The 55432-nt window shown below is 68.6% G+C and carries 56 protein-coding genes (1 of these 56 cut by a window edge); 35 read left to right on the forward strand and 21 right to left on the reverse strand.

All coding sequences use genetic code 11. The annotated features are described in order from the left end of the window. Positions 1 to 158: 158 nt before the first annotated feature. The 3 genes from ACIA03_RS28310 to ACIA03_RS28320 are packed head-to-tail and all read left to right on the forward strand — an operon-like array spanning position 159 to position 3204. Positions 159 to 1280, forward strand: a complete 1122-nt coding sequence (locus ACIA03_RS28310; protein ID WP_396988846.1) for a hypothetical protein — start codon at positions 159 to 161, stop codon at positions 1278 to 1280. After that, positions 1277 to 1984 carry an ABC transporter ATP-binding protein gene (locus tag ACIA03_RS28315; protein ID WP_396988847.1) on the forward strand — a complete coding sequence of 236 codons (708 nt, stop codon included), beginning with the start codon at positions 1277 to 1279 and terminating at the stop codon, positions 1982 to 1984. Before ACIA03_RS28310 ends, ACIA03_RS28315 begins: the two co-directional genes overlap by 4 nt. Then, positions 1981 to 3204, forward strand: coding sequence for an ABC transporter permease (locus ACIA03_RS28320; protein WP_396988848.1), 1224 nt, complete (start codon positions 1981 to 1983; stop codon positions 3202 to 3204). The genes ACIA03_RS28315 and ACIA03_RS28320 overlap by 4 nt, the downstream gene beginning before the upstream one ends. Before the next feature lie 63 nt (positions 3205 to 3267). On the opposite strand, the gene ACIA03_RS28325 is transcribed toward ACIA03_RS28320, so the two are convergent. Together ACIA03_RS28325 and ACIA03_RS28330 are read right to left on the reverse strand one after the other, a co-directional pair. Continuing rightward, the gene (locus tag ACIA03_RS28325; protein ID WP_396988849.1) at positions 3268 to 4350 is read right to left on the reverse strand and encodes an inositol-3-phosphate synthase; all 1083 of its coding nucleotides are present in this window, start codon (positions 4348 to 4350) and stop codon (positions 3268 to 3270) included. 43 nt (positions 4351 to 4393) lie between these two features. Further along, the gene (locus ACIA03_RS28330) at positions 4394 to 5047 is read right to left on the reverse strand and encodes a PadR family transcriptional regulator (protein WP_396988850.1); all 654 of its coding nucleotides are present in this window, start codon (positions 5045 to 5047) and stop codon (positions 4394 to 4396) included. 744 nt (positions 5048 to 5791) lie between these two features. On the opposite strand from ACIA03_RS28330, the gene ACIA03_RS28335 reads away from it, so the two are divergent. Together ACIA03_RS28335 and ACIA03_RS28340 are read left to right on the forward strand one after the other, a co-directional pair. Beyond that, complete coding sequence (locus ACIA03_RS28335; protein WP_396988851.1) at positions 5792 to 8179, forward strand: transglycosylase domain-containing protein; 2388 nt, start codon at positions 5792 to 5794, stop codon at positions 8177 to 8179. Between the two features lie 11 nt (positions 8180 to 8190). Further along, positions 8191 to 9630: a glycosyltransferase family 87 protein gene (locus ACIA03_RS28340; protein ID WP_396988852.1), complete on the forward strand. Its 1440-nt coding sequence runs from the start codon at positions 8191 to 8193 to the stop codon at positions 9628 to 9630. On the opposite strand, the gene ACIA03_RS28345 is transcribed toward ACIA03_RS28340, so the two are convergent. After that, positions 9588 to 10640: an alanine racemase gene (locus ACIA03_RS28345; RefSeq protein ID WP_396988853.1), complete on the reverse strand. Its 1053-nt coding sequence runs from the start codon at positions 10638 to 10640 to the stop codon at positions 9588 to 9590. The genes ACIA03_RS28340 and ACIA03_RS28345 overlap by 43 nt on opposite strands. After that, entirely contained in the window at positions 10640 to 11803 is a 1164-nt protein-coding gene (locus tag ACIA03_RS28350) for a lipid II:glycine glycyltransferase FemX (protein WP_396988854.1), read from the reverse strand. The genes ACIA03_RS28345 and ACIA03_RS28350 overlap by 1 nt, the downstream gene beginning before the upstream one ends. A 250-nt stretch (positions 11804 to 12053) precedes the next feature. Between ACIA03_RS28350 and ACIA03_RS28355 the strand changes: the two genes are divergently transcribed. The 4 genes from ACIA03_RS28355 (at position 12054) to ACIA03_RS28370 (ending at position 17221) form a co-directional block, all read left to right on the forward strand. Beyond that, a complete protein-coding gene (locus ACIA03_RS28355; RefSeq protein WP_396988855.1) occupies positions 12054 to 12665 on the forward strand; it encodes an RNA polymerase sigma factor in 612 nt (203 codons plus the stop codon). A gap of 74 nt (positions 12666 to 12739) precedes the next feature. Then, positions 12740 to 13180 (forward strand): hypothetical protein, encoded by a 441-nt coding sequence (locus ACIA03_RS28360; RefSeq protein ID WP_396988856.1) that lies wholly within the window; start codon positions 12740 to 12742, stop codon positions 13178 to 13180. 43 nt (positions 13181 to 13223) lie between these two features. Continuing rightward, entirely contained in the window at positions 13224 to 14771 is a 1548-nt protein-coding gene (locus tag ACIA03_RS28365; protein WP_396988857.1) for a S8 family peptidase, read from the forward strand. Between the two features lie 92 nt (positions 14772 to 14863). Beyond that, the gene (locus ACIA03_RS28370) at positions 14864 to 17221 is read left to right on the forward strand and encodes a CHAT domain-containing protein (protein ID WP_396988858.1); all 2358 of its coding nucleotides are present in this window, start codon (positions 14864 to 14866) and stop codon (positions 17219 to 17221) included. Between the two features lie 205 nt (positions 17222 to 17426). Here ACIA03_RS28370 and ACIA03_RS28375 read toward each other — a convergent pair whose 3' ends face one another. The 4 genes from ACIA03_RS28375 to ACIA03_RS28390 all read right to left on the reverse strand — a co-directional run bounded on the left by ACIA03_RS28375 (position 17427) and on the right by ACIA03_RS28390 (position 22399). After that, on the reverse strand, positions 17427 to 18029 hold the full coding sequence (locus tag ACIA03_RS28375; RefSeq protein ID WP_396988859.1) for a DUF5317 family protein: 603 nt from the start codon (positions 18027 to 18029) through the stop codon (positions 17427 to 17429). A 384-nt stretch (positions 18030 to 18413) separates the two neighbouring features. Further along, the gene (locus ACIA03_RS28380) at positions 18414 to 20468 is read right to left on the reverse strand and encodes an acyltransferase family protein (RefSeq protein WP_396988860.1); all 2055 of its coding nucleotides are present in this window, start codon (positions 20466 to 20468) and stop codon (positions 18414 to 18416) included. Between the two features lie 102 nt (positions 20469 to 20570). After that, positions 20571 to 21605: an LLM class flavin-dependent oxidoreductase gene (locus ACIA03_RS28385; protein ID WP_396988861.1), complete on the reverse strand. Its 1035-nt coding sequence runs from the start codon at positions 21603 to 21605 to the stop codon at positions 20571 to 20573. Next, a complete protein-coding gene (locus ACIA03_RS28390) occupies positions 21605 to 22399 on the reverse strand; it encodes a deoxyribonuclease IV (protein ID WP_396988862.1) in 795 nt (264 codons plus the stop codon). The genes ACIA03_RS28385 and ACIA03_RS28390 overlap by 1 nt, the downstream gene beginning before the upstream one ends. 74 nt (positions 22400 to 22473) lie before the next feature. Here ACIA03_RS28390 and ACIA03_RS28395 point away from each other — a divergent pair, with 74 nt between their 5' ends. The 7 genes from ACIA03_RS28395 (at position 22474) to rplI (ending at position 28135) form a co-directional block, all read left to right on the forward strand. Continuing rightward, positions 22474 to 22794 carry a metal-sensitive transcriptional regulator gene (locus ACIA03_RS28395; protein ID WP_396988863.1) on the forward strand — a complete coding sequence of 107 codons (321 nt, stop codon included), beginning with the start codon at positions 22474 to 22476 and terminating at the stop codon, positions 22792 to 22794. A gap of 34 nt (positions 22795 to 22828) precedes the next feature. Further along, positions 22829 to 23032: a heavy-metal-associated domain-containing protein gene (locus ACIA03_RS28400; RefSeq protein WP_008355452.1), complete on the forward strand. Its 204-nt coding sequence runs from the start codon at positions 22829 to 22831 to the stop codon at positions 23030 to 23032. A 5-nt stretch (positions 23033 to 23037) separates the two neighbouring features. Continuing rightward, positions 23038 to 26271, forward strand: a complete 3234-nt coding sequence (locus ACIA03_RS28405) for a heavy metal translocating P-type ATPase (protein ID WP_396988864.1) — start codon at positions 23038 to 23040, stop codon at positions 26269 to 26271. A gap of 103 nt (positions 26272 to 26374) precedes the next feature. After that, entirely contained in the window at positions 26375 to 26662 is a 288-nt protein-coding gene (gene rpsF, locus ACIA03_RS28410) for a 30S ribosomal protein S6 (RefSeq protein ID WP_141791018.1), read from the forward strand. Positions 26663 to 26772: 110 nt separating this feature from the next. Further along, positions 26773 to 27363, forward strand: coding sequence for a single-stranded DNA-binding protein (locus tag ACIA03_RS28415; RefSeq protein ID WP_396988865.1), 591 nt, complete (start codon positions 26773 to 26775; stop codon positions 27361 to 27363). 71 nt (positions 27364 to 27434) lie between these two features. Further along, a complete protein-coding gene (gene rpsR, locus ACIA03_RS28420) occupies positions 27435 to 27671 on the forward strand; it encodes a 30S ribosomal protein S18 (protein WP_008355445.1) in 237 nt (78 codons plus the stop codon). 11 nt (positions 27672 to 27682) lie between these two features. Beyond that, positions 27683 to 28135, forward strand: a complete 453-nt coding sequence (gene rplI / locus ACIA03_RS28425) for a 50S ribosomal protein L9 (RefSeq protein ID WP_396988866.1) — start codon at positions 27683 to 27685, stop codon at positions 28133 to 28135. Positions 28136 to 28302: 167 nt separating this feature from the next. On the opposite strand, the gene ACIA03_RS28430 is transcribed toward rplI, so the two are convergent. Together ACIA03_RS28430 and ACIA03_RS28435 are read right to left on the reverse strand one after the other, a co-directional pair. Beyond that, positions 28303 to 28878 carry a DinB family protein gene (locus ACIA03_RS28430; protein ID WP_396988867.1) on the reverse strand — a complete coding sequence of 192 codons (576 nt, stop codon included), beginning with the start codon at positions 28876 to 28878 and terminating at the stop codon, positions 28303 to 28305. Positions 28879 to 28933: 55 nt separating this feature from the next. Beyond that, on the reverse strand, positions 28934 to 30289 hold the full coding sequence (locus ACIA03_RS28435; RefSeq protein WP_396988868.1) for an MATE family efflux transporter: 1356 nt from the start codon (positions 30287 to 30289) through the stop codon (positions 28934 to 28936). 471 nt (positions 30290 to 30760) lie between these two features. Here ACIA03_RS28435 and dnaB point away from each other — a divergent pair, with 471 nt between their 5' ends. Beyond that, positions 30761 to 32191, forward strand: coding sequence for a replicative DNA helicase (dnaB, locus tag ACIA03_RS28440; RefSeq protein ID WP_396988869.1), 1431 nt, complete (start codon positions 30761 to 30763; stop codon positions 32189 to 32191). 56 nt (positions 32192 to 32247) lie between these two features. Here the strand turns inward: dnaB and ACIA03_RS28445 are convergent, their stop codons facing one another. Continuing rightward, the gene (locus ACIA03_RS28445; RefSeq protein WP_396988870.1) at positions 32248 to 32721 is read right to left on the reverse strand and encodes an SRPBCC family protein; all 474 of its coding nucleotides are present in this window, start codon (positions 32719 to 32721) and stop codon (positions 32248 to 32250) included. 93 nt (positions 32722 to 32814) lie between these two features. Here ACIA03_RS28445 and ACIA03_RS28450 point away from each other — a divergent pair, with 93 nt between their 5' ends. Beyond that, a complete protein-coding gene (locus tag ACIA03_RS28450) occupies positions 32815 to 33402 on the forward strand; it encodes a TetR/AcrR family transcriptional regulator (protein WP_396988871.1) in 588 nt (195 codons plus the stop codon). Positions 33403 to 33980: 578 nt separating this feature from the next. On the opposite strand, the gene ACIA03_RS28455 is transcribed toward ACIA03_RS28450, so the two are convergent. Next, positions 33981 to 34346 (reverse strand): winged helix-turn-helix transcriptional regulator, encoded by a 366-nt coding sequence (locus tag ACIA03_RS28455; RefSeq protein WP_396988872.1) that lies wholly within the window; start codon positions 34344 to 34346, stop codon positions 33981 to 33983. A gap of 53 nt (positions 34347 to 34399) precedes the next feature. Between ACIA03_RS28455 and ACIA03_RS28460 the strand changes: the two genes are divergently transcribed. Then, a complete protein-coding gene (locus ACIA03_RS28460) occupies positions 34400 to 35083 on the forward strand; it encodes an SDR family oxidoreductase (RefSeq protein WP_396988873.1) in 684 nt (227 codons plus the stop codon). A 75-nt stretch (positions 35084 to 35158) separates the two neighbouring features. On the opposite strand, the gene ACIA03_RS28465 is transcribed toward ACIA03_RS28460, so the two are convergent. Then, complete coding sequence (locus ACIA03_RS28465; RefSeq protein WP_396988874.1) at positions 35159 to 36205, reverse strand: ferritin-like protein; 1047 nt, start codon at positions 36203 to 36205, stop codon at positions 35159 to 35161. A 193-nt stretch (positions 36206 to 36398) separates the two neighbouring features. Here ACIA03_RS28465 and ACIA03_RS28470 point away from each other — a divergent pair, with 193 nt between their 5' ends. The 4 genes from ACIA03_RS28470 to ACIA03_RS28485 all read left to right on the forward strand — a co-directional run bounded on the left by ACIA03_RS28470 (position 36399) and on the right by ACIA03_RS28485 (position 40339). Then, entirely contained in the window at positions 36399 to 37157 is a 759-nt protein-coding gene (locus ACIA03_RS28470) for an SDR family oxidoreductase (protein WP_396988875.1), read from the forward strand. 2 nt (positions 37158 to 37159) lie between these two features. Continuing rightward, entirely contained in the window at positions 37160 to 38884 is a 1725-nt protein-coding gene (locus tag ACIA03_RS28475; RefSeq protein WP_396988876.1) for an FAD-dependent oxidoreductase, read from the forward strand. A 100-nt stretch (positions 38885 to 38984) separates the two neighbouring features. Then, on the forward strand, positions 38985 to 39890 hold the full coding sequence (locus tag ACIA03_RS28480) for a sigma-70 family RNA polymerase sigma factor (RefSeq protein WP_396988877.1): 906 nt from the start codon (positions 38985 to 38987) through the stop codon (positions 39888 to 39890). Between the two features lie 68 nt (positions 39891 to 39958). After that, complete coding sequence (locus ACIA03_RS28485) at positions 39959 to 40339, forward strand: hypothetical protein (protein WP_396988878.1); 381 nt, start codon at positions 39959 to 39961, stop codon at positions 40337 to 40339. Positions 40340 to 40379: 40 nt separating this feature from the next. On the opposite strand, the gene ACIA03_RS28490 is transcribed toward ACIA03_RS28485, so the two are convergent. The 4 genes from ACIA03_RS28490 to ACIA03_RS28505 all read right to left on the reverse strand — a co-directional run bounded on the left by ACIA03_RS28490 (position 40380) and on the right by ACIA03_RS28505 (position 42931). Beyond that, on the reverse strand, positions 40380 to 40748 hold the full coding sequence (locus ACIA03_RS28490) for a cupin domain-containing protein (protein WP_396988879.1): 369 nt from the start codon (positions 40746 to 40748) through the stop codon (positions 40380 to 40382). Next, positions 40739 to 41251, reverse strand: coding sequence for a DUF1080 domain-containing protein (locus tag ACIA03_RS28495; RefSeq protein ID WP_396988880.1), 513 nt, complete (start codon positions 41249 to 41251; stop codon positions 40739 to 40741). The genes ACIA03_RS28490 and ACIA03_RS28495 overlap by 10 nt, the downstream gene beginning before the upstream one ends. A gap of 519 nt (positions 41252 to 41770) precedes the next feature. Next, positions 41771 to 42208 carry an iron chaperone gene (locus ACIA03_RS28500; RefSeq protein WP_396988881.1) on the reverse strand — a complete coding sequence of 146 codons (438 nt, stop codon included), beginning with the start codon at positions 42206 to 42208 and terminating at the stop codon, positions 41771 to 41773. A 75-nt stretch (positions 42209 to 42283) separates the two neighbouring features. Continuing rightward, on the reverse strand, positions 42284 to 42931 hold the full coding sequence (locus ACIA03_RS28505; protein ID WP_396988882.1) for a class I SAM-dependent methyltransferase: 648 nt from the start codon (positions 42929 to 42931) through the stop codon (positions 42284 to 42286). 156 nt (positions 42932 to 43087) lie between these two features. On the opposite strand from ACIA03_RS28505, the gene ACIA03_RS28510 reads away from it, so the two are divergent. Continuing rightward, positions 43088 to 43792, forward strand: coding sequence for a CPBP family intramembrane glutamic endopeptidase (locus ACIA03_RS28510; RefSeq protein ID WP_396988883.1), 705 nt, complete (start codon positions 43088 to 43090; stop codon positions 43790 to 43792). A 16-nt stretch (positions 43793 to 43808) separates the two neighbouring features. Here ACIA03_RS28510 and ACIA03_RS28515 read toward each other — a convergent pair whose 3' ends face one another. After that, on the reverse strand, positions 43809 to 44720 hold the full coding sequence (locus ACIA03_RS28515; RefSeq protein WP_396988884.1) for an NAD(P)H-binding protein: 912 nt from the start codon (positions 44718 to 44720) through the stop codon (positions 43809 to 43811). Positions 44721 to 44873: 153 nt separating this feature from the next. Between ACIA03_RS28515 and ACIA03_RS28520 the strand changes: the two genes are divergently transcribed. Further along, positions 44874 to 45224, forward strand: coding sequence for a hypothetical protein (locus ACIA03_RS28520; RefSeq protein ID WP_396988885.1), 351 nt, complete (start codon positions 44874 to 44876; stop codon positions 45222 to 45224). A 2-nt stretch (positions 45225 to 45226) separates the two neighbouring features. On the opposite strand, the gene ACIA03_RS28525 is transcribed toward ACIA03_RS28520, so the two are convergent. Further along, positions 45227 to 45607, reverse strand: coding sequence for a pyridoxamine 5'-phosphate oxidase (locus ACIA03_RS28525; RefSeq protein ID WP_396988886.1), 381 nt, complete (start codon positions 45605 to 45607; stop codon positions 45227 to 45229). 58 nt (positions 45608 to 45665) lie between these two features. Between ACIA03_RS28525 and ACIA03_RS28530 the strand changes: the two genes are divergently transcribed. Together ACIA03_RS28530 and ACIA03_RS28535 are read left to right on the forward strand one after the other, a co-directional pair. Next, on the forward strand, positions 45666 to 46586 hold the full coding sequence (locus ACIA03_RS28530) for a patatin-like phospholipase family protein (protein ID WP_396988887.1): 921 nt from the start codon (positions 45666 to 45668) through the stop codon (positions 46584 to 46586). Between the two features lie 18 nt (positions 46587 to 46604). Then, positions 46605 to 47381: a pentapeptide repeat-containing protein gene (locus ACIA03_RS28535; RefSeq protein WP_396988888.1), complete on the forward strand. Its 777-nt coding sequence runs from the start codon at positions 46605 to 46607 to the stop codon at positions 47379 to 47381. A 16-nt stretch (positions 47382 to 47397) separates the two neighbouring features. Here ACIA03_RS28535 and ACIA03_RS28540 read toward each other — a convergent pair whose 3' ends face one another. Both ACIA03_RS28540 and ACIA03_RS28545 read right to left on the reverse strand, forming a co-directional pair. Next, positions 47398 to 48450 (reverse strand): NAD(P)-dependent alcohol dehydrogenase, encoded by a 1053-nt coding sequence (locus ACIA03_RS28540; RefSeq protein WP_396988911.1) that lies wholly within the window; start codon positions 48448 to 48450, stop codon positions 47398 to 47400. 24 nt (positions 48451 to 48474) lie between these two features. Then, the gene (locus tag ACIA03_RS28545) at positions 48475 to 48930 is read right to left on the reverse strand and encodes a MerR family transcriptional regulator (protein ID WP_396988889.1); all 456 of its coding nucleotides are present in this window, start codon (positions 48928 to 48930) and stop codon (positions 48475 to 48477) included. Between the two features lie 154 nt (positions 48931 to 49084). Between ACIA03_RS28545 and ACIA03_RS28550 the strand changes: the two genes are divergently transcribed. From ACIA03_RS28550 to ACIA03_RS28585, 8 genes are all read left to right on the forward strand, one after another. Beyond that, on the forward strand, positions 49085 to 49849 hold the full coding sequence (locus ACIA03_RS28550) for an ABC transporter ATP-binding protein (RefSeq protein ID WP_396988890.1): 765 nt from the start codon (positions 49085 to 49087) through the stop codon (positions 49847 to 49849). Beyond that, a complete protein-coding gene (locus ACIA03_RS28555) occupies positions 49846 to 50610 on the forward strand; it encodes an ABC transporter permease (protein ID WP_396988891.1) in 765 nt (254 codons plus the stop codon). The genes ACIA03_RS28550 and ACIA03_RS28555 overlap by 4 nt, the downstream gene beginning before the upstream one ends. 39 nt (positions 50611 to 50649) lie before the next feature. After that, positions 50650 to 51423, forward strand: a complete 774-nt coding sequence (locus ACIA03_RS28560) for a MerR family transcriptional regulator (protein ID WP_396988892.1) — start codon at positions 50650 to 50652, stop codon at positions 51421 to 51423. A gap of 344 nt (positions 51424 to 51767) precedes the next feature. After that, on the forward strand, positions 51768 to 52259 hold the full coding sequence (locus ACIA03_RS28565) for a hypothetical protein (protein WP_396988893.1): 492 nt from the start codon (positions 51768 to 51770) through the stop codon (positions 52257 to 52259). Between the two features lie 133 nt (positions 52260 to 52392). Beyond that, positions 52393 to 52881 carry an AAA family ATPase gene (locus ACIA03_RS28570; protein WP_396988894.1) on the forward strand — a complete coding sequence of 163 codons (489 nt, stop codon included), beginning with the start codon at positions 52393 to 52395 and terminating at the stop codon, positions 52879 to 52881. Between the two features lie 70 nt (positions 52882 to 52951). After that, positions 52952 to 54469: a glycerol kinase GlpK gene (gene glpK, locus ACIA03_RS28575; RefSeq protein ID WP_396988895.1), complete on the forward strand. Its 1518-nt coding sequence runs from the start codon at positions 52952 to 52954 to the stop codon at positions 54467 to 54469. 121 nt (positions 54470 to 54590) lie between these two features. Further along, a complete protein-coding gene (locus tag ACIA03_RS28580; protein WP_396988896.1) occupies positions 54591 to 55184 on the forward strand; it encodes a hypothetical protein in 594 nt (197 codons plus the stop codon). Positions 55185 to 55194: 10 nt separating this feature from the next. Further along, positions 55195 to 55432 carry the 5' portion of a VOC family protein gene (locus ACIA03_RS28585; RefSeq protein ID WP_396988897.1) on the forward strand. 149 nt of this gene lie beyond the right edge of the window, so only the first 238 of its 387 coding nucleotides appear in the window; it begins with the start codon at positions 55195 to 55197; the stop codon falls past the right edge of the window.

The raw sequence follows: 55432 nt of genomic DNA on the forward strand, positions 1-55432 counted from the left end.
CCCCACAACCCCCGAACCGTCACCCAAGTCCTGACACATCAACCGTCACCGATGTCCTGACGCAGAACTGTCACCGGAGTCCTGAGACATCACAAGTGTTGACGAACCGGGCAGAAATTCGGCCGCCGTGACCCTGGACACGGGGCTACAGTCCGGTCATGTCGAAGACGGCGGTGCGCCGCGTACTTTTCAAGTCGTTCTGGGCGGTGATCGGGCTGGTCGTCGCGGTCAGCCTCTTCAAGCTGGCCTTCACCGGGTCGACGCAGGACGCCGACGGCGCACCGCTCACGCCGACCGGGAAGATCCCGCCGGAAGAGGTCGTCGTCGAGAAGGGCACGATCTCCAACTCGCTCACGGTCGACGGGACGATCGTGATCGACAAGCCGGTCTCGGTCTCCAGCTCGGTCACCGGTGTGCTGGCCCACCGGTTCGCCGAGATCGGCGCCAAGGTGAAGAAGGGCGACAAGCTCTTCCAGGTACGCACCAAGGAGTCCGCCGAGGAGGCCGAACCCGTCGAGGAGCCTGCCGGTGAGGAGCCCGGGAAGGTCGATGACGCTGCCGGCGACGGCGATCGCGACGACGCACCGGTTGAGCCGCCGACGCCGAAGCCGGTCTATCACTGGTACACGGTCGTCGCGCCCGCCACCGGCATCGTCGGCAGCTACGCCGTCGACCTGATGGGAGACGTGGCCGAGGACGGGGTGGTCGTCTCGATCCGTCCCACGACCTTCCACGCGGTCGGTGCGATCTCGCCGCTGGACCGCTACCGGCTGGCCGGCAACCCCGACCGGGCGACGGTCACCATCGAGGGCGGCCCGAAGCCGTTCACCTGCACCCACCTGCGCATCGGCGACGCGGCGACCGAGACGATCACCAGCGACGCACCCGAGGGCGAGATGATGGAGGGCGACTCCGGGGGCGAGGGCGAGTCCGGCACGGGTGCCCGGATCAGCTGCCTGGTGCCGGAGAAGGTGACCGTCTTCGACGGTCTGACGATGACGATGACCATCGACGCGGGCAAGAGCGACGGCGACGTGGTCACCATCCCGGTCACCGCGGTCACCGGTCTGGTCCGCGAGGGCAGCGTCTGGGTCGTCGGTGAGGACGGCACCCCGACCGAGCAGCCGGTCAAGCTCGGCGTCACCGACGGCAAGGTCGTCGAGGTCACCAGCGGGCTGAAGCCCGGCGACTCGATCCTCCGCTACGTCCCGGGCTCGAAGGAGTCGGCCGGCGACAAGGGCGAGGGAATGGTCGAGGGCATGCCCGAGGGGGAGATGTGAGCTCGGAGGAGCTCCTCAGGCTCACCGGTGTGGCCCGCACGGTCGAGCTCCCCGACGGCGAGGACCTGCACATCCTGACCGGCGTCGACCTGCACGTACGCCGCGGCGACCACGTCGGCATCGTCGGCCGCTCCGGCACCGGCAAGTCCACGCTGCTGAACCTGCTCGGCCTGCTGGACCGGCCCACCGGCGGCACCCTGGAGTGGGCGGGCCGCAACGTCACCGACATCAGCAACCGGCAGGCCGCCCGGATCCGCGGGCGGGACGTCGGGTTCGTCTTCCAGCAGTTCAACCTGCTGCCGGGGCGTACCGCCCTGGAGAACGTGATGGCGCCGCTCCTCTACGCCTCGGGCAGGGAGTTCTGGCAGCGGCGCCGGATCGCGGCGGCGATGCTCGACAAGGTCGGGCTCGGCGACCGGCTCGACGCGATGCCGCAGTTCCTCTCCGGGGGTGAGCAGCAGCGCATCGCCATCGCCCGGGCCCTGGTCCGGACGCCGTCGGTCGTGCTCGCCGACGAGCCGACCGGCGCCCTCGACGTCGAGACCGGCGCGATGGTGATGAAGCTGCTCGACCAGGCGACCTACGACTCCGGGGCGGCGCTCATCACGATCACCCACGACCCGAACGTCGCCGCCCTGGCACGGCGGCGGTTCCGGCTCGCCGAGGGACGGCTGCACCCCCTGACCGAGGGGGCGATGGCGTGAGGACGGCCCTCGGACGTCTCGTCACAGGGCTGGCCGCGTCGACCGTCGAGGCGTGGCAGGAGCTGCGCATCCACAAGCTCCGGGTGCTGTTGTCGCTGGTCGGAGTGGCGGTGGCGGTCGCCTCGATCACCGCGACCGTCGCCGCCGGCCAGATCGCGAAGCAGATGTTCACCGAGTCCTACGAGACCGACGGGCGACCGGCCCACATCTCGATCATGGCCTACGACGACCGCAGCGGGACGCCGCTCCCTGTCGAGCGGGTCAGGCCCGCGTTCCAGACGGTCGCGGAGCGGTTCGACGTGACGTACGCGTCGGCGAGGCTCTCCGTCTACGACATCAAGGCGACCACCGCGAGCCGGAGCAAGCGGATCGAGCTGATGGGAGTCGACCCAGCGTACGCGGCCATCCACCGGGTGGTGGTGCCGCAGGGCCGTTGGCTGGAGGAGTCGGACGCGGAGCGCCTCTCGCCGGCGCTCGTGGTCGACGAGACGTTCCTGAAGAAGCTCGGCCTGCAGGGCACGCCGTTGCCGACGTCGGTGGACCTGAAGGGCCAGGGGATGTCGGTGACCGCCACGATCATCGGGGTGACGAGCCTGCGCGGCTACGGCACCCCACGTGCGTTCATGCTGGCCGACTCGATGGATCACTGGCAGTCCGGAGCGCCCATGGACGCCGCCTACGAGATGTGGGTGCCGGTGGAGGGCGCCGACCAGCTCGCCGGAGAGATCAACATGGCGATGCGTGCGGAGCTCCCGGGGCTCCAGGTGGATGCCCAGCGCGACGACTACATGGCGTGGGGAGGCGAGGATCCGATCGGCCCGATCAAGTGGGTGATCATCGGCATCGCCGGGATCATCCTGCTGCTCGGCGCGCTGAGCCTGCTCAACATCGCGCTGGTCACCATCCAGCAGCGGATCCGGGAGATCGGCATCCGGCGCAGCTTCGGCGCGACCACCGGGCGGGTCTTCTTCTCGGTGATGATGGAGAGCGTGGTGGCCACCGTGGTCGCGGGCGTGATCGGCGTGCTCCTGGCCGTGGCCGTCGTCAAGAACCCGCTGGTGGAGAAGTACGTCCTCCAAGGCATCGACGACGTCCCACCGTTCCCGCTCTCGGCGGCGTTCCTCGGCCTCGCCGTCGCGCTCGCGGTCGGCGCTGTCGCCGGCATCCTCCCGGCGATGATCGCCGCGCGGGTCAGGATCATCGACGCGATCCGCTTCTGACGCCGTGGACGAAATGCGACTGCCCCGGGTGCCAGGCACCCGGGGCAGGTCAGCGGCAGAGGGTCACTCGCCGCGGATGAACGCCTCCAGCTGAACGCGACCCTCGGTGTCCTCGATCTGAACCGGCGGGCTCTTCATGAGGTAGGCCGAGGCCGGGATGATCGGGCCGCCGATGCCGCGGTCCTTGGCGATCTTGGCCGCACGGACGGCGTCGATGATGATGCCCGCGGAGTTGGGCGAGTCCCAGACCTCGAGCTTGTACTCCAGGTTGAGCGGGACGTCACCGAACGCGCGACCCTCGAGCCGGACGTACGCCCACTTGCGGTCGTCGAGCCACTGCACATAGTCCGAGGGACCGATGTGCACATTGCGGTCGTCGATCTTGTCGGCCAGCTCGCCCTTGAGGTTCGAGGTGACCGCCTGGGTCTTGGAGACCTTCTTGGACTCCAGGCGCTCGCGCTCGAGCATGTTCTTGAAGTCCATGTTGCCGCCGACGTTGAGCTGGTACGTGCGGTCCAGCGCGACGCCGCGGTCCTCGAACAGCTTGGCCATGACGCGGTGGGTGATGGTGGCACCGACCTGCGACTTGATGTCGTCACCGACGATCGGGACACCGGCGGCCTCGAACTTCGCGGCCCACTCGGGGTCGGAGGCGATGAAGACCGGCAGCGCGTTGACGAACGCGACGCCCGCGTCGATCGCGCACTGCGCGTAGAACTTGTCCGCCTCCTCCGAGCCGACGGGAAGGTAGGAGACGAGGACGTCGACCTCCTTCTCGCGCAGGATCGAGACGACGTCGACGGGGTCGAGGCCGGACTCGGAGATCGTCTGCCGGTAGTACTTGCCCAGACCGTCGAGCGTGGGGCCACGCTGCACCTCGACACCCTTGAAGGGGACGTCGGCGATCTTGATGGTGTTGTTCTCGGAGGCGTTGATCGCCTCGGAGAGGTCCTTCCCGACCTTCTTGTCGTCGACGTCGAAGGCGGCGACGAACTCGACGTCAGAGACGTGGTAGTCGCCGAACGTGACGTGCATCAGGCCCGGGACACTGCCCGCCGGGTCGGCGTCCCTGTAGTACTCCACACCCTGGATCAGGGAGCTGGCACAGTTGCCGACTCCCGCGATTGCTACACGAACCGAACCCATCGGGGCTCCTTCCATACTTCCGGCCGGCTCACCGGCCAGAAGGTCATTTCTCGTTCTCTAGGCTGCTCTGCGCTGTGCGCGAGACGTCCGCTTCGTCGCGTACGCCATCGTCATCCCCCAGATCCCCCCGACCCGCTGCCTGCTCGTTGATCGCAGGCTTGGGGTTGCGCTCGGCATCGATCAGCGAGGAGAGCCATCGGACCTCCCGCTCGACCGACTCGACACCGTGACGCTGAAGCTCGCGGGCGTAGGAGTCGACCTCTTTCTGGGTCATGGCAAGCTCGCGTTGCACCCGGTCGAGCCGCTCCTGGAGGCGACTGCGACGTCCCTCGAGGACGCGGAGCCTGATCTCCATGTCGGTGCGACCGAAGAACGCGAACCTGATGTCGAAGTTGTCGTCCTCCCATGCCATCGGACCGACCTCGGACATGAGCTGGGTGAACTCACGTTCGCCGGCAGGCGTCAGCTGGTAGACGATCCGAGGACGCCGGGTCACCGGCGTGACGGTCTGCGCCATCTCTTCGATGAGGTGCTTGCGCAGCATCTTCTTCAGAGCCGGGTAGAGCGAGCCGTACGACAGCACTCTTCCCCAGCCGAGCATCAGGTTGAGCCGCTTGCGCAGCTCGTAGCCATGCATAGGCGACTCGTGCAGCAGCCCAAGGACTGCCAACTCGATCGTCTCTGCGCGACGTGCCATGCGACCTATCGTACCGATATATCCGAGACAGCAAATAGAGACCAAAGTCTTGTCTGATGACGCCTGGGAGACGCATTTCGATGCAACCGTCACCGAACTGTTGACGTCAGGTGACTTGGGGCGCGCTGGGCGTGGATGCAGGAGCGCTAGCGTCGATTGCGTACGCTGATGGCTGCCGTCCACCCACCTGAGGAACCACCCGGGGAGATGTTCGGCAAGCGTCGCGCGTCAGGTTGATGGGATTTCCTCGGGGGGATCCAGCGACGTCGGGGGATTGTCAGTGTCAGCCCGTCCGGTCACGTGCCGGGCAGTCACAGGAGCAGTGCAACACCCGTGAGCGACCCATCTGGCGGCTTTTCTCAGAGGCCCAGCCCCCGCAGCGCGAGTCCCCGTAGATCCGATCTCGGTGGGCTGCAAGGACGACCCCAGGGCGGACCGCGCCCACCGCAGGGTGGTCCGGCCGGCCGTCCGCCGGCTCCGCGCCGCCCCCAGGGTGGTGCGCAGGGCCAGCCCTCCGGCGGTCGTCCCCAGCCTCGCGGAGCCCAGCCCCGCGGAGCCCAGCCTCGCGGCGGCCAGCGCCCGATGCCCCCCGGCGGTCCTCGTTCCGGTCAGCGGCCTCCCTATCCAGGTCCGCGTCGCCCCGGCGAGCCCCCGGTCGACCGTCTCGGCCAGCGCCCCGCGCGTCCCGAGCCGGGTGGGCCCGGTCGCCCGCCGCGCGACCCCAAGGGCGCCTTCGGTGCGGCGATGGACCGGTTCAACGACCCGGACATGGACAAGAAAGGCCTGGCGGTCCGGATCGCCAAGATCGCGGCGATCTGCGGGCTGGTCCTCGCGCTGATCGGCAGCGCCGCGGTGATCGTCTCCTACCACATGATCTCGATACCCAGCGCCAACGCGGCGTTCGAGGCCGAGTCGAGCTTCGTCTACTACGCCGGCGGCAAGAAGGAGGTCGGCCGCTTCCAGGCGGGCGACCAGAACCGTGACGCGCTGCGCCCGGACGAGATGCCCGCCCTCGTGAAGGACGCGGCGGTGGCCGCCGAGGACCGCAGCTTCTACGAGAACAACGGCATCGACCTCAAGGGCATCGCGCGCACGCTCTTCACCAACGCCACCACCGGCAGCGCGGGTGGTGCGTCGACGATCACGCAGCAATACGTCAAGAACCTCTACCTGACCCAGGAGCGCACCTACTCCCGCAAGGTCAAGGAAGCGGTCATCTCGCTGAAGATCAGCCGGCAGAAGTCGAAGGACGAGATCCTCACCGGCTACCTCAACACCGTCTACTTCGGCCGCGGCGCCTACGGCGTCCAGGCCGCGGCGAAGACCTACTTCCGCAAGTCGGCCCAGGACCTCAACATCAAAGAGGCAGCGGCGCTGACCGCGATCCTCAACAACCCCAACGGCTTCGACCCGGAGAAGGAAGGCAAGGACTCCGGCGGCACCGAGCTGCTCGGCCGTTATCAGTACGTCCTCAACGGCATGGCCGACCTCAAGAGCCAGGGCAAGGCGCTCAGTGACTACGACGCTGCCACCCTCGAGAAGGCGAAGGCGGCGCTGCCCAAGTTCCCCAAGCCGCTGGCCGACAGCCGCCTCGGTGGCCAGAAGGGCCACGCGCTCACCCTGGTGAAGAACGAGCTGAAGTCCCTGAAGAACGAGAACGGCGAGCCCCTCTTCACCGAGGAGGACATCGACAGCAAGGGCCTGAAGGTCACCACCACGCTCAGCGCGAAGGCCATGAAGGCCGCCGAGGACGCCGTCAAGGACGTGCGTCCGGACGACAAGAAGGCGGTCAACGCCAAGCACCCGGAGAACGAGCTGCACGTCGGTGCGGCCACGGTCGACGTGAAGACCGGTGCGCTCAAGGGCTTCTACGGCGGCCAGGACTACCTCGACTCCCAGATCAACTGGGCTGCCTCGGGTGGTATGGCCGGTTCGACGATGAAGCCGTTCACCCTGGCTGCGGCTCTCGAGGCGGGCTACTCGCTCAAGGACACCTGGACCGGTGAGGGTGGTCTGGAGATCCCCGGCACCGACCGGGTCGTTCGCAACTCGGGTCAGAGCGACGCGGACCCGACCGGTCACGGCTACGGCGAGCACATCACCGGCATCAAGGCGATGGAGGAGTCGGTGAACACCTCCTTCGTCCAGATGTCGACCGCACTGCCCAACGGCAGCGAGGACGTCTACAACATGGCGGTCAAGGCCGGTCTGCCGCCGGACGAGCAGCACGCCGAGAACGCGCCGGCGGACTACCGCTCGATTCCGGCCTACTCGATCGACTTCGACCCGAAGAACTATCTGCTCACGCTGGGCCGTCAGGCGATCAGCCCGATCAACATGGCCAACGCCTATGCGACCATCGCCAACGGCGGCGTACGCAACACCGTGCACCTCGTCTCGAAGGTGGTCGACGCGGACGGCGACGTCGTCTACGAGTGGAACCAGCGCGACGGCGAGGAGCGGGCGATGTCCGAGGACGCCGCCGACGACACCTCCTACGCCCTGCAGCAGGTCGTGAAGAACGGCACCGGCAAGACGGCCGGTGTGATCAACCAGCCGGCTGCCGGCAAGACCGGCACCGCGACCAACGCCGACGACGACGTCTCCTCGGCGTGGTTCGCCGGCTACACGCCGCAGCTGGCCACGGCGGTCATGTACGTCCGGGGCAAGGGCTCCGGCAAGCTCGACGGCTGGCTGGACTCCTACTTCGGTGCCGGCTACCCCGCCGAGACGTGGGCCGCGATCATGGGCACGCTGACCGATGACCTCGACATCGAGGAGTTCCCGGAGCCGGCCTGGATGGACGGCGAGGCGCCGATGGACGGTCACGAGCCGTCGCTGACCGCCACCCCGAAGCCGACCCCGACCCCGTCGGAGAACTGCTCCAAGAAGGACGAGCGCAAGGGCCTCTGCACCCCGATCGAGGAGCCGTCGGCCAGCAGCTCGCCGAGTGACGGCGCGACCGCCGGTGATCCGGGTGGGGGGACGACCCCTGACCCGTCCGAGTCGACGGACCCCGCTGCCACCGCGACCGCTTGTGACTGGTTCGGCGACTGCGCCTCGTCCTCGCCGCCGGCCGATGGCAATAATGGCGGAGGCAACGACAGCACCACGGGGAGCACCACTCAGTGACAGATGGTCCAGTGACCGCACCCGCGGCGGAGGATCCGGTCGTACGGACCGCCTCCGCCGCGGTGGGCGGTCCTCTCGGGGGACTCGCACACGGCCGACGGCGCTGGTTCAGCGCGGTCGGCCTGCTGCTGTTGCTGACCTCCCTCACGTTCGCGATCGGGATGGTCTCGAAGCAGACCTGCTACAACGCCACCTGGACCAACGGCGAGTCCCGATACACCCACTTCTGCTACTCCGACCTGCCCTATCTCTACGTCGACCGCGGCCTGGCCGAGCACGAGTGGCCCTACTCCTCCGACCCGGACGTACGGGCGCGCTACCCGCAGGTGATGGAGTATCCGGTCGGCATCTCCTACTACGCCTGGGCGACCTCGTACGTCACCGACTGGCTGACCGACACCCCCGACGAGGACGAACGCCATCTCGCCGAGACCTCGAGCTTCTGGGGCCTGCCCGGCATGCACCACGAGATCCGGGTCTTCATCATCGTCAACGTGATCGGGTTCGCGGTCGCGGCACTGCTCTCGGCCTGGTTCCTGGCACGTACGCACCGCCGACGGCCCTGGGACGCGGCCGCGTTCGCGCTCGCCCCGGTGCTGGCGGCGACCGGGATCATCAACTGGGACATGCTGGCCGTGGTCTTCGTGGCCGGTGCGCTGTGGGCATGGTCGCGGGACCGGCCGCTGCTGACCGGCATCCTCATCGGCCTCGGCTGCGCGACCAAGCTCTATCCGCTCTTCCTGCTCGGCGGACTCGTGGTGATCTGCATCCGGCGCCGCCGCTACTACGACCTGGCGGTCGCCGCCCTGGCCACGGTGCTCGCCTGGGTGCTCGCCAACCTGCCGGCGATGGCCACCGGCCTGGAGCAGTGGAAGGTCTTCTGGAGCTTCAACTCCGAGCGCGGCCCCGACCTCGGCTCACTGTGGCTCGTGGTCCAGCAGGCCAGCGACGCGACGATCTCGGCGCAGACGGTCAACCTCGTCTCCTGGGCCTTCTTCATCGCTTGGTGCAGCGGCGTACTCATCATCGGTCTGACCGCCCGCGAGACCCCGCGGCTGGCGCAGCTCGGCTTCCTGATCGTCGCCGGGTTTCTCCTGGTCAACAAGGTGTATTCACCGCAGTACGTCCTGTGGCTGCTGCCGCTGGCGGTCCTCGCCGTGCCGCGGTGGCGTGACCAGCTCATCTGGCAGGCCGGTGAGCTCTTCTACTTCGTCGCGGTCTGGTGGTATCTCGCCGGCATCCTGGCCAGCAGCGGCGGTGACCAGCCGGTCTACTGGTTCGCGATCCTCGCGCGGGTCGCTGCCGAGATCTACCTGATCGGGGTCGTCGTCCGGGACATCTACGAGCCATGGCGTGACCCGGTCCGGTGGACCGAGGCGACCATGGAGACCGAACGAGCTCCGGGAGCTCAGGAATCCAGGATGATCTCGTCGAACGAGGTCGCGGTGTAGCGCACCCGCACCTCGAGCTCCTCGCCGACCTCGGGCACACGCGCGCCGGAGGGAAGGGTGAGCATCGACTCCTGCATGTGCGGCGGCTCGGCGAACCAGAGCGCCTTCCCGTCGAGCGTGTACGGCGAGCGGGACTGTCCCATGGCGTCGAGCCCACCGCGGGCAACCGCGAGCGCGCGGGAGCGCAGGTGGGTGTCTCCCAGTGGCGCCTCGAGCCCGATCCCATGGGCGGTGCCGCCGGAGGCGACCACGAGGTGGCCGGCGCGCAGGGCGGTGCGGCCGCGGTAGCCGTAGGAGTAGCCCCGCTCGAGCGGGTGCACGTCCTCGATCGTCGCGGTCACGTGGAGCGCGCCGCGGTCGCCGAGCCACAGGCCGGTGCCGACGCGGGGGCGGAAGGTGATGTCGCCGTAGGAGGCGCGCAGCTGGGCCAGCTCGTTGGCGCTCAGGTGGGAGACCCACACCGTCTTCGCCTCGGCGCCGACGACGGCGTCCATCTGGGCGCGCACCTCGGCCAGAGAGCCGCCGTCGAGGCCGAAGTGCATGGTGACGCCCTCGAAGCGCGCGTGCTCGCGGGCGATGGCGGCGGTCGGCCACAGGTCGCTCGGCGTCATCCCGTGACGGCGCATCGAGGTGACCAGCTCGAGGATCACCCGCGCGTTCGGCTGACGCTCCAGCAGCAGCGGCAGGTCCTCGGGGCGGCTGATGGTGTGGATGATCCGGTCGGCGATCTCCGGGTTGATCTCCGGCGAGTAGGGACGCCACGGGGTGAGGACGTAGATCGACCCGCTGAACCGGGTCGCGACCTCCCACACCTCGTTGTAGGTGCCCACCGCGAGGGTGTCGACGCCGGTGCCGAGGCCGGTCAGCCACTCGGTCTGGTGGGCGAGCTTGCGCAGGGTCAGGCCGTAGCCGTTGCCCTTCGCGACCGGGACCAGCCCGGGGGTCGCCTCGGCGAAGGTCTGGACGTGCTTGCGCCAGCGGTCGGCGTCGACGGTCAACTTCAGTGGCATTAGCGCCTCTTCATGTAGAGATCGAAGGCCGTGTAGATCGGCTTGTTCAGCGGCAGGTCCCACTCCCCGGCGTACTCCACCGCCTGGCCCCCGGTGCCGACCTTGAACTGGATCAGGCCGACGTGGGAGTCGTCGGTGGAGAGCGTCGGGGTGATGCCGCGCAGGTCGTAGGTGGTGGCGCCGGCGGCCATGGCATCCTGGATCATCGCCCACTGGAGGGCGTTGGAGCCACGTACGTCTCGCTTCTCGGTCGAGGAGGCGCCGTAGGAGTACCAGGCGTACTGACCGACCCGGACCATGATCGTGGATGCGACCACGTCGCCCTCGTGACGAGCGATGAAGAGCTTGATCCGGTCGGGGTCCTCGGCCGACATCGCCGCGAACATGGTCTTGAAGTAGTCGCGGCGTCGCGGGGTGAAGTGGTCGCGCTCGGCGGTGTGGACGTAGAGGTCGTGGAACGCGCTCAGGTCCGCGTCGAACTCGCCGCCGGCGGGCTTGGCCGGGGTCGCGACCGAGACCTCGACGCCCATCTTGGCGGACTTCTTGATGTTGCGGCGCCAGAGCTGGTTCATCCCCTTGAGGACCTCGTCCTCGGTCTTCGGGGTGCCGTCCTCGTGGGTCAGCGGGATGACGAAGTTGTACTGCGGCTGCCCTGCGCCGAACCCGTCCTCGGGGGACTGGAGCCGCCAGCCCGCTGCCCGCAGCTGCGAGACGACACGGGCGCCGGTGGCGTCGCGATGGGTCGGGGTGAGCTGGTTGAGCCGCTGGACGGTGTCGTCGGCGATGCCGTCCTTGACCTGGTTCGCGTTCCAGGTGGCAGTGGTGACGGGCGGTCCGATGCGGATGCCGAAGGCGCCGTTCTTCTTCAGGTACGCAGCCAGCGGCTCCAGCCACGGAGCGAGATCACCCGACCAGTCGATGCTCGGACCCTCCGGCAGGTAGGCGAGGGTGAACCGCTCCAGCTTCGGCACCGGCCGGTGCAGCACCAGCGCGGCGCCGACGAGGGCACCGCCCTGGAGGCTGTCGAACCAGCCGATCGACTCCGAGCGCCACTCGGTCTTGACCCGCGCCCACGAGGGGGTCTGGAGGAAGCTCACGCTGGGTTGCTTCTCGATGTAGGCGAGATGCTCCGCAGCGGTGATGGGGCGCACGGTGAGACTCACCCGCAGAAGGCTACCCGCCGCTCCGGTGGTCGAGCGTGTCGAGACCCCAATCTGAGGAGTTCCCAGGTTCACCTAGTGAGTCTGGTGCCCGGAGACGCTATTGTCGGCGACCAGATGTATCACGGCTTGGGGCCCGGGCCTCCTTGTAGCCGTGACAGCAACTATGACCACCACGATGGTGCGCTCGCGTGCCATCTGGCCCCCCATCGGCTCGGCGCCGATCCGGAGGCCTCCGGTCGAGGAGGAGACTGTGACACGGGTACCACGGGGGATCGGTCATGCCGACGCACCTGTGACCGTGTGGTCCCGGGCCACGGCCGACTTCGACCGCTGGCTCAGCGGCGACTCCGCCGCCCTCGACGAGCTGGTCGCGACGATGACGCCCGTCCTGTGGCAGGTCGCGCGCTCCTACCGACTCTCTGCCGAGCAAGCGGAGGACGTCGTCCAGAACACCTGGCTGACCTTCGTACGCAAGCACTCCTCGATCCTCGACACCGCGGCCGTCGGCGCCTGGCTCACCCTGACCACGCGCCGTGAGGCCTGGCGGGTCGCGAAGCGGTCCGGGCGTGACGTACCCGTGGAGGACGAGGCGCTCGAGTCCCGCGTCCCGACACAGCGCTCGGCCGAGTCCCTCGTCGTCGAGGGCGACCGCAACTCGCTCATCTGGGCAGCCGTGGAGTCGCTCCCGGAACGGTGTCGGCGGCTGCTGCGCGTGGTCGCCTTCTCCGACCGGCCCGACTACGCCGGTCTGGCCGAAGAGCTACAGATGCCCATCGGCAGCATCGGCCCCACCCGCGGCCGCTGTCTCGGGAAGCTGCGGGATGCCCTGCGGGACAAGGCAGTGTGGGAGGGGATGGCGTGATGGGTCGCTCGGAAGAGCCCACTCGCGAAGAGTTGTTGGGTCTGGTTCGACAGGCTTATGTATCCGGTGATCCTGTGCCCGGTGGCCTGATCTCCCGGATGCAGGCGGCCGCCGCCGGCGCGGCCGAGGAGTCCGGCCTCGGGCTCGATCTGGAGCTGATGCTCCTGGTGGAGTCCTCGTCCTTGGACGCGGAGGCCGCCGGGGTCCGCTCCACCGCTCCTGCCTCCGCCCGCTCTGCCTATACCCTGCGCTTCGCGCAGTCGGGCGTGGATGTCTTGGTCCGTGTCGCCTCCGACACCGACACCACCGCCCGCCTCGACGGCTGGGTCGTCCCCGGTTCGCCCATGACCGTCCGCGCCATCCGCGCCGACGAAGTCCGTACGCCGATCGTCGCTGTGACGTTGGGCGCCTCGGGGCGTTTCGAGCTCACATCGTTGCCTGCCGGCCTCATCCGGCTCCGCTTCGAGCCCGCCGACGGCTCTGCTGCCTTTCTGACCCCCACGTTCGAGATCTGATCCAGGAGTAACAGTGCATCCCAAGAGTGAGCCACGATTGTCGATGGACTACGGATGGTCCGAGGCGCGACTTCTCGACCCCACCAACGCGATTGCTGTCGATGGCGTCGCCGCTGGCTCGACGGTCTACTCGTCGACTGTTCTTCTGATTTCTAAGTCGGTCGACTTCGGTGACACCCTCAAGCGGATCGACAAGGCAGCCAAGGGTCTCGGATGGCGCGCAGAGCCTGAGGAAGAGGCGGAGTGTGCGCGCGATCTGAGGTTCGGAGTACGTCGCGTGCGGCTGGGGGTTCGTCCGGGCAAAGCCGTCCAAGCGCCTGACGCCTGGACCGTTCTGCAGATACTTCGAGCCGAATCCCAGGACGGAACCCGAGGGATCAGCTTGGAGCATGTGCTAGTTCCGACTCCGGACACCAACCCCGACCCGCATAACCGTCCGACGCCGCATAACCGTCCGACGCCGCATAACCGACCGACGCCGCATAACCGACCGACCCCGCATAACCGACCGACCCCGCATAACCGACCGACCCCGCACAATCGGCCCACGCCAGATGACGGGTATGACCCGCTAGGCACGGGCGGTCGCCAGCCGGTGGCGTACATCGGGGCGCCGCCCTCGCGACGCTCCGACGATGAGGTGGACGGTGCGCGGCCTGTTGTAGCGATCCTGGACACGGGGTGCGGGGAGCATCCGTGGCTCGACTTCGTGCAGCGTGACGTCCGCCTCGGAGACCACCAGATCGGTTGGCCGGCTGTTGTGCCGAACTCAGAGATTGATGAGGATCTAGTCGGTCCGTTGGACGGCGTGATCGACGACTTTGCCGGTCATGGGACGTTCATCAGCGGGCTGATCCATCAAGCCTGTCCTGATGCCGACATCTACTCCTGGCGAATTGTGCCGCCGGAGGGAACCGTCGCCGAGACTGACTGGATCACCGCGCTTGCTCAGATCGCGGAGTTGGTCCACCTCTACCGTGAGGGTGATCCCCGCGGGCGCAGGATCGACGTCCTAAGCCTGTCGATCAGCTATTACCACGAGACGCCTTCCGACGAACTCTTTGACCCGACGTTGTACGAGATCCTTGCGGACCTGTCCGCGAACGGCACGTTGGTCGTCTGTTCCGCTGGCAACGACGCCACAACTCGGCCGAGCTTCCCAGCGGCGTTCGGTCCTTGGAGCAATGGAGAAGGTCCGATCACACAAGATCCTGAAGTGCTGCCGATCGTTTCCGTCGGTGCACTGAACCCCAATGGTGCCACCGACGCGATCTTCAGCAACGCTGGACCGTGGGTGCGGGCGTACGAGATCGGTGCCAGCGTCGTCAGCACTCTCCCGGCGGTTTTTGATGGCGGCTACCAGCCGGCAGTTGAGACCGCACACGATGGCCGCACTCGTGCCTCCCTCGATCCCGACGACTTCTCCGGCGGTTTCGGTCTCTGGAGTGGCACTTCTTTCGCGGCGCCGCTGCTCGCGGGACGGATCGCGCAACGCCTGCTCGAACATGGCCAGCCGGGAGACAAACAACAGGACAAGAAGCGCGCTTGGGCCGCCTTGGAAGCGCTGACCACGCTTAGGCCACCGGCCTGAGCGATGAGCCAATGAGTAGTGCTGCGGAACTGCATCAACAAGGTGTAGCTGCGACGGTCTCCGGCGACGTGTCGGGGGCACGCAGCCTACTTGTGCGGGCGCGTGAGGCCGCCTTGGCGGAGGGCAACGCTGAGGTGCAAGCCCGCGCCGAGTCGACGCTGGCCTATCTGGCGGCGGACGAGTCCGACATCGACAGGGCTTTGGTGTTGAACGACGATGCCTTGGGTCATGACGGACTCGCCGCCGGGACTCGCGGTGCGCTGCTTCAACAGCGAGCGACCTTGTTACGACGAGCAGGTAGGGCGGCCGAGGCGTTGGTCGTCTTCGGGGACGCGATCGAGGCGCTTGCGAACCATCCTGCTGACCTTGCTGATGCCTACCTCAACCGGGGCACCGTCCACCTGGACCGACACGATGTTGAAGCCTCGATCGCAGACTTTCAAAGCGCATCAGCGAAGTATCTGGAGACCGGCAACGACTTGGCAGCCGCTCAGACTGACCACAACCGGGCATACGCGCTCTTTCTTTCCGGCGACCTGGTGGGCGCACTGGCGCTGATGGAATCGTCTTACGACCTCCAGGCAGCGGCCGGGCCACTGGTGAAGGCGGTATGTGACGCTGACAGGGCAGAGGTGCTGATGGCGGCGGGGCTGACGCGGCAGGGTGGAGAGATGCTGCGACAGGCCGCGGAGGCGTACGGATCCAAGGGGCAGAGACAGCGCCAGGGGGAGGCCGAGCTGGTGCTGGCGTCGCACATGGTGGCGACCGATCCCGTCGAGGCTGAGCGGGTGGCACGCTCGGCGCTTGGCTGGTTCGAGGAGGCGCGGGCGACAGGGCTGGCCCTGCGTGCGCGGGCGGTGGCGTTCGAGGCGGCGGTGACCGCGGGGCAAGATCCGAGCGAGGACGGCGAGGCGCTGGCCGGGCCGCTCGAGGAGCAGGGCCTTAACTGGCCGGCTCTTCGGGTCCGCATGCAGGCTCGGTTGGCGCGCATCCGTTCGGCCGAGAACGCAGGCCTTCCGACGAGACCAGCGAGTGGCAGGGTCATCGGTCCGGTCCCGCCCGAGGCGCCCATCGACATCCGCCTGCTGGAGCGAGAGCTCCGTGCCGAGCTGGCGGTGGTCGCCGGACGTGCCAAGACCGGTCTGCGCGAGCTCCGGGCGGGCCTCGACGACTTCCATCTGTGGCAGAGCTCGTTCGGCAGCCTCGACCTGCAGACCAACGTCGCCGGGCACGGTCGCACGCTGGCGAGGCGCGGCCTGGAGCTGGCCGTCGAGTCCGGCGAGACCGACGTGCTCTTCGAGTGGTCGGAGCGTTCGCGGATGCTGGCGTCGCGGGTCCAGCCGGTGCGGCCGCCGTCCGATCCTCAGCTCGCTGCCGACCTGGCCGAGCTCCGTGGTGAGGTCACGCCCGAGCGCGAGACCGAGCTGCGCGAGCAGATCCGCCAGCGGGCCTGGCGGGTCAAGGGTTCGGGCCAGGTCTCGGACCCGATTCCCCTTCCTGACCTGCAGGAACGCATCGGGGGCCATGCGCTTGTGGCGTACGTGGTCGCAGCGGGCCGGATCGTTGCGCTGGTCGTGACCGAGGACTCTGCCACTCGGGTCGACCTCGGTGACCAGGCCGCGCTCGGGTCGCTCCTCGGCGGTCTGCTGCCGGATCTCGACGTCGCCGCGACCGACCTCCCGGGTCCGCTCGGTGTCGCCGTGCGTACTGACCTGACCGTCCGGCTGCAGCAGCTCTCCGACCTGCTCGTGGCGCCGATTCTCGAGCGGGTCGGAGATCGGCCGGTCGTCCTCACGCCGTCCGCCGTCCTGGCGGCGGTGCCGTGGACTCTCCTGTCCGGTCTGACCGGGCGACCGGTGACCGTCGCCCAGAGCGCCACCGCCTGGCTGAGCCGGGCCAACACGCCCTTGCGTACGCAGAAGGCGGGCTTCGTCGCCGGACCGCGAGTCATGCGCGCCGCCGACGAGGTCGCCAAGAGCTCAACCGCCTGGTCCGGCTCCCACACGCTCACCGGCACCGACGCCACCGCAGCGGCCGTCTCCGCACTCGCGGCCGAGGTCGACGTACTCCACCTGGCCGCCCACGGCCACCACTCCGCCGACAACCCGCTCTTCTCCGGGCTCGAGCTCGCCGACGGCACCTGGTACGGCTACGACATCGACGGCCTCGCCGCCGTCCCCGACGTCGTCCTCCTCTCCGCCTGCGAGGTCGGACGATCGACCATCCGCTGGGGCGAGGAGCTGATCGGCCTGGTCGGCGCCTGGCTGCACGCCGGCGCCCGCGCCGTGATCGCCTCTCCCGCCGTGGTGGCGGACGAGGCTGCGTACGAGGTGTTCAGCCGTCTCCACGGCGCCCTCGCGAAGGGCCTGGCGCCGGCCGAGGCCCTCGCCGAGTCCCTCCCCGCGGCGACCACGGACGCGCCACCGGCCCCGTTCGTCTGCTTCTCGTAGTAGCGCTGACGAAGCTGCGGGTGCGAGGGCCAGTGGGTCCTCACACCCGCCCTCCGGTCAGTTGGGCTCGTTGTGTGGGGCTGCGAAGGCGTAGATCGCCAGCGCTGTCGGGACGACCGTCGCGCCTACGAGGTACAGACGTGCCTTCAGATCGTTGATGTTCATCGGTTCCTCCTCTCGTGGGGTAGAGATGGAATCGGCGCAACTACGCCGAAGACTGAACGCGGCTCCCCCGAACTGCGGTGTCGAGATGGCCTGCGGGGGTTGGACGACAACAGGCGACTACCAGCAGGACCAGTCCGACGAAGAGGAACACGTCGCCGAGGCTGAGGACCTTCATCAGTATCGGGATCGGGATGATGTCAGCGACCGGGGTCCAAAGCGGCGACACCGCGTCCAGCCTGATGTACCCCGGCGCGTCCGTGGCCAACTCAGCGCTCGAGTACCCGGCGATGCGTGCGCCGGGGATGCTGTACGGCATGGCGCCGAGGACCGCGATCGGGAGCGAGTTCGAGGAAGTGCCCAGCGGGATGAGCACCAGGGCCCATCGGCCAAGGGGGCGAGACACAAGCGAGCGATTGAACCAGCAGAAGCCCAGTGCGACGGCCACGACGAAGACCGCATAGACGCGACGTTCGACGGACTCGGACAGCTGATCTGGCCACCAGCCCCGATAGTGCACAAATTGGAGAGCAGCCGCGAGAACGATCAGCCACTTGCCGCGCAACCTCGTCAGCGACAGAGCAACGTTCGGGCGGGCGACGATGATGAGGCCGATGACCGCTGGCAGCACCATCAGCGTGAGCATTCCGGGGCCTGGCATGCCCAGCAACGTAGCAGCGCTTGAACGGCTCTGGGAGTGGGTTTACGCAACCTTCACGGCAGCAGATGCGGTAGCCAGAAAATCTTGAGGTCGGTGTATCAGGGGGTCTGCCGCGTACTCCTTGGGGCTGTCCGGACCGAGATTCGGGGGAATTCGGTTCGGACGCTGGCGCCGCCGCCTTGGGGGAGGCAGGCGGTTTCGGGGCCGCAACGTGGGTTGGGCAAGAGGGGGATGCCCAACCCACGAGTGGCCCGGGACGTGGGCCGGGCGGGGCGGTGAGGGGATTGACTGCCCCGCCCGGCGACCTTCGATTCTTCCGCGCCGACGCCGCTACGGCAATGGCCAGCGAGCGCAGAACTGAAATGTGTTCTACGCGGAACGGTCCAGGCGGCCGAGGCGCTTGCCGAGCGCCGGGGTGACCCGGTCGACCCAGGTCGCGGTGATGTGGGAGTCGTCGTAGTAGGTGACGACGTCGCCGACGACGAGGGGGCAGCGCTCGGTGCAGACCAGGTCGACGATGTCGACGTACGTCGCGTCGGTGCCCTCGATCGCCTCCTGGGTCACCTCGTTGGAGTCGACCTCGGTGCCGTCGGCCTTCACGACGCAGTCCTCGAGGAGGTTGCGGGCGTCGGAGAGACACTCGCCGGGGTCGTGGTCGACGTTGGGGACGTCGGCGAAGACGCGTACGTCCGGGGTGATCTTCTCGAAGGAGTCGACCCCGTGGCGTACGCCTTCACGCCACTGCTCCTCGGTCGAGACGCCGTCGCGCTCCTCCATGTCGAGCATGCCGCGGGCGCCGACGACGATCGTGTCCGGATCGAGCTCGACGATCTGCTCGTTGGTCCACGACCGGAAGTCCTCGCACTCCTCGACGGTCATCTTCGAGGACTTCTGCTTGACGCCGTACGCGGCGCAACCCAGCTTCACGAACGGGACCAGCTTCACGTGCTGGCGCTCGGCGAGGGTGTCGAGGGCGGGCAGCCACATCCCGATGTGGGAGTCGCCGACGACGGCGACGGTGCGGTCGGCCTTGCCGTCGCCGTAGACGCAGTCGCCGTCGAGCTTGGTCTCGCCGTAGCCCGCGTAGCAGTAGCCGCCGCGCTCGGCCCACGAGTCGGAGGCGTCGAACTTCGCCTCCGGCGGCAGCGGAGCACCCTCCTCGGCGGCCTTGACGGTCGTCTTCAGTACGCCGGTGACCGGCTTGTCGTCGGTGTCGAGGACGTCGGGGTTCTCCTTGAACCACTCCTCGGCGTTCGCCTTGGCGACGTCGACCTGATAGCCGGCGTACGCCTGCGAGCTCGTGCCCGCGACCAGGGCGAGAGCAGCGGCGGCGGGCCAGAGGGCGAGCGCGCGGCGGCCCTTGGTGAGGTGCGGGATCTTGTGGCGCTGGAAGGGCATCTCGATCCAGTGGTAGCTGGCCGCGGAGGCGGCGAGGATGAGCGCCAGCATGATCAGCAGCTGGCGTACGCCGCCGCCGGGGATCGCCTCGGGGGCGAGGATCAGGATCGGCCAGTGCCACAGATAGAGGCTGAACGAGATGTCACCCAGGTAGCGGAACGGCTGTTTCGAGAGGAGCCGGCCGGTCGGGGTGGCAGGGCCGGCGACCAGGAGCGCGACGGTGCCGGCGACCGGCACCAGGGCGTGCCAGCCGGGGAAGGGCGTCGCCTCGCTGAAGCTGGTGGTGGCGTAGACGAGGGTGCCGACGCCGGCGATGCCGAGAGCGGCTGCGTACGCCTTGTGGAACCGGCCGAGCCTGATGCTCGCCAGACGTCCGGCGACGCAGGCGAGCAGGGCGCCGGCGGCGAGCTCGAACGCCCGGGCCGGAGTGGAGAAGTACGCCGCCGCCTGGTCGGTGGCGGTGACGTGCAGCGACCAGGCGAGGCTGATCGCGGCCAGGAGCGCGGCGAGCGCGGTGATCGCCCGACGGCGGTGGTGCTTCGGGATCCAGAGGGCGACGGCGAGCACCAGCAGCGGCCAGACGACGTAGAACTGCTCCTCGACCGAGAGCGACCAGTAGTGCTGGAACGGCGACGGCGCGGCGCTGTGGAAGTAGTCGACGGCTTCCTTCGCGAAGTGCACGTTGGCCAGGAAGACCGCCGCCCAGCCCGCGTCGCTCGCGATCTGGTCGGTGCGCGTCTGGGGCAGGACGATCGCGCTGTAGGTGAGCACGACCAGCATCGTCGCGGTCGCCGCCGGCAGGATCCGGCGGGCGCGGCGGGCGTAGAACTGACTGATGCTGACTCTGCCGCTGCGGTCGGTCTCACGCAGCAGCAGGGTGGTGATCAGGAACCCGGAGAGGACGAAGAAGACGTCCACTCCGACGAACCCACCTTCGAACCCGGAGAGCCCCGCGTGTCCTGCGATCACCAGACCGACAGCGACGGCACGGAGACCTTGAACATCGGCGCGCCAATTCGAACCCATTCGATCAAGAATAAGTCAATGGCCCGGTTGGGTCATAGCCGGCGGTCCCGTTGGGTGGTCCTTCTCGCCGTTTCTTCAGGGACTTCTCAGCCGGCTCTTGCCTCAGCTCCCTGCACGGCCCGGTGACCAGCCGAGCATCGGTCCGAGCCTCGTCGCGATGTCGGTGAGGATCTGGACGTAGTCGTCGTGCCCGAACGTGAATGGCAGCGCGAAAGCCACCTCGTCGACCGCCTGGAAGCCCGCGTGGTTGCTGAGCTGCTCGGCCAGCTGTTCGCTGCTTCCGACCAGGTCAGGGGCGAAATAGGCGCGCTTGTGCGGACCGAGCTGCTGCGGCTCGCGGGTGCGGGGCAGCCGGGCGGCGGCGTACGTCTCGTACTTCTGCTTCTGCTCCGGCGTCGCCGAGTCGGTGGGGATGACGACGAGGCCCTGGGAGACACGGGCGGCCTCGCCGGCGGGATGCAGCGATCGGAAGAGATCGATCTGCGCGCGCTGGATCTGGGCAAAATCTTCGCCCTCGGCGTCGATCACGCTCGACGTGAGCAGATTCAGGCCGTGTTCGGCGGCCCAGGTGACGCTGCGGGTGGAGCTGCCGCCGTACCAGACCCGGTCGCGCAGACCCGGGGAGTGCGGCTGGATGCTCCGGGAGAACGTCTCGATCCCGCGGGTGCCCTCGAACGTCGAGACCGGCTTGCCCTCGAGGTTGTGGAGGAGCCGCTCGACGCGGGTGTAGGTGAAGTCCTCGACGTCGTGGGTGTCGGGGTAGAGGTGTTCCTTGAGCGCGTCGTAGTTCATCGGTGGCCCGACGCTGACGCCCGGGTTGATCCGGCCGCCGCGGCCGCGGTCGGAGAGTACGTCGACGGTGCCGAGGTCCTCGGCGAGGCGGAACGGGTTCTCCAGGCCGAGCGGCGTGACCGCCGTGCCGAGCTCGATCCGCGAGGTGCGCTGGGTGGCCGCGGCCATGACCGCGATCGGGGACGAGATCCCGTACTGCAGGTGTCGGTGGCGCAGCCAGGCCGAGTCGAAGCCGAGCTCCTCGCCCAGCTCGATGATCCGCAGGGTCTCCTCGTGGCCGGCGGCCGGGGCGGCGGGATCGAAGAGCCCGATTGTGAGAAAGCCGAGCCGGCGCAGCCGCCGCATCAGAGCCGCTCGCGGAGCCAGGCGAAGTCGCTGGCGTGCTCCTCGGCGCCGCCCGGGGTCTCGCAGATCACCGGGGCGCCGGCGTCGCGGACCACGCCCGCGAGGAGGTCGGGGTCGATGCGGCCGGCACCGAAGTTGGCGTGGCGGTCGGCTCCGGAGTCGAACTCGTCGCGGGAGTCGTTGCAGTGGACCAGGTCGATGCGGCCGGTGATCTTGCGGACGTCCTCCACGACCGTCTCGAGCGGGTTGCCGCCGGCGTGGGCGTGGCAGGTGTCGAGGCAGAAGCCGACGTTGTCTGCGCCCTCGGCGGTGGAGATCGCCTCCCAGACGCCGGCGATCCTGTCGAGGTAGCGCGCCATCGCATTGTCGCCGCCGGCGGTGTTCTCGATCAGAAGCGGGATCTTGATGTCGGTCGCCTCGATCGCCTTGCGCCAGTTGTCGAAGCCCTTGGCCGGGTCGTCGTCCTTGTTGACGTGGCCGCCGTGGACGATCAGGCCCTTGGCGCCGACCTCGGCCGCGACGTCCATGTGCTGCTGGAGGAGCTTGCGGCTCGGGATCCGGATCCGGTTGTTCGTCGTGGCGACGTTGATGATGTAGGGCGCGTGGACGTAGAGATCGACGCCGGCCTCCTCCGCGCGGGCCTTGAGGGCGGCTGCGCCGTCGGCGTACGTCACCACCGGGCCCTTGTAGGACTGCGGGTCGCCGAGGAAGAACTGCACCAGGCTCGCGCCGCGCGCGGTCGCCTCGGCGACGGGGTCGGTCTGGTCTACGTGGGCACCGATCGCAACAGCCATGGGCCAAGTCTAGGACTCGGCACCGACATCTCTGTGGGCTTGACTTCATACCTTACGGGGGTATGGTAGGCGACATGGACGAGCACACCGGGCACGAAGGCCACGCGGATCACGGATACCTCCACAACAAGAACAAGGAGGCCTATCTCAAGCGACTCAAGCGCATCGAAGGTCAGGTGCGCGGGCTGCAGCGGATGGTCGAGGACGAGGCCTACTGCATCGACATCCTCACCCAGATCTCCGCCTCGACCAAGGCGCTCCAGGCGGTCGCCCTCGGGCTGCTCGACGAGCACCTCGGTCACTGCGTCGCCGGCGCGGTCCAGAACGGTGGCGCCGAGGCCGACGAGAAGCTCGCCGAGGCGTCGGCTGCCATCGCTCGGCTCGTCCGATCCTGATTGTCAACAATCCAACAACCCTAGGAAGAGTCTCATGAGCACCCAGAACTTCACCGTCGTCGGGATGACCTGCGGGCACTGCGTCGCCTCCGTCACCGAGGAGGTCACCGAGATCGCCGGCGTGAGCAACGTCGACGTCGACCTGGCCTCGGGCAACGTCACCGTCACCGCCGCCGAGCCGATCTCCGACGACGCCATCCGGGCGGCCGTCGAAGAGGCCGGCTACTCGCTGGCCTGATCGCGATGAGCCCCACCGCCGCCACCCCAACGGAGCAGCAGCTCGAGATCGAGGGCATGACCTGCGCGAGCTGCGTGCGCCGTGTCACCAAGGCCATCAGCCGCGTCGAGGGCGTCGAGGACGCAAACGTCAACCTCGCCACCGAGACCGCGCTGGTGCACTTCGATCCCTCCCGCACCGACCTCGCCGAGATCAGCGCCGCCATCGAGAAGGCGGGCTATCAGGCTGTCCTGCGATCGTCGACTGTCGACAATCCGCAGGAGCCTCAGGCAGGCGAGGACGATCGGGACGTACGCCGCGAGACAGAGCTCGTCCAGCTCAAGCGGCGGTGGATCACGGCCCTGGCGGTGGGGCTCGGCCTGATGGCCCTGATGTACGTCCCTCTCCCCGTCGACGCCATGGAGCCGGTCATGTCGATCGTGCTCGTGGTCGCCGCCGTCACCCAGTGGTGGGCGGGCCGGGACATCTACCTCGCGGCGGTTCGAGGCGCACGCCACGGAACCGTCGACATGAACACCCTGGTCACGCTCGGCACCGGCATCGCCTTCGCCTACAGCGCCTTCGTGACCCTGTGGATGGGGCAGGCCGAGGCGTGGGGCCTGCCGCTCCACCTCTACTTCGAGACCGCCCTGGTCATCGTCGCGCTCGTGCTGATGGGCCGCTGGCTGGAGGCCCGGGCCAAGTCGCGTACGGCTGATGCGGTCAAGGCCCTCGTGGGCCTGATGCCGGAGACGGCCACGGTCGTACGCAACGGTCGCGATGTCACGGTCCCGGTGGCCAACCTGCGGGTCAACGACCGGATCCGGGTACGCGCCGGGGAGAAGATCCCGGTCGACGGCCGGATCGTCGCCGGAACGTCCTACGTCGACGAGTCAATGCTCACCGGCGAGAGCGACCCGGTGCGGAAGGCCGAAGGCGACATCGTCATCGGCGCCACGATCAACCAGACCGGCTCGTTCGAGATCGAGGCGACCGCGGTCGGCTCCGAGACCACGCTGGCGCAGATCATCGCGATGGTCGAGTCCGCCCAGGGCTCCGGCACCAAGCTGCAGCGCCTGGCCGACCGGGTCTCCGAGGTGTTCGTACCCGCCGTCCTGGTGGTGGCCGCGCTGACCTTCGTCGGCTGGCTGGTCCTCGGGCCCGATGCCGATCGGCTCACCAGCGCCGTCACAGCCGCGATCGCGGTCCTCATCATCGCCTGCCCCTGCGCCCTCGGCCTGGCCACCCCGGCCGCCGTCATGGTCGGCGCCGGTCGTGCCGCCGAGCTCGGCGTGCTGGTCGGCTCGGGCGAGACCCTCGAGCGTGCCCGCTCGGTCACCGCCATCGTCTTCGACAAGACCGGCACGATCACCCACGGCAAGCCCGAGGTCTCCGCGGTCGTGCCGACCGGCGACTGGACCCCGGAGGCGCTCGTCCGGATCGCCGCCGCCGCCGAGACCGGCAGCGACCACCCCCTCGCCACCGCTCTTCGGGCCTATGTCGAGAAGTCGCCCGCGTCGGCCGAGAAGTCAGCCGCGCTGGCCGAGGCGTCACGTAGGTCGGCCGAGAAGGCACCTGGTGACGTCTCGACCGACGCGCCTGACGTCTCGGCGTTCGAGGCGCACCCGGGCCGCGGGATCAGCGCGGTCGTCGACGGCCGCCGGGTCGTCGTCGGCAACTCGGCGATGCTGGCCGAGGACGGCATCGACGCAGCCGACAACGGCGCGGTCCTGGTGGCGGTCGACGGGGCGTACGCCGGGTCGATCCGTGTCGAGGACCAGGTTCGCGACGAGGCAAGGGAGACGGTCCGCCTCCTCGAGGACTCCGGCGTCGAGGTGCACATCCTCAGCGGCGACGCGGCAGCGACGGTGGCGAGGGTGGCCGACGAGGTCGGCGTACGCCACGCCGCCGGTGGCCTGCTGCCCGAGCAGAAGCTCGTCCGGATCCAGCAGCTGCAGGACGAGGGCAAGGTCGTCGCCATGGTCGGGGACGGGATCAACGACGCCCCGGCGCTGGCCCAGGCCGACGTCGGGATCGCGATCGGCACCGGCACCGACGTCGCCCTCGCCGCCTCCGACATCACCCTGGTCGGTGGTGACCTCCGCGGCGTGGTGACCGCGCTGGCGCTCTCCCGCCGCACGGTCGCCACGATCAAGCAGGGTCTGTTCTGGGCGTTCGCCTACAACGTGCTCCTCATCCCCGTCGCCGCGCTCGCCCTCCTCGACCCGGTCCTCGCCGGCGCGGCGATGGCGATGAGCTCGGTCAGCGTCGTGACCAACGCACTGCGCCTGCGCGGCTTCCGGCGGCCGGAGACCCCGGAGGCGTACGCCGGTCGAGGCTTCCGCACCCGGGCCCGCGATGGTGGATATCTGCTGGTCACAGCCGCGATCGCGCTCACGATCGGTGCCGGCCTGACCTACCTGAGCCGCACCGAGCCCGCGCAGCGCGGCATGAACGGGATCCTGGCCTGGGCGCAGGGGATGAGCCCGATGCGGCCGTCGATGACGGAGATGCACGAGGTCGATGTGGCCCCTGTCGCCTCCGAGGAGGCGGGCATCGACGTCGCGATCGCCCGGCGCGAGGGCGGGCTCCGCTTCCTGGTGACGGACGCCGGGACCGGTGAGCCGGTGACCGACCTCGGCCGAACCCACCAGGCGTGGATGCACGTCATCGTGACCAGCGAGGATCTCTCCTGGTTCCGTCACCTGCACGCCGAGCCGACCGGCCGTCCTGGCGAGCTGGAGACCGACGTGGCCTTCCCCGCCGGAGGGACCTACCGCATCGACACCGAGTTCCGCCGGCGTGCCGACATCGCCGACGTCCTCGACCGCCAGCAGCTCACGGTCGAAGGTACGCAGCCCCCGGCCGTCCCGCTCGCGGAGACTCCGAGATCGTCGACTGTCGACAATCTCACCGTCACGCTCGAGGGCACGCTGGTCGCGGATCAGCAGAGCGACCTGCACTTCATGTTCGACGACCGCAGCGGGAAGATTGTCGACGATCTACAGCCCTACCTCGGTGCCGCCGGCCACGTCGTGGTCATGAGCGCGGACGGCGAGACGTTCGTCCACGGTCACGCCGAAGGTGCCGAGCTGGCAGTTCCTGGGGCCACGTTCGGCCCCGAGCTCGGGCTGCATCTGGACGTACCGAAGGCCGGTCTCTACCGCCTGTGGGCACAGTTCCGGCTCGGTGACGGCGAGGTGATCACGGTGCCGTTCACCGTCGAGGCCGTGGATTCGGCTGCGGGTTCCGCCGGTTGATACGCTGACGCGTCCCTTTCCACAGATGGAGATGGGACATCGCATCAGCCCTCCTGCCATGGAGAGACCATGGCCGCCGAGTCCGTAGGAGGTGGAGAACGCTATGCGCGCCTATGAAGTAATGGTGATCCTCGAGCCCAGCCTCGATGAGCGCACCGTCGCCCCGACCCTTGACAAGTTCCTGAAGGTCGTCACCGCTGATGGTGGCACGGTCGAGAACGTTGACGTCTGGGGACGTCGTCGCCTGGCCTACGAGGTCAACAAGAACGCCGAGGGCATCTACGCCGTCGTCAACCTGACCGCCGAGCCCAAGACCGTTCTGGAGCTCGACCGCCAGCTTGGCCTCAACGAGCAGATCCTGCGTACGAAGGTCATCCGCCCGTCCAAGTGACGCGGATGTCACCGTCGGAAAATGTCGGTGCGGGGTCCTATGTTGGGCCCACACGGGAAACCAACTCCTGAACCGACACCGACACCCAGATCAGACTCAAGGGAGATCTCATGGCAGGCGACACCGTCATCACCGTGATCGGCAACCTCACCGACGACCCGGAGCTTCGCTTCACGCCGTCGGGTGCAGCCGTTGCCAACTTCACGATTGCTTCGACGCCCAGCAGCTTCAACCGGCAGACCAACGCGTGGGAGGACGGGGAGACCCTCTTCCTGCGCTGCTCGATCTGGCGCCAGGCTGCTGAGAACGTCGCCGAGTCCCTGCAGCGCGGCATGCGTGTCGTCGCTCAGGGTCGCCTGAAGTCGAGGTCCTACGAGACGCGTGAGGGCGAGAAGCGCACTGTCTTCGAGCTCGAGTGCGACGAGATCGGTCCTTCGCTCCGCTACGCGACCGCCAAGGTCACCAAGGCCAGCCGGCAGTCCGGCGGCCAGGGTGGCGGCGGTTACAACCAGGGCGGCGGTGGCTACAACCAGGGCGGCGGCTACGGCGGCCCCCAGGGTGGTGGCCAGCAGGCCCCGGCCGGTGGCAACGACCCGTGGGCCTCGCCGGCTCCGCAGCAGCCCGCCAACGCGGGCGGCGGCGCGCCGGCCAACGACCCGTGGGCGACCCCGGGCGTGGGCAACGACGAGCCTCCCTTCTGATCAACAGATCCACATTCCGAATCCCTCAACCATTCCGGCTCTCGCCGGGCTTCTAGAAAGGAAGCACCACAATGGCCAAGGCAGTGATTCGCAAGCCGAAGAAGAAGGTTTGCCAGTTCTGCAAGGAGAAGGCGACCGGTGTCGACTACAAGGACGCCACCCTGCTCCGTAAGTTCATCTCCGACCGCGGCAAGATCCGCGCCCGTCGCGTGACCGGCAACTGCGTCCAGCACCAGCGCGACGTGGCCATCGCCGTCAAGAACGCGCGCGAGGTCGCTCTGCTGCCCTACACCTCCACCGGTCGCTGAGGAGGATCGACATGGCTACCAAGATCATCCTTCAGCAGGAGGTCACCGGGCTCGGTTCCGCCGGTGACGTCGTCGAGGTCAAGGACGGCTACGCCCGCAACTACCTGATCCCGCGTGGCGACGCCATCCGCTGGTCCCGCGGCGCCGAGTCGCAGGCCGAGTCGATCAAGGCCGCGCGCGCGGCTCGCTCCGTGCGCGACGAGGCGCACGCCGCCGAGATCAAGGGCAAGCTCGAGGCCAACACGGTCAACGTGAAGGTCCGCGCCGGCAAGGACGGCCGCCTCTACGGCGCCGTCACCGCCGCCGACATCGCCGCCGCGGTCTCCGAGACCACCGGCGAGTCGATCGACAAGCGCACCATCGCGCTGGGCAACCCGATCAAGGCGCTCGGTGCTCACGAGGTCTCCGTCAAGCTCCACGACGAGGTGTCCGCCAAGCTGGCCCTCAACGTGGTCCCCGCTTGATCTAGGGATTCACCCAGGCCCGCCTCCTTCGGGAGGCGGGCCTGTTCGTTTTCGCCGAGAAGTCAGGTACGTCGGCCGAAGCGTCACTCCCGTCGGCCGACTGGGCACCCGAGTGCCATCTCGGCCGACCGGGGTGACGCCTCGACCGACGGGGGTGACGCCTCGGCTCAGAACTTGTTCGCGATCTCGGTCAGCTTGGCGACGTACGCCGGCCAGTCGTACTCCGACGGGATGTTGTCGCCGGGTTTGCGCCAGCCGACCGCGCCGTCCGCCGCTTCGCGGAGGATGTCGGCCTGGCCACCATGTCCGGCGAGGTCGGCGAAGAGGTGCACGAGAATCTGGTGGAGGGTGACCTCCTCATCGCCCCAGTGGTGTACGTGGCCGATGGCGTCCAGCGGCAGCGCGTCGATCGTCTCGTTGCCGTGGGCGATGACCCGACGGTAGAGATCGATGATTCCCTCGATGGTCTCGTCCTCGGTGGCGTACCAGTCGGCCTGCGGATCGACCTCGAAGACCTCGTCCGAGACCAGCTCCTCCGGATGCGGGAACGGGCAGCCGAACGTCGACCCGAGGTAGACGGCCTCGACCCCGGTGACGTGCTTGATGATGCCGAGGAGGTTGGTGCCGGTCGGCGTACGCGGCAACCGGGCCTCGCGCTCCGGCAGGTCCTCGACCTTGGAGATCAGGGCTTCGCGGCGGGCGTCGATGTAGCTCTTCAGGGTGCTCTTCGGATCGGCAGGCATGTTCTGACCTTCGCGCCAAGCCGGATTCAGCGCAAGCGAGTATGTGGGTTGACGTTCAGGCGCCGGTGACCAGCCAGCGGTCGCTTCGCGCACGCAGCGTCAGCACCACGAAACGCGCCCCCATGAAGCCGACGGCGAAGGTGATCCACACCCACACGAGCCCACCGCCGAGAGCGACGGCCAGCGCAACCAGCGGGACATAGGCGACCAGGGTCCAGATCCCGCCCCAGGCCAGGTAGCGCCCGTCGCCGGCGCCGATGAGCACCCCGTCGAGGACGAAGACGACACCCGCGATCGGCTGCGCGACCGCCGCCACGATCGCCACCGGGACCAACAGGTCTCGCACCGCCTGGTCCTCGGTGAAGAGTGCGCCGAGGAACGGGGAGAGTGAAGCCAGGAGTACGCCGGTCGCGACCCCGATCACGACGCCCCACCACACCATCCGGGCGGTGATGGCCCGGGTCTCCCGGGTATCGCCGGCCCCCAGCGACCGTCCGGTCAGCGCCTGAGCGGCGATCGCGATCGCATCGAGCACGAAGGCCAGGAACGTCCACAGCGTGAAGGCGATCTGGTGGGTCGCCAGCCCGACGGCCTGGGCGCCCACGGCGAGATGGGTGACGGCGTACGTCGTGGCCAGGAGCGCCACCCGCAGCGTCAGCGTGCGCACGACAAGAGCGACGCCGGCCCGCGCGGCGGCGCGGATGCCGGGCACATCCGGGCGCAGCGGCACCGTATCGGCGCGGGCCGCTCGCACCACGACGTACGTCAGCATCGCGGCGGCGAGCACCTGCGCGATCACCGATCCGATCGCTGAGCCGGCGATCCCGAGCCCGGCACCGTAGACGAGGCCGAGGTTGAGCACGATGTTGAGCACGTTGGCGACCACCGCCGCGACCAGCGGCGTGCGGGTGTCCTGCAACCCACGGAGCACGCCGGTCGCAGCGAGCATCATCAGGAGCGGTGTCACCCCGAGGACGGCGATCCGGAGGTACGTCGTCGCCGGGCCGGCCACCTCGTCGCCGGCGCCCACCGCCCGGCTGAGAGGCTCGGCCAGCAGCATCACCGGGACCGTGACGACCACTCCGATGATGACGGCGAGCCAGATCCCGTCGATCCCCTGCCGGAGGGCGCCGACGGTGTCACCGGCGCCGATCCGTCGGGCGACCGATGCTGTCGTGCCGTACGCGAGGAAGACGCAGAGACCCACGATCGTCTGGAGGACGACCCCTGCGACACCGAGGCCGGCGAGCTCGCGGGTGCCGAGGTGACCGACGATCGCAGAGTCCGCCAGCAGGAAGAGCGGCTCGGCGACGAGCGCCAGGAAGGCCGGGATCGCGAGCCGCCAGATCTGCTTGTCGAGGTCTCGGCGGTGGGTCTTCGAGGAGGTCTTCGCATCCGCCGGGGTCGTCACGGTGTCAAGGTTAAACACCGTCGACCCGGAGCGTTGTTCAGGGCAGGTGGAAAACCTGTGGAAAACGTCGTTGCGGCGCTATGTCGACAAAACGCCCGACGGGGTACAGCGATCCTGGGGGTAAATCCCGATGGGTTGCCTACTTTCTTCCGTCCACAGGTCGTGAACAACAAAACTGCAGGTCAGAGCGGCTTTACTGATTACGTTGCACTAGTTATGCACAGCCGGTTCCCCAGGCTGTTCACATTGACCAGGGTGTCGTCCACCGCTATCCCCTGGTTATCCCCAGGGCCTGTGGATAACCCTCTGTCGCGGATGTGGCATGCGACGTAAGGTCGCGGAGACTTGAGGTGTCGTCGAGGGTCGACCCAGGACGGTGTGAAACAGAACTGTCGGTGGTGACCCGTAGCGTGGGACCGGATCGACCGAGTCCACGCAGCGACGATCCGCAGACCACGGAGGGGCAAGGGAATGAGCGTCACTGAGACCGGCTCGATGAACGGTCCGGGCGACTTCCCGGAGCCGCCGTTCGAGGAGTGGGGCGACGGCCCCGCGGCGTACGAACCGGGCAACGCCCCTCGTGCGGTCAACGACCGCACGCCACCGCAGGACATGGCCGCCGAGCAGGCCGTCCTCGGTTCGATGCTGATCTCCAAGGACGCCATCGCCGACGTCTCCGAGACGCTGCGCGGCACCGACTTCTACCGTCCCACCCACGAGTCGATCTACGACTCGATCCTCGATCTCTACAGCCGCGGCGAGCCGGCCGACATGGTCACCGTCGCCGACGACCTGCGCCGCAAGGGCGAGCTGGAGCGCATCGGCGGCGCCCCCTACCTGCACACGCTCGCCTCCAACGTCCCGATCGCCGCCAACGCGGCCTACTACGGCGAGATCGTCCGCGACAAGTCCGTCCTGCGGCGCCTGGTCGAGGCCGGCACCAAGATCGTGCAGATCGGCTACGCCGGTGAGGGCGAGGTCGACAACATCGTCGACGAGGCCCAGGCCGAGGTCTTCAAGCTCACCGACAAGCGCTCCGGTGAGGACTACTCCCCGCTCGCCGACATCATGGACGGCGTCCTCGACGAGATCGAGGCGATCTCCAACCGCGAGGCCGGCCTCTACGGCGTCCCCACCGGCTTCGCCGACTTCGACGAGCTCACCAACGGCTTCCACTCCGGCCAGATGATCATCGTCGCCGCTCGACCCGCGATGGGTAAGTCGACGCTGGCCCTCGACTTCTGCCGCGCCGCGTCGATCCACAACAACCTGACCAGCGTCTTCTTCAGCCTGGAGATGAGCCGTTCCGAGATCACCATGCGCCTCCTGTCCGCCGAGGCCAAGGTGCCGCTCAACCACATCCGCAACGGCAACATGTCCGACGACGACTGGAACAAGCTGGCCCGCAAGATGGGCGAGGTCTCCAGCGCGCCGATGTTCATCGACGACAGCCCCAACATGACGATGATGGAGATCCGCAGCAAGGCCCGAAGGCTCAAGCAGCGCCACGACCTCCGGCTCATCGTGATCGACTACCTCCAGCTGATGAGCTCCGGCAAGAAGGTCGAGTCCCGCCAGCTCGAGGTCTCCGAGTTCTCCCGCCAGATCAAGCTGCTGGCCAAGGAGCTCGAGGTCCCGATCATCGCGCTGTCCCAGCTCAACCGTGGTTCCGAGCAGCGTGCCGACAAGCGCCCTGCCGTCTCCGACCTCCGTGAGTCCGGATCGCTGGAGCAGGACGCCGACATGGTCGTCCTCCTCCACCGCGACGACGTCTACGAGAAGGAGTCGACCCGCCCCGGCGAGGCCGACGTGATCATCGCCAAGCACCGTAACGGCCCCACCCGCGACCTCGTCGTCGCCTTCCAGGGTCACTACAGCCGCTTCGTCGACATGGCTCACTGACGCCGCGCCGCTGCTGCCGTCGACGAGCCGGCGATCCGAGCGGCCCGGATCGGACGTCAGCGTTCCGCCGCGGCCTTGATCCCCTCCAATGTCTGCCGCATTCCCGCGCGCTGGACCTCGGTGAACGTCGCCTGCCCGCCCAGGAAGGCGTCGGTGAGCTCCAGAGACGAGTCGGAGATGCCGTCCGGCGTCTCGCGCCGCTGGGTGAGCCGCGTACCGCCCTGGCTCGTCGGTTCCAGTCGGAAGGACCAGACGACCCGGTTCTCCTGGATCCGAAAGGCCATCTCCTGCTCGGCCTCGAAGCGAACGATCTCCCCGTGAGTGGTCCACTCCAGGTCGCCGTGACTGTTCCGGTTGGTGAACTGCGCGCCGAGCTCGACCTGCTCGTACCCGGCTCGAAGCCTCGTGGAGTCCACCTGCGGACTCCATTGTGGAATCCGGCGTACGTCGTGAACGAGATCCCACACGCGGGCGGGTGCGGCGGCGATCTCGACGGAGTCCTGAAGCAAGGGTTCGTAGTCCTCGGGCACGCTGACCTCCTATTTATACGACCGATCGGTCGCGCTTTCGGACTCTAGCTTCGGCCGCGATTAACGTCCAGTCGGACGCATAGAATGACCGGTATGACTCCCATGGGATCCGAGGACGGACGACGCGCCAGAGGTGACGCGACCCGTCGCAAGGTGGCGCTTAAGGCGGCAGACATCGCCACCACCCACGGGCTGGACTCGATCACCGTCGGTTCGCTGGCCGCACAGACCGGCGTGAGCAAGAGCGGCATCCTCACCGTCTTCGACAACCGGGAGTCGATCCAGGTCGCGGCAGTACGCGAGGCCGCGCGGGTCTATCGCGAGACGGTCATCGCTCCGGCGCTGCCGAGCGAGCCGGGCAAGGACCGCCTGCGAGCGCTCGTCGACGCCTGGGTCGCCTACCTGACGGCGAACACCTTCCCCGGCGGCTGCTTCGTCGCCGCGACCACCGTCGAATACGGTCACCGCGAGGGACCGGTCGCCGAGGCCGTACGCGCGCTGAAGCGCCAGTGGCTCGACTTCCTCACCGCCGAGCTGACGGCCGCGCACTCCGACGACCCCCGTGGCGATGCCTTCCGGATCGACGCCTTCCTCAACGCTGGCAACAACAACCGCGAGCTCTTCGGAGACGACGCCGAGCTGGAGCGTGCCCGAGACCTGGCCCTGCAAGTGATCGGGTGAATCGCCGGTCGGCATCTTCATCAGCGCCAGGGCTTGCTTGCGCAGTCCGAACATCACCCCGACAGCGTCCTGCATCTGGCTGGGATCGCCGTTGAAGGCCTGCTCGAGCAGGTAGAGAACCAGGCCGTACGTCTGGTTGAACTCCTCCTGGGTGACCCGGATCCGGCTGCTCCGCGGACGGCCGACCGTCCGCCGTACCTCCCGTGCTGTCGCGGCCCCGTGGCTGCTGATCTCGACGTCGGTCCTCAAGGGGATCTCGGCCCCTGCGAAGGGCACTTTGGGCCCTTGGTCGCGCGCGACCTCGGGCGTAGACCTGAGATGAACCGAACATCGTCAACGGCAGCGTCTCGCCATCGGCGCGACGTGGGCATCGAGGGTGTACGCCTCACCCCGGGATCACCTGAGGGGCGCAAGCCGTGGTGCAGCACGAGTCGTTGGCGCCTGCGGACATCTGCTGGCCAGTTCTCCGCGCGGTTGACCGGCTACTTTGACGAGCAGGATCATTTTCGGGACGTTTCGACAATGTGCGCCGCGGTCGGATCGTCAATCTTCCCTGCATCTCGACAGCTGCGGTCGGGTCAGGAGTCGTGAAGGTCGGCCGCGGCCCGGGCGCGCTCTATATCCGGCACGTGGGTCTCTGCCCACTCCCGAAGCGCACCCAGCGGCGGCAGGAGCGTGTGCCCCAGCGGGGTGAGGGCGTACTCGACGTGTGGTGGGTTGCCTCCGAGATCGGTGCGGCTGATGAGTCCGTCGTACTCCATTGCCCGCAGCGTCTCGGAGAGCGCTTTGGGGGTGATGCCGCGGATGTATGCCTTGAGGTGCGTGAAGCGCATCGGCCCGTCGGCCAGTGCGGTGATCACGAACACCGTCCAGCGGGCGCCGATGCGGTGCAGCACGGTGCGGCTCGGGCAGGTGGCTGCCATGACGTCGTACGCCTCGCCCATCACGTCTCCAGTAGCGTTGTAGATACCGGTAGCAAATCTATACCGTCCTAGCCATGACGCACACACTTCAAGGCCAGCGCATCCTGATCATCGGCGGCGGTAGAGGGATCGGCGCTGATATCGCGCGCCGCGCGGAACAGGCCGGGGCAACCAGCATCGTCGCGACGCGTGCAGGTGACCTCGATCTGAAGCTCGACGTGCTCGACGAGGAGACGCTCGCCGCCGCAGCGGCCGCTCTCGGGCCGGTCGACCACATCGTGTCCACCGTGTCGGCGCACCACGACGTACCCGTCGGCGACCTGGACCACGACAAGGTCGTCGCTGCGTTCGGCACCAAGGTCGTCGCCCCGCTCCTGGTGGCCAAACACTTCGCCGACCTGGTGCGGCCCGGCGGGTCGATGCTGTTCTTCTCCGGCGTCGTGGGCTGGCAGCCCAAGCCCGGCACCGTGGTCAAGGGTGTCGCCAACGGTGCGCTGGACTACCTCGTTCGCCACCTCGCGGTCGAGCTCGCCCCGCTGCGGGTCAACGCCATCGCACCGGGACTGGTCGACAGCGGCACCTGGGACCGGCTCGGTGAAGCGGGCAAGTCGGCCCTTCTCGCGAATGCCACACAAGGCTCTCTCGTCGGGCGGCATGGCACGGTCAGCGACATCTCCGACGCGGCACTGTGGCTCCTCAGTGCGGGGTACGTCACGGGCGAGCTCATCCACGTCGATGGCGGCGCTCGTCATCGGTGAGGACGCCCCGCCGGTCGACCAAGCCCGTCAGTGCTCGCCAGTGTCTATCAGCAACGAGCACAACGGCGGTTGCGTTCAGGCCCGCTGCGCCGGCGGCACGTATTCGAAGGTCGGACCGGCGGTCGTCTTTCCGTCGCCGGTCGGCATCTTCATCAGCGCCATCGCCTGCTTGCGCAGGCCGAACATGGCTCCGACGGCGTCCTGCATCTGGCTGGGATCGCCGTTGAAGGCCTGTTCGAGGAGGTACAGAAGCAGGCTGTACATCTGGTTGAACTCCTCCTGGGCGACCCGGACTGGGCTGCCCGGCGGATAGTCGGTGGTGCGCGGGTTGTGCCGCATCGGCGCAACACCGTCGAAGTCGATCGCGATCTCCTCGCCGGTGGGACCGGACTGCGGGGTGTCGCCGGTCTGGTAGCGGCGGCCGAGTCGGAGCTCCTGAAACCGGTAGTAGTGCGCGACCTCGTCGCGATCCGGGTGGAAAACGTCCCGGTCGCCGTCCCACACCTTCGTACGTGCGGCGCCCTCGCCCTGCTCGACGATCTCCGCCAGCGCGGCCGACGCAGACTTCAGGTCGACGACCGGCAGCACCTCGCCGCCTCCACCCCGGAGGTGGAGCTCGCCGATCTGCCGGGCCGGGTCGCCGCTGAACACGTTCTCCTCGCCCAGCTGGGCGCACAGGGTGTGCAAGCCGGCGTCGATCGCGGCGTAGAACTGTCCGATCGTCTGATACTCGTCGCTCTGCGGCGGCGCGTCCACGGTCGCGGGCCGCTCGATGCGCAGGAACAGGTCGAGCGCCTCGGGGCCGAACGGGACGAGATGGACGTCCACGGACCGGTCGCCGTGGGGCAGCGGGTGGGGATACGGCGGCAGCATCTCGGGTGCGTCGAGGGTGGGTGAGCCGCCGACGGCATTGAGCAGGTTCGCGGCCAGTGCCAGATGAATCATCTCCTCGGCGAGGACCGTGCCCACGACGTGGGCAGCCTCGGGGTTGCGGGCCGGGTCCAGGGAGTAGAGCGCGCACAGGTACGGGGGAATCGTCGCGTGCTCGAGCTCGATCGCCCACTGCAGGTGGCGACGGAGATCGTCGATCGTGTCGATGGCGTGGGCGCCACGGGTGTCCATGCGATACCTCGGTTCGTCAGGTCGGTGTGTCGCCAGCGAGGACCGGACAGGTCTTCGACTTGTGACATGCGTCGGGCCGAAGACGGAAGTTCGCCGAGGGTGACCGAATCGTTCGTCACAAATCGGAGGCGTGCCCTGTCCTTGATGGTGAGCGACGTTCCGGATCGGCCGGAACGAGGATGGAAGGAACGCCATGAAGATCGTCGTGATCGGTGGAACCGGGCTGATCGGCTCGAAGCTCGTCCGGAAGTTGGCGGAACACGGCCACGAAGCGGTGCCCGCCTCACCCGACTCGGGGGTGAACACCCTGACCGGCGAAGGGCTGGCCGAGGTGTTGGAGGGCGCTCAGGTCCTGGTGGACGTCTCGAACTCGCCATCGTTCGCCGACGACGCCGTGATGGACTTCTTCCGTACGTCCACCGGAAACCTCCTCGCCGCCGAGGAGAAGGCCGGGGTCGAGCACCACGTGGCGTTGTCGGTGGTCGGCACCGAGCGTCTCGCCGAGAGCGGCTACTTCCGCGCGAAGATCGAGCAGGAGAGGCTGATAAAGGAGTCCGGTCGGCCGTACTCGATCGTGCACGCCACCCAGTTCTTCGAGTTCGTGGGCAGCATCGCCCAGTCGGCGACCGAGGGGAACACCGTCCGTCTCTCCGACGCGCGGATCCAGCCCATCGCTGGCGAGGACGTGGCCGCTGCGGTCGGCCGGGTCTCGGTGGGCACGCCCTTGAACGGCACCGTCGAGGTGGTCGGTCCCGAGCAGTTCGGTCTCGACGAGCTGATCCGCACCGGGCTGACCTACCGCGGCGACGCCCGTGAGGTGGTGACCGATCCGGAGGCACGCTACTTCGGTGCCCTGCTGGACAAGGACACGCTCCTTCCCGGCCCGGGCGCGCAGCTGTCGGTCACTCGGTTCGCTGACTGGCTGCCGCTGAACCCGCCGCCGGCGAAGTGACCATGACCGATCACCAGATCGCGACGTCCGTCCTGGTCATCGGGACGGGCGGCGGTGGCCTGCGTGCCGCGATCGAGCTGGCCGAGCGTGGTGTAGACATCCTGGCTGTCGGCAAGAGGGCGAAGTCGGACGCACACACCACCCTCGCCGCCGGCGGGATCAATGCCGCGCTGGCGACGATGGACCCGGAAGACTCCTGGCAGCAGCACGCGGCCGACACCATCAAGGAGAGCTATCTGCTCGCCGACCCCGAGACGGTGCGGATCGTCGCCGAGAACGCCGCTCGCGGCATCGAGGATCTCGAGCGCTACGGGATGCCCTTCGCGCGCGAGACCGACGGGCGGATCTCGCAGCGGTTCTTCGGTGCGCACAGCTACCGCCGGACCGCGTTCGCCGGTGACTACACCGGACTGGAGATCCAGCGGACGCTGGTCGGTCGGGCGGAGCAGCTCGGCGTCCCGGTCCTGGACACGGTCTACATCACGCGGATCCTGGTCAAGGACAACGTCGTCTTCGGTGCGTACGGTTTCGACGTCTCGGACGGGTCGAGATATGTGATCCACGCGGACGCGGTGGTTCTCGCGGCGGGCGGACACACGCGTATCTGGCGGCGTACCTCGTCCCGCCGCGACGAGAACACGGGTGACTCGTTCCGGCTCGCGCTGCTGGCCGGCGGGAGGATCCGGGACGCCGAGCTCGTCCAGTTCCACCCGTCGGGTCTGATCGCGCCGGAGAACGCGGCCGGCACCCTCGTCTCCGAGGCGGCACGGGGCGAGGGCGGCGTGCTGCGCAACGGTCTCGGTGAGCGGTTCATGTCCCGCTACGACCCGGACCGCATGGAGCTGTCCACACGCGACCGGGTCGCACTGGCGGCGTACACCGAGATCAAGGAGGGGCGAGGCACCCCGGACGGCGGCGTGTGGCTCGACGTCTCGCACCTCCCCAGAGACACGATCATGCGTCGGCTTCCGCGCGTCTATCAGACGCTGCTCGAGCTGCAGATGCTGGACATCACCCGCGAGCCGATCGAGATCGCGCCCACCGCGCACTACTCGATGGGTGGGGTATGGGTATGTCCGGAGGACCACGGCACCGGGGTCGAGGGTCTCTACGCTCTCGGTGAGGCGGCGAGCGGGCTGCACGGCGCGAACCGGCTCGGCGGAAACTCGCTGATCGAGCTGCTGGTCTACGGTCGGATCGTCGGTGCGGTTGCTGCTCGCTATTCACGCAACCTGGGAGCACAGCAGCGGTCCGCGGCGGCCACTGAGGAAGCCCGGAGGGAGATCGACGAGCTGCTGGCGTCCGAGGGTCCGGAGAATGTACGCGCCCTGCAGCGGACGTTGCGGAACACCATGACCGAGTACGCCGGCGTCGTCCGCGACGAGTGCGGCCTGACCGCCGGTCTGGCCGAGCTCGACGAGCTGGAAGGACGGATGCGGAACGTGGGCGTGCATCCCGACACTGCGGGGTTCCAGGACCTCGCGCACGCCTTCGACCTCGAGGCCGCGGTGCTGGCTGCGCGTGCGACTCTCGAGTCGGCACTCGAGCGCCGGGAGAGTCGTGGCTGCCACAACCGCTCCGACTATCCGGAGCTCGACGAGTCGCTGCAGGTGAGTCTGGTCTGGTCAGGGCCGGGACGGGTCGAGCACGAGAAGATCCCGCCGATTCCGCCCGACATCGGCTCTCTCATGCGCGAAGTGTCCACTGCGGGCAAGCTTGTCGAATAGGTTCTCCGAGGCGAGGCCCCGACGGCGGCGCCGGAGCCTCGGGGTCGCCTGGAGCGATCGGTGTCCGGCGACGACCGAGAGAGGACGGTAGGGGCGGGGGATGACAGATTACGAGGTGCACGAGCTCGGCGCCGCGGATGATCTCGAAGCGGCCATCGCGGTCTTCACGCAGGTGCGACCGCGTCTCTTCGGGATCGCGTATCGCATGCTCAGCAGCGTCACCGAGGCCGAGGATCTGGTGCAGGACGTCTGGCTGCGCTGGCAGGCGTACGACCGGTCCACGGTGGCCAACCCCGAGGCGTTCCTGGCGACGACCACCACCCGGCTGGCCATCAACGTCCTCCAGTCGGCGTGGAAGCGACGGGAGACGTACATCGGGCCGTGGTTGCCCGAACCGGTCGACACCGGCGCGGACCCGTACCTGGGTGCCGAGCGGGCCGAGGCCCTGCAGTTCGCGACCCTGCTGCTCATGGAGAAGCTCACCCCAAGCGAACGCGCCGCCTACGTGCTGCGAGAGGCCTTCGAATACTCCTACGCGCAGATCGCGGACGTGCTGTCCTCGACCGAGCCTGCGGTACGTCAGCTGGTCAGCCGGGCCCGCAAGCACATCGCGAGCGAGCGGCGCACGTCGGTGAGCGCGGACGAGCAACGGAAGCTGCTGACCACGTTCCTCACGGCCGCCCGAGTCGGTGACCTGGCCGCCTTGGAGCGCCTCTTCACGCCCGACGTGACCAGCCTGTCCGATGGCAACGGCCGCAAGGGCATCGCCCGTACGCCTGTCGTCGGTGCGGAGCGGGTGGCGAAGTTCCTCCGAGCGATCTCGACCTGGTTCTGGGACGGCGTCGAGGTGCGGTGGGTGGTCACCAACGGGCAGACGTCTGCCGTCCTCGTCCGCCAGGGCGCCGACTACGGCCTGCTCACCGTCGGCGCGACCGTGGACGGTATCGACCAGGTGCTCTGGCTGGTCAATCCCGAGAAGAACAGTGCGGTCTCGGTCGGGGGCTGAGTCGCCAATGTCACAGACCGTCGGGCTGGCCGGTCTTAGCAGCGACTTCGAGAGAAACGGGGCACCGTGTGCGCACTACCTTGGGCCGGCACGAGCGGCATGACCTGGTCGTCCGCAGGTTCGCGGAGGCCTGCCGACGGGGAGACGTGAACGACCTCGCCGCCATCCTGAGCGCCGAGACCGTCGGCACCTGCGACTCCGGCGGGCTGGTCGTCCCCTCTGACGAGCCGGTGCGCGGTCGGGTGGAGGTGGCCCGCTTCGTGATGACGCTGTGCGAGCGAGCGGGTGTCGACGTGGCCGTCGAGTCCGTCAACGGCCGCGCCGGGCTGGTCCTGCGCGAGGGCTCCCGGGCCGTAGCGGTCCTCGGTGCCGAGTCCGCGGGTTACGAGATCACCACGCTCTGGATCGTGCTCAACCCGGCCAAGCTGGGTGACTGGCACCGTGGTTGACCGGGCCCGTACGGCGTGCGCCGTGTGGGCCCGGTACGCCTCAGCTCCGCGACCATCCCTTCGCCCGGAGCTCTTGCTCGGAGACGAACTCGAGCATCGGCTTGCCCGGCTCGCAGAGCATCGTGACGGTGAACCGAACCGGGATGTCGTCACGGTTGTTGCCGTCCTGGTAGTGGATGACATCGCCACCCGGCTCCCAGAAGGCTTCGCCTGCGCGGACGACCCGCGGTGGCTCGCCCTCGAGCTCGAACACCATCTCTCCCTCCAACACGTAGCCGAAAGCCGGCCCCGGGTGGCGGTGCGGCGGGGTTCCGGGATCGCCCGGCGGGTAGTCGATGACGATCGTCATCGCGTGTGCTCCCTCCGGGATGAAGGGCGGTTTTGCTTCTTGAAGCACGGTCAGGGACATGGGAAGACCTCCTCGATGAACGGTGCACTCGATAGACCGGACAGCGGGGCGATCCGTGACTCCCGAGTGAGCGGAGTTCGGACACGAGCGGGGTCGGTGCTGGTGAAGTCGTTCACCAGGGTCCCGTTGAGGAACACCTTGATGGTCGACCCCTCGACGCGGATGTCGTAGGAGTTCCACGACCCGACCGGCTTGAGCGACGCGGCGATAGCCGACGAGTCCGCTCCCTGGAAGGTGTAGATGGCGCCGGTGGTGCGGTCCGGGGCGTCGGTGGCGTCGATCTGGACCTCGTAGCCCTGGTTGACCGCGACCCAGGGGTCGTTGCCGGGGTTGGGGAAGCCGATGAAGACGCCGCCGTTGTTGTCGTTGACCAGCTTCCAGTCCAGCCGCAGGCTGTAGTCGCTGAACTCCTGCTCGGCGTACCACAGCAGACCCAAGCCGTTGGTCGTACGCAGCGAGCAGTCGTCCTGGCGGCCGAACGAGCCGGCCCGGCCATCCGCCACGAGGCCAGGGAGGCCAGGGTCCCGTCGAAGAGCGAGGTGTAGCCCGAGGCGGGTCGCCGCGGCGTACAGATGTCTTCGCCGAGGTCGAGCCGTGGGCGCTGGAGTCCGCCGGCGACTGGCAGACCTGGGGCACCGCGACCCGGCCGATGCGGCTGAAGGCCGGTACCAAGCCGTTGAGGTAGACCGAGACGCGCTTGGGACACGCATGGAGGCCTCCGTGGGGGATGTGTCGAGCGTCATATTTGAAGTAGGGGACCGGGAGAACTTCGTCAACGAGTCTTGGAACTTTCGCAAATAGGTTCTAAATACGAAGGGGCGGCTCACGACGTCGGCGAGAAGAGCCTGTCCAGGTGCTGGTCACGGCGGCGAGCGCAGCCCGGGGTTCGATCACGCCGAGCTCCAGCAGGCGTGAACCCGGTCAGCGAGAGGATGAGGTCGGTCTCGATCGCCGGGTCGCGCGCGGCCAGCCCTGCTCTCGCCGTCCATCCAGCGGTTCCTCTCCGAGAAGGTCGCGGGGCGCTAGCTCGCCGCCCGCGTGACCAGCTCGGTCAGGCGCTCCTCGACGGCCGGGGTCATCGCCGTGACGGCGAAGACGGTCGGCCAGATGTCGCCGTCGTCGAGGTTCGCCCACTCCTGGAAGCCGACCTCGGCGTAGCGCATCTTGAACTTCCCGGCGCACTTGTAGAACACCACGACCTTGCCGTCGGCGTTGGCGTAGGCGGGCATGCCGTACCACGTCTTCGGGGCGAGGTCGGGCGCGTGCGTGGTGACGATCCGGTGGAGCGTCTCGCCGATCGCGCGGTCGTTCTCGTCCATGGCCTCGATCTTCTCGAGGCAGTCCGCGAGGTCGGCCTCGGCCTTCTTGCTGCCGGTGCCGCGCTTGGCGGCGGTCCTGCGCTCCGCGGCCGCCTCCTTCATGGCGGCCTTCTCTTCCTCGGTGAATGTGCTGTTCGCCATCGGTCTTTCCTTCCTGAGCAGGTCTGTTGACACGAGCCTAGAAAGTCCCGAGCCCGTACGCTTCTTCGTTCCTGATCAATCGGAGAGCGGCTTGCGCGCGACGACGATCGCGCCCGGGACCTCGTCGTCGGGCCGCATCAGGAGCTCGGCCTCGATGGTGAAGCCGGCCTCGCGCAGCCATCGGGAGATCTGCTCGGGCCGCCGCCGGTGGCTGTCGACGCTGATCGGGCGCCCGGTGTAGCCGGTGGTCGAGTGCCGGGTGTCGTCGCCGACGTGGAACCCGACCAGCACCGGTGCCTCGGGCCGCAGCACCCGCCGGAACTCGTCGAAGACCCCGGGCACCGCCGCGTCGGGGATGTGGATGACGGACCAGAAGGCGAGTACGCCGCCCACGGCTCCGTCCGCCAGCGGCAGATCGGTCATCGACCCGACCTCGAACCCGAGGTCCGGGTGGTCGTGCCGCGCGATCGCGATCATCTCGGGGGAGAGGTCGATCCCGAAGGCGTCGACCCCCAGGTCGTGGAGGTGGCGGGTCACGTACCCGGGGCCGCAGCCGACGTCGGCCACCGGCCCACCGCCGCTGTCACGCACGGTCTCGGCGAACACGGCCAGCCCTGCGCGCAGGTAGGGACGATCGTCCAGCAGGCCGCGTACCTTCTCGGCGTAGCCGGCCGCGTCGGTGTCGTAGGAGTCGCGGGTCTCGTTCAGCCAGTTGTCGGGCATCGCCATCGACCCTACGGCAGAGCGAAGCGCGGGATACCAAGACAAGCCGCACCGGCGCGACCGGATCACCGGCGAACGCCGTCGCCATCATCTGACCGGGACGTAGGTTGGACGGCGTACGCAGCCGTCACCGGATTCAGGAGAGTGGGGAGTGCCGTGCGCCGCTGGGTGCGCAGATCCTTGTGGGACGTCGTCCCGCGTGATCACCGCCAGAGCGACGCCGCCCTGCGCCGCCGTCAGCTGGTCACGGTCGGCTTCGTGCTGCTCGGCGCGTTGGTGCTCGGCGTCTCGCTGCGCATCGAGCCGGGCAGCGTCTGGTTCTACCCTGCGGCCATCGGCCTGGCCGGCGTGTGGGCCGTCGGCGCCTTCGCATCCGGGCCGCTGCACCTCGGCCGGATCGGCGCCTGGCGTCGGCAGGAGAGAGGGCATCGGCTCGTCCGCCCCGTGCTGGCGCCGATCCTGATCGGCCTGGGCCTGGCCGGCATCTTCGTGATCGGCGGTCTGGTCGTGCGCGAGATCGGCTGGCTGGACCGCCAGGTGCGTTCGGTGCTCGACTTCGCCGACCAGGGCTCGCTGCCGATCCTCGTCGTGGTGACCGCCGTCAACGGGGTGGCGGAGGAGCTGTTCTTCCGGGGCGCGGTCTATGCCGCCCTGCCCCACCATCCGGTCGCCTGGTCGTCGGTGGCCTATGTGATCGCGACGCTGGCGACCGGCAACGTCATGCTGGCCTTCGCGGCGATCCTGCTCGGGGCGGTGGTCGGCCTCGAGCGGCGCGCTTCGGGCGGCGTGCTCGCCCCGATCCTCACCCACTGTGCCTGGTCGCTGTCGATGCTGCTCGCGCTGCCGTTGCTTTTCGGCTGAGGCCGGCCACGGTCTCTCAGAGCGTGTTCCGGTCGGCCAGTCGCTCGGCCAGGGCGCGACGTACGGCCTCCCGGTAGGGCAACGGTTCGCCCGGCACGACGTCGAGGATGCGCCGATCGCGCACGACGACCTCGGTGGTCATCGAGTCGATCAGATTGCGCCCGGTGGTCACGTCGACGTCGGTCACCAGGGCCAGCCAGTACGACGACAGCCGGGGCGTCAGCACCGGCACCGGGACGACCGGGATCGACCGGCCGTTGGCCACCTCGGACGCGACGGTCAGCATGTCGACGTACGTCATCGCCTCGGGGCCGCCGATCTCGAAGACCTCGCCGATCGCGTCCTCGTTGTCGATGACGCCCGCGAGGTAGCGGATCACGTCGTCCACGGCGATGGGCTGGGTGCGGGTGGCGGTCCACTTCGGCACCACCATCGCGGGGAGGTTTTTGACCAGCTGCCGGGTCAGCTCCCAGGAGACGCCGCCGTGGCCGACGACGATCGCGGCCCGCAACGTCGTGACCGGGACGCCGGCCTCACCGAGCAGGGACTCGACCTCGCGTCGGGAGCGCAGGTGGGGAGAGAGATCCCCGTCATCGTCACCGAGCCCGCCGAGATAGACGATCTGGCGCACCCCGGCCCGAGCGGCGGCGGCACCGAAGGACCGCGCGGCCCGCGCGTCGCGCTCCTCGAAGTCGTCGTGGTCGAGCGAGTGGACCAGGTAGACCGCCACATCGGCGCCGTCCAGTGCGGCCGGCAGCGTGGTCGGGTCGTTGACGTCGGCGCCAACCGCGTCACCGGGGCCGTCATAGTCGTCTGGCCGGCGAGTCATCGCACGCACCGTGGTGCGGCGTTCGATCAGCTCCGCGACCAGCCGCCGACCGATGAAGCCGGTCGCGCCGGTGACGAGCACGGTGGGCGAGGTCTCCATGCGCCGAGCCTACGGCCGCCCCCATGCCTGAGGACGTCTGTCACCGGCCTGCGCGTCGGGCTGCACGGCCGGACGGGTGGACGGACCTTCGACTCCGGCGGCGAGGCCGATCGCCCCTGCGCATCATCCGGCCTCGCCCGCCAGCATGTGGAGATGAACACAACAATCCCACGCCGTCAGGAACATCTGGCCCCGAGGACCGGGCTGGGTCGATGGACGGTCGCTCTCGCCGCTGCAGCCGTCGCGGCCACCGCCGCGTCAGTCGTAGGGTTCGCTACCGGTCTGGTGGAGCCGGCAGACAGCTTCACCGACAAACCACTGCTCACCCTCTGGGGGATCATCATCGTGGTGAGCAGCACCGCATCGGTGGTCACCGGCGCGGTCGCGATGCTGCGTCGCCAGGATCGAGCCATGCTGGTGATCGCCGCAACAGTCGCCGGCGTGCTCGTCGCGGTGTTCAGTTGGCAGCAGGTCTTCGAGGGATTGAACTGGCTCGAGGGGTAGCGTCAATTCGATGCGTCAACCGGGCGGCAGTCCTGCCCGCAGCCGTCCTCGGGGACCGGCCCGGAGGCGTGCGAGGCCGGCCGATGAAGCACCGCGCCGGTCGGCGTGACCACGACATCGGAGCCGTCCACGCGACCGGTCCCGTCGATGATCAGCGCATGCTCGCGCGGCGTCAGCGGGGCGTACGTCAGGGTGAGCACCGGGTTGGCAGCGAGGTTCGCACGGGTGCCGCCGCCGGGATCGGAGATCCGCAGGTACGAGCCCTCGACGACCGGGTCCACGACCACGACCTTGATCCGCTCGCCCGCGGTGGTCAGCAGAAAGCCGCTGCCGAAGCGTTCGAGCGTGGCGGCGAGATCGGACAGCGCGACCGGGATGCTCATATCCGGCACCCTAGTCCGACGTGCAGAGCGCCCGCGAGGTATCGGGGATCATGGGGGCATGGCGATGATTGGCAAGCGGGTCGTGCTCGCCCTCGGGGCAGGCGGTGCACGGGGCTACGCCCACCTGGGCGTCGTACAGGAGCTGCGGGCGCGGGGACACGAGATCGTGGCGGTCGCCGGCACCTCGATGGGGGCGCTGGTCGGCGGCCTGATCGCGGCCGGCAAGGACGAGGAGTTCGCCGACTGGGCGACGGCGCTGCGGCAGATCGACGTGCTGCGGCTGCTCGACCCGAAGTGGCGGGCGGGCGGTGCGTTCAACGCCGGGGGCGTCGTCGCGGAGCTGGAGAACCTGCTGGGCGAGCAGCTCATCGAGGATCTGCCGATCCCGTTCACCGCGATCGCGACCGACCTCGAGTCGCATCGCGAGGTGTGGTTCCAGCGCGGCCCGCTGGTCAAGGCGATCCGGGCCTCGATCGGCATTCCCGGCGTCTTCATGCCGGTGATGTGGAACGGCCGCGTGCTCGTCGACGGCGGCCTGCTCAACCCGCTGCCGATGGACCCGACCGCCGCCACCCCGGCCGACCTGACCATCGCGGTCTCGCTGCAGGGTCCGCGCACCCAGCGCGGGACGCAAGCGCCGGTGGCCGAGAACTCCGCCGACGTCACTGCCGACGAGGAAGGTACGACGGTCCTCCGGCGGCTCCGCGACAAGCTGGGCGTCGGTGGCGAGACGACCAGGGCCCCGAAGGCAGAGCCGAGCCGCGGTCAGCCCGATCTGCGCATCGCCGACGTCATGACGCTGTCGTGGGATGTGATGCAGGAGTTGGTCGCGCGCTACCGGCTGGCAGGGCTGCCGCCCGACGTCCTGATCACCGTGCCGGCCGACGCCGCCCGTACGCTCGACTTCCATCGGGCCGCCGAGATGATCGAGCTCGGCCGGCGGTTGACGGCCAAGGCGCTCGACGACGCCGGCTGCTGAGGCTGTGGAGACCCTCCGATGAGCACCTACCGGTCCGACTGCTCCCGCTGCGCGGGCCTGTGCTGCGTGGCGCTGCCCTTCGCCCGCTCGGCGGACTTTCCGGAGGACAAGGCCGCCGGCGATCCGTGCCGCCACCTCGGACCCGATTTCGGGTGCGGGATCCACGACCGGCTGCGGGACCGCGGGTATGCCGGGTGCACGGTGTTCGAGTGCTTCGGTGCAGGTCAGCAGGTCACCCAGGTGACCTTCGGTGGTGCCGACTGGCGCACGGAGCCGGCGTTGCGGCAGGACATGTTCGACGTCTTCGCCGTGATGCGGCACCTGCACGAGATGCTGGCCCTGCTCGAGCAGGCCGCCGAGCGAAGCCCGTCGCCCGACCTCGCCGAGCTGACCGAGCAGGTCTCCGCCGCGGCGGCCGGCTCCGCCGACCAGGTGCTCGCCGCCGACCTGGGCGCGCTCCGCTCGGCGGTCGGGAGCGCGCTTCGCCGGGTGAGTGCAGAGGTACGCCACCCCGCGGGTCAGGCGCTGGCGGGCGCCGACCTGATCGGCCGCGACCTGCGCCGGCGAGACCTGCGTCGCGCCGACCTCAGGAGCGCGCTCCTGGTGGCCGCCGACCTGCGGGGCGTCGACCTCGCCGACGCCGACCTGCTCGGTGCGGATCTGCGGGACGCGGCCGTCGCGGGCGCGGATCTCTCCCGGGCCCTCTTTCTCAGCCAGGCGCAGGTCAACGCCCTGCGAGGAGACGGGAGCACCCGCCTGCCCGCAGGGCACGACCGACCCGCGCACTGGGGTTAGATCCCCGCGGTGTCGTTCAGGCCAGCGTCGCCGTGTCGATGACGAAGCGGTAGCGCACGTCGGAGGCCAGGACCCGGGCGTACGCCTCGTTGATCTGCTCCGCCGAGATCACCTCGACGTCGGAGCCGATGCCGTGCTCGGCGCAGAAGTCGAGCATCTCCTGGGTCAGCGCGATGCCGCCGATCATCGAGCCGGCGAAGTTGCGCCGGTTGGTGATCAGCGAGAACACGTTGACGCTCAGCGGCTCGGCGGGGGCGCCGACGTTGACCATGGTGCCGTCGACGGCGAGCAGGCCGAGGTAGGCGTCGAGGTCGATCTTCGCGCTGACGGTGTTGATGATCAGGTCGAAGCTGCTCGCCAGCTGCTCGAACGTCGCCGGATCGGAGGTCGCGTAGTAGTGGTCGGCGCCGAGCCGCAGACCATCCTCCTGCTTCTTCAGCGACTGCGAGAGCACGGTGACCTCGGCGCCCATCGCGTGGGCGATCTTGACGCCCATGTGGCCGAGGCCGCCGAGCCCGACGATCGCGACCCGCTTGCCGGGGCCCGCGCCCCACTTCTTCAGCGGCGCGTACGTCGTGATGCCGGCGCACAGCAGCGGCGTCGCGGCCGCCGGGTCCATGCCCTCGGGCACCTTGAGCGCGAAGTAGGCGTCGACGACCACATGGGTGGAGTAGCCACCCTGGGTGAACGAGCCGTCCCGGTCCTTCGCGGCGTACGTCCCGACTCCGCCGCCGGGGGTCGAGCAGTGCTGCTCGTCGCCGTTGCGGCAGTTGTCGCACTCGCGACACGAGTTGACGAAGCAGCCGACGCCGACGCGGTCGCCGACCTTGTGGTTGGTGACGGCGGAGCCGACCTCGGTGACGCGGCCGACGATCTCGTGGCCGGGCACGACCGGGAACGGCTGCGGGCCCCAGTCGCCGTTGACGGTGTGGATGTCGGAGTGGCAGATGCCGGCGTACTCGATCGCGATGAGGACGTCGTTCTCACCGACCGAGCGGCGCTCGATGGTGATCGGGGCCAGCGGCTCGCCGGCGGAAGGGGCTGCGTACGCGTTGACGCGCAAGGCGATCTCCTTGGATCTGATGATGGTGGGTTACCTGAGGCGGTCGCGGATCTGGTCCGCCAGCGCGAGTGACTGCGTCGAGAGCTGCTCGGCACGCTCCTGGTCGCCCGCCGAGACGGCACGCCAGTAGTCGACCTTGATGCCGACGTACCGCCGCCGCATCTCGAGGGTCTCCGCCTCCCGAGCGAGTCGGTCGGCGTGCTCGGCGAGCAGATCGATCTGCTCCTCGGCACCGTCGCGGCCGAGGCGGCCGTTGGAGACGTACGTCCTCATGTCGTCGATCGACAGCCCGATCGCGGCGAGGCAGGCGACCCCGGTCAGCTGGTCCAGGTCGGACTCGTCGTAGACCCGGTGTCCACTGCTGGCACCGCGGCTGACCGGCTCGATCAGCCCGATCGTCTCGTAGTAGCGCAGCGTGCTGGCCGGCAGTCCGGTCAGCGTCGCCACCTCCCGGATCGTGTAGGTCCGAGTCGTTGATGCAGTCACGTTCGAAGACGCTAAGAACTTCAAGTACTTGAAGTCAAAGGGCTGCTTTAGAAGGTTCCACGTGGAACCTCCGATCGCGGTGAGAGGGCCGTCGAAAAAAGGTCAGAACTTCCGCTTGACCTTGACCCAGGGTCAACCCTCGACGCTATTCGACATGAACCCGACACCCGCAATCCAGATCGCCGGACTGACCAAGTCCTACGGCGACGTACACGTCCTCGAGGGCGTCGACCTGGAGGTCGAGAAGGGCAGTATCTTCGCCCTCCTCGGCTCCAACGGCGCCGGCAAGACCACGACCGTGAAGATCCTGACGACGCTCCTCAAGGCGGACGGCGGCCAGGCGACGGTCAACGGCTTCGACGTCGCCACCCAGGCCCAGGACGTACGCACGTCCATCAGCCTCACCGGCCAGTTCGCCGCCGTCGACGAGATCCTGACCGGCCGCGAGAACCTCATCCTGATCGCCAAGCTGCTCCGCCAGAAGAACCCGGGCGCGGTCGCCGACGAGCTCCTCGCCCGGTTCTCGCTCACCGAGGCCGGCAACCGCAAGGTCGCGACGTACTCCGGTGGGATGCGCCGCCGGATCGACATCGCGATGAGCCTGATCGGCAACCCGCCGGTGATCTTCCTCGACGAGCCGACCACCGGCCTCGACCCGGAGGCGCGGATCGAGGTGTGGGCCACCGTCAAGGAGCTCGCCGACAACGGCACCACGGTCCTGCTCACCACGCAGTACCTCGAGGAGGCCGAGCAGCTCGCCGACCGGATCGCGATCCTCCACGAGGGCCGCATCATCGCCGACGGAACCCTCGCCGAGCTCAAGGCGATGTTCCCGCCGGCGAAGCAGGAGTACGTCGAGAAGCAGCCGTCCCTCGCGGAGATCTTCCTCGCCATCACCAGCACCAAGGAGTCACGATGACCACCCGATTCTTCGGCGACACCGCCGTCCTGCTCGGCCGTTCCCTGCGACACATCGGCCGCAGCCCCGACACCATCGTCACCACCGCGATCACCCCGGTCGCCATGATGCTCATGTTCGTGTACGTCTTCGGCGGCGCGATCGACACCGGCTCCCACGAGAGCTACGTCAGCTATCAGCTACCGGGCATCCTGTTGATCACGATCGCCTCCGGCATCGCCTACACCGCCTACCGCCTCTTCCAGGACAAGAACGGGGGCATGTTCGACCGGTTCCAGTCGATGCCGATCGCTCGGTCCGCGGTGCTGTGGGGTCACGTGCTCACCTCGGTGGTCGCGAACATGATCTCCCTGGTCGTGGTGGTGCTCGTGGCCCTGCTGATGGGCTTCCGCACCAGCGCGAGCGTGCTCGACTGGCTCGCGGTCATCGGCATCCTGGCCCTGTTCACCCTCGCGCTGACCTGGCTCGCGGTGGTCCCGGGGCTGACCGCCGGCACGGTCGAGGGAGCCAGCGCGTTCTCCTACCCGCTGATCTTCCTGCCCTTCCTCAGCTCGGCGTTCGTGCCGACCGACTCCATGCCCGGTCCGGTGCGCGTCTTCGCCGAGCACCAGCCGGTCACCTCGATCGTCGACTCCATCCGGGCGATCTTCTCCGGTCAGGAGCTGGGCAACGAGCTGTGGATCGCGCTGGCCTGGTGCGTCGGCCTGCTGGTCGTCGCGTACGTCCTGGCCACCGCCGCCTACCGCCGCAAGTTCGCCTAAATACGCGACAAACCCGGGTGTTCCCGCCAGTATTCGGGGATGCTCACGATCAGCCAGCTGGCGTCGTACGCCGGTGTCACCGTCAGGGCCGTGCGCCACTACCACGCCAAAGGGCTGCTGGTGGAGCCAGAGCGCGACCACTCGGGATACCGGCGCTACGACGCCGCTGCCGTGGTCGACCTGATCAAGATCCGCATCCTCGCCGACGCCGGCGTCCCGCTCTCCCGTGTCAAGGAGCTGCTGGACGCCGGCGACGAGGATTTCAAGAAGGCGGTCGCCGAGATCGACAAGCGGCTCCGCCTCGAGATCCGCGAGCGGCAGGGCCACCGTGAGCGGATCGCCCGGCTCGTCCACGGTGACGGCCTCGCCCTCCCGCCCGAGGCGGTCGCCTATCTGGAGCGGATGCGGGAGCTCGGCATCCCGGAGCGGATGATCGAGGGCGAGCGCGACGCCTGGATCCTGGTCGCCGCCCAGCAGCCGCAGAGCATGGAGGCCTTCATCCGCAACAAGGTCGGTCAGCTCGACGACCCCTCGGTCGTGGAGACCTACCGCGAGTTGGAGGCCATGCTCGACTGGCAGCCCGGCGATCCGCGTCTGGAGGCCATCGCCGACCAGATCGTCGCCCAGATGAACGCGGTGTCCGACGAGGACTGGGCCGCCTACGTCGACGGCGACCAGGCCATGCCCGCCGAGCTCGCCGCCCTGCTCGACTCGATGTTCGTCGAGCAGGTCCCTGTCGCTCGCGACCTCATGCGCCTCGTGGAGAAGCGCGGCTACACCGGTTGGACCAAGCTGGAGCGGATCCAGGACTAGAAGGACGTACGCCCCGGGCTGCTCGGCCAGCGGTTCAGGTGCCGGCGATCCCGAGGAGATCGCGGACCGGTCCCGCGGGAGGGCGCGCACCGCCCACCCAGACGGCCCGGAACTCCCGGGACAGGTCGAGCTCGGCCACCGGCACCCGGACGAGGGTGCCGAGGTCGACGTCGGCCTGGGTCGCCCGGCCACGGTGACGGTGATGCTGCTCGGCATCCGTCAGGAGAGCTCACTGCTGCGGTGCCACTACGACGACCCGGTGATGTCCCACTTCTACGGAGCCCCGGCGATGGCGCTGATGACCGTCGGGGCCGGTGCGGTCGGGGTCGGCCAGGACGTACTCGGTGCCCGTGTGGCGGTCGGGCTGGGCGCGATCCTGTGTGTGGGCGGCGGGCACGCTCCTCGGCCTGTGGACCGCCGTGGTCCATCACCTCGGTGCGTTCGCGCCGTCGGTGGTGTCCGGCTACGGGCACGCTCTCAGCATGCTCGCGGTCTGCTACGGCGTGCCGGTATGGGGTTTCACCGTGCTGTGGAGCGCGTTGGCGCTCGCGCTGACGGTGCGCCAGGTCCGCGACGGCCTGCCGGTGGCGCCGACCTGGTGGTCCTTCACGTTCCCGGTCGGAACCGTGGCCACGGGCAGCAGCGCCCTCGCCTCCGCGACCGGCCTCGCACTCTTCGAGATCGGCGCCGGGATCGCGACGCTCGCGCTGGGGGCGGGGTGGTTCGCTGCTGCGTACGCGACCCTGCGGCTCTTCACCGATCAGGCCGCGCTACCCCGCGGTGTGGCTCAAGGAGTGCGAGGGCAACGACAACGGCTGAGCCCTTTCGCCGGGTGAACGAAAATTCATTCGCCCGAAGACCGGCGCCCACCGCTTCCCCGCGAACGAATTTTCGTTCACCCGGGAAATCGCAGACGCAGCCGACGGAGCGTGGCTGCACGTCGCCGCGGGGGAGCGTAATCTCGGCCCGGTGGCAGCGAGCGACACAGGACGACCCCGCGTCGTGATGATGTGCGGGCCAGGTGGTGCCGGCAAGACCACCTACGCCAAGCGCCTGGAGCGCGAGGGCTGGACGCGTCTGTCGTTCGAGGTGGAGTTCTGGGATCGCGGGATCACGACGATGCCCTCCGCCGAAGTGGTCGCCGAGGTGGCAGCAGACCTGAAGGCTCGCTTGCTGTGCCATGTCGCGGCGGGGAACGACGTCGTGCTCGACTTCGGATTCTGGTTCCGGCGACAACGCGATGAGTTCCGCGCACTGCTCGCACCGCAGGGCATCGTGCCGGAGACCGTTTACATCGCGACGAGTCTCGAGACCATCCTGAGCCGGGTCGGTGACCGACACGGCAGGCGGGCGGACGACTGGCCGCTCACCGAACAGACGGCGACGGAATACTTCAAACGGTTCGAGCCGCCGACGCCCGAGGAGGGGCCGCTGGAGGTGGTCCGCCAGCCCGTGTGAATCAGCCGAACCGCTCTGGCACGTCCCTTGCCCGCCGAGAACGAGACACAGAGAACCCGAGAGGACCGACATGCCCGACTATGTCGCAGCCGTCGACCAAGGCACCACCAGCACCCGCTGCATGATCTTCGACCACGGCGGCAACGAGGTGGCCCGCCACCAGCTCGAGCACGAGCAGATCATGCCGAAAGCGGGCTGGGTGGAGCACAACCCGGTGGAGATCTGGGAGCGCACCAGCTCGGTGATCCAGACGGCCCTCAACAGCAAGAAGCTGACCCACAAGGACATCGCCGCGCTCGGCATCACCAACCAGCGCGAGACCACGGTCGTGTGGAACAGGAAGACCGGCCGCCCCTACTACAACGCCATCGTCTGGCAGGACACCCGCACCGACCGGATCGCCTCCGCCCTGGACAAGGACGAGCGAGGTGACATCATCCGCCGCAAGGCCGGCCTCCCGCCGGCGACCTACTTCTCCGGCGGCAAGATCCAGTGGATCCTGGAGAACGTCGACGGTGTCCGCGAGGCGGCAGAAGCTGGGGACGCCATCTTCGGCACCACCGACAGCTGGGTCGTCTGGAACCTGACCGGCGGCCCCCACGGCGGCGTACACGTCACCGACGTCACCAACGCCAGCCGCACCATGCTGATGAACCTCGAGACCCTCGACTGGGACGACGAGCTGCTCGGCTTCTTCGACATCCCGCGCCAGATGCTCCCGGAGATCCGGCCCTCCTCCGAGCCGAAGGCGTACGGCACGACCCTGAAGACCGGACCCCTCAAGGGCGAGGTCCCGATCACCGGCATCCTCGGCGACCAGCAGGCCGCGATGGTCGGCCAGGTCTGCCTGGACGCGGGCGAGGCCAAGAACACCTACGGCACCGGCAACTTCCTTCTCCTCAACACCGGCCAGGAGCTCGTACGCTCCCAGAACGGCCTCCTCACCACGGTCTGCTACCAGTTCGGCGACCAGCCCCCGACGTACGCCCTGGAGGGCTCGATCGCCGTCACCGGCTCCGCGGTGCAGTGGCTGCGCGACCAGCTCCGGGTGATCAGCAACGCCGCACAGTCCGAGACCCTGGCCAAGGAGGTCGAGGACAACGGCGGGGTCTACTTCGTCCCCGCCTTCTCGGGCCTCTTCGCCCCCTACTGGCGCTCGGACGCCCGCGGCGTGATCGTCGGCCTGTCCAGGTTCAACACCAGCGGCCACATCGCCCGCGCGACCCTCGAGTCGATCTGCTACCAGAGCCGGGACGTCGCCGACGCGATGGAGAAGGACTCCGGCGTACGTCTCGAGGTCCTCAAGGTCGACGGCGGTGTCACCGTCAACGATCTGTGCATGCAGATCCAGGCCGACGTCCTGGGCGTCGAGGTCAGCCGCCCGGTGGTGGCCGAGACCACCGCGCTCGGAGCCGCCTACGCGGCCGGCCTCGCGGTCGGATTCTGGAAGGACACCGACGAGCTCCGCCAGAACTGGAACGAGTCGAAGCGCTGGAAGCCGGCCTGGACCGACGAGCAGCGCGAGGCCGGCTACGCCGGCTGGCGCAAGGCCGTCGACCGCACCCTGAACTGGGTCGACGTCGACTGAAAACGCCCCGTTTGGGGTATGTGCGGGACACCCGATCGGACGTACGTTGCGAGTGGGCCCGGCCGGGGCCCGGGACCTGCCTCGACCGGTCCGTTGGCACACCGACGACCGAGGAGGCAGCATGTTCATCCAGATGATTCAGGGGCCCTGCACCCGCCAGGACGAGGCTCACCAGTTGCTCGACGAGTGGCGGCGCGACCTCGCGCCGGGCGCGACCGGGTGGCTGGGCGGCACCTACGGATTCACCGACGACGGCCAGCTCATCGGGGTGGTCCGATTCGAGTCACGCGAGGCGGCGATGGCCAACTCCGACCGCCCCGAGCAGGGGGAGTGGGCTGCGAGGATGGCGGAGGTCATGGACGGCCCGATGGAGTACCACGACTGCGACGACGTCACGCTGCTCTTCGACGGCGGCTCCGACGACGCCGGGTTCGTGCAGATCATCCGTGGCCGGGTCGACGACACGAGCCGACTCAAGGCGATGATGACGACCGACACCACGCAGCTGCACGAGATGCGCCCCGAGATCATCGGCGGCACCCTCGCGATCGAGGCGGACGGCAGCTTCGTCGAGACCATCGCGTTCACCAGCGAGGCCGAGGCCCGCAAGGGTGAGCAGCTCGAGCCGCCGGCGGACGTACGCGATGAGCTCGACTACGCGATGCAGGGCGCGACCTACTACGACCTCCACCACCCCTGGTTCGAGAGCGCCTGAGGAGGACGTGATGCTGACCGACAGCAAGGTGATGGCGAACATCCCGGCCGCCGACCTCGAGCGGGCTCGTCGCTTCTACGCCGACAAGCTCGGGCTCGAGCCGGCCGGTGAGGACCCGGGCGGGCTGCTCTTCACGACGTCGGGCGGGACGTCCTTCCACCTCTACGAGACCGACCAGGCGGGCAAGGCCGGGCACACGATCGCCCAGTTCCACGTGTCTGACGTCCGCAAGGAGGTCGACGACCTGG

Origin of the sequence: Nocardioides sp. NPDC051685 (assembly GCF_044453405.1) — a bacterium.
Classification (GTDB): domain Bacteria; phylum Actinomycetota; class Actinomycetes; order Propionibacteriales; family Nocardioidaceae; genus Nocardioides.

Bases quoted from the DNA above. Each gene is read 5' to 3' on its own strand.
- ACIA03_RS28460 (WP_396988873.1), top strand. From the start codon at position 34,400: ATGACGCACACACTTCAAGGCCAGCGCATCCTGATCATCGGCGGCGGT.
- ACIA03_RS28550 (WP_396988890.1), top strand. From the start codon at position 49,085: ATGAACCCGACACCCGCAATCCAGATCGCCGGACTGACCAAGTCCTAC.
- ACIA03_RS28385 (WP_396988861.1), bottom strand. From the start codon at position 21,605: ATGCGGCGGCTGCGCCGGCTCGGCTTTCTCACAATCGGGCTCTTCGAT.
- ACIA03_RS28335 (WP_396988851.1), top strand. From the start codon at position 5,792: ATGGACCGGTTCAACGACCCGGACATGGACAAGAAAGGCCTGGCGGTC.
- ACIA03_RS28500 (WP_396988881.1), bottom strand. From the start codon at position 42,208: ATGGCGAACAGCACATTCACCGAGGAAGAGAAGGCCGCCATGAAGGAG.
- ACIA03_RS28535 (WP_396988888.1), top strand. From the start codon at position 46,605: ATGAGCACCTACCGGTCCGACTGCTCCCGCTGCGCGGGCCTGTGCTGC.
- ACIA03_RS28375 (WP_396988859.1), bottom strand. From the start codon at position 18,029: ATGCTCACGCTGATGGTGCTGCCAGCGGTCATCGGCCTCATCATCGTC.
- ACIA03_RS28325 (WP_396988849.1), bottom strand. From the start codon at position 4,350: ATGGGTTCGGTTCGTGTAGCAATCGCGGGAGTCGGCAACTGTGCCAGC.
- rplI (WP_396988866.1), top strand. From the start codon at position 27,683: ATGGCTACCAAGATCATCCTTCAGCAGGAGGTCACCGGGCTCGGTTCC.
- ACIA03_RS28310 (WP_396988846.1), top strand. From the start codon at position 159: ATGTCGAAGACGGCGGTGCGCCGCGTACTTTTCAAGTCGTTCTGGGCG.
- ACIA03_RS28330 (WP_396988850.1), bottom strand. From the start codon at position 5,047: ATGGCACGTCGCGCAGAGACGATCGAGTTGGCAGTCCTTGGGCTGCTG.
- ACIA03_RS28405 (WP_396988864.1), top strand. From the start codon at position 23,038: ATGAGCCCCACCGCCGCCACCCCAACGGAGCAGCAGCTCGAGATCGAG.
- ACIA03_RS28475 (WP_396988876.1), top strand. From the start codon at position 37,160: ATGACCGATCACCAGATCGCGACGTCCGTCCTGGTCATCGGGACGGGC.
- ACIA03_RS28515 (WP_396988884.1), bottom strand. From the start codon at position 44,720: ATGGAGACCTCGCCCACCGTGCTCGTCACCGGCGCGACCGGCTTCATC.
- ACIA03_RS28470 (WP_396988875.1), top strand. From the start codon at position 36,399: ATGAAGATCGTCGTGATCGGTGGAACCGGGCTGATCGGCTCGAAGCTC.
- ACIA03_RS28365 (WP_396988857.1), top strand. From the start codon at position 13,224: ATGGACTACGGATGGTCCGAGGCGCGACTTCTCGACCCCACCAACGCG.
- ACIA03_RS28400 (WP_008355452.1), top strand. From the start codon at position 22,829: ATGAGCACCCAGAACTTCACCGTCGTCGGGATGACCTGCGGGCACTGC.
- ACIA03_RS28490 (WP_396988879.1), bottom strand. From the start codon at position 40,748: ATGTCCCTGACCGTGCTTCAAGAAGCAAAACCGCCCTTCATCCCGGAG.
- rpsR (WP_008355445.1), top strand. From the start codon at position 27,435: ATGGCCAAGGCAGTGATTCGCAAGCCGAAGAAGAAGGTTTGCCAGTTC.
- ACIA03_RS28465 (WP_396988874.1), bottom strand. From the start codon at position 36,205: ATGGACACCCGTGGCGCCCACGCCATCGACACGATCGACGATCTCCGT.
- ACIA03_RS28380 (WP_396988860.1), bottom strand. From the start codon at position 20,468: ATGGGTTCGAATTGGCGCGCCGATGTTCAAGGTCTCCGTGCCGTCGCT.
- rpsF (WP_141791018.1), top strand. From the start codon at position 26,375: ATGCGCGCCTATGAAGTAATGGTGATCCTCGAGCCCAGCCTCGATGAG.
- ACIA03_RS28455 (WP_396988872.1), bottom strand. From the start codon at position 34,346: ATGGGCGAGGCGTACGACGTCATGGCAGCCACCTGCCCGAGCCGCACC.
- ACIA03_RS28395 (WP_396988863.1), top strand. From the start codon at position 22,474: ATGGACGAGCACACCGGGCACGAAGGCCACGCGGATCACGGATACCTC.
- ACIA03_RS28480 (WP_396988877.1), top strand. From the start codon at position 38,985: ATGACAGATTACGAGGTGCACGAGCTCGGCGCCGCGGATGATCTCGAA.
- ACIA03_RS28450 (WP_396988871.1), top strand. From the start codon at position 32,815: ATGACTCCCATGGGATCCGAGGACGGACGACGCGCCAGAGGTGACGCG.
- ACIA03_RS28520 (WP_396988885.1), top strand. From the start codon at position 44,874: ATGAACACAACAATCCCACGCCGTCAGGAACATCTGGCCCCGAGGACC.
- ACIA03_RS28525 (WP_396988886.1), bottom strand. From the start codon at position 45,607: ATGAGCATCCCGGTCGCGCTGTCCGATCTCGCCGCCACGCTCGAACGC.
- ACIA03_RS28430 (WP_396988867.1), bottom strand. From the start codon at position 28,878: ATGCCTGCCGATCCGAAGAGCACCCTGAAGAGCTACATCGACGCCCGC.
- glpK (WP_396988895.1), top strand. From the start codon at position 52,952: ATGCCCGACTATGTCGCAGCCGTCGACCAAGGCACCACCAGCACCCGC.
- ACIA03_RS28505 (WP_396988882.1), bottom strand. From the start codon at position 42,931: ATGCCCGACAACTGGCTGAACGAGACCCGCGACTCCTACGACACCGAC.
- ACIA03_RS28555 (WP_396988891.1), top strand. From the start codon at position 49,846: ATGACCACCCGATTCTTCGGCGACACCGCCGTCCTGCTCGGCCGTTCC.
- ACIA03_RS28415 (WP_396988865.1), top strand. From the start codon at position 26,773: ATGGCAGGCGACACCGTCATCACCGTGATCGGCAACCTCACCGACGAC.
- ACIA03_RS28580 (WP_396988896.1), top strand. From the start codon at position 54,591: ATGTTCATCCAGATGATTCAGGGGCCCTGCACCCGCCAGGACGAGGCT.
- ACIA03_RS28530 (WP_396988887.1), top strand. From the start codon at position 45,666: ATGGCGATGATTGGCAAGCGGGTCGTGCTCGCCCTCGGGGCAGGCGGT.
- dnaB (WP_396988869.1), top strand. From the start codon at position 30,761: ATGAGCGTCACTGAGACCGGCTCGATGAACGGTCCGGGCGACTTCCCG.
- ACIA03_RS28345 (WP_396988853.1), bottom strand. From the start codon at position 10,640: ATGCCACTGAAGTTGACCGTCGACGCCGACCGCTGGCGCAAGCACGTC.
- ACIA03_RS28560 (WP_396988892.1), top strand. From the start codon at position 50,650: ATGCTCACGATCAGCCAGCTGGCGTCGTACGCCGGTGTCACCGTCAGG.
- ACIA03_RS28390 (WP_396988862.1), bottom strand. From the start codon at position 22,399: ATGGCTGTTGCGATCGGTGCCCACGTAGACCAGACCGACCCCGTCGCC.